At 39.6% G+C, this 57,671-nt stretch carries 35 protein-coding genes; 20 read left to right on the top strand and 15 right to left on the bottom strand.

Going from position 1 to position 57,671, the window contains the following annotated elements; translation table 11 throughout:
• Positions 1–254: 254 nt before the first annotated feature.
• The 4 genes from EWV60_RS05400 to EWV60_RS05385 all read left to right on the top strand — a co-directional run bounded on the left by EWV60_RS05400 (position 255) and on the right by EWV60_RS05385 (position 5,591).
• Positions 255–1,445 carry a DUF3747 domain-containing protein gene (locus tag EWV60_RS05400; RefSeq protein ID WP_287231452.1) on the top strand — a complete coding sequence of 397 codons (1,191 nt, stop codon included), beginning with the start codon at positions 255–257 and terminating at the stop codon, positions 1,443–1,445.
• A 316-nt stretch (positions 1,446–1,761) separates the two neighbouring features.
• Positions 1,762–3,291, top strand: a complete 1,530-nt coding sequence (gene zwf / locus EWV60_RS05395; RefSeq protein ID WP_002736082.1) for a glucose-6-phosphate dehydrogenase — start codon at positions 1,762–1,764, stop codon at positions 3,289–3,291.
• 98 nt (positions 3,292–3,389) lie between these two features.
• The gene (gene opcA, locus EWV60_RS05390) at positions 3,390–4,745 is read left to right on the top strand and encodes a glucose-6-phosphate dehydrogenase assembly protein OpcA (protein ID WP_287231451.1); all 1,356 of its coding nucleotides are present in this window, start codon (positions 3,390–3,392) and stop codon (positions 4,743–4,745) included.
• A gap of 261 nt (positions 4,746–5,006) precedes the next feature.
• Complete coding sequence (locus tag EWV60_RS05385) at positions 5,007–5,591, top strand: Uma2 family endonuclease (RefSeq protein WP_287231450.1); 585 nt, start codon at positions 5,007–5,009, stop codon at positions 5,589–5,591.
• Between the two features lie 614 nt (positions 5,592–6,205).
• Here the strand turns inward: EWV60_RS05385 and EWV60_RS05380 are convergent.
• Positions 6,206–7,414 carry a phosphoglycerate kinase gene (locus EWV60_RS05380; RefSeq protein ID WP_287231448.1) on the bottom strand — a complete coding sequence of 403 codons (1,209 nt, stop codon included), beginning with the start codon at positions 7,412–7,414 and terminating at the stop codon, positions 6,206–6,208.
• A gap of 163 nt (positions 7,415–7,577) precedes the next feature.
• Between EWV60_RS05380 and EWV60_RS05375 the strand changes: the two genes are divergently transcribed.
• From EWV60_RS05375 to EWV60_RS05365, 3 genes are all read left to right on the top strand, one after another.
• Positions 7,578–7,988, top strand: coding sequence for a universal stress protein (locus EWV60_RS05375; RefSeq protein WP_016516027.1), 411 nt, complete (start codon positions 7,578–7,580; stop codon positions 7,986–7,988).
• A gap of 511 nt (positions 7,989–8,499) precedes the next feature.
• Positions 8,500–8,982 (top strand): photosystem I reaction center protein subunit XI, encoded by a 483-nt coding sequence (locus tag EWV60_RS05370; protein ID WP_002737469.1) that lies wholly within the window; start codon positions 8,500–8,502, stop codon positions 8,980–8,982.
• Between the two features lie 57 nt (positions 8,983–9,039).
• Entirely contained in the window at positions 9,040–9,156 is a 117-nt protein-coding gene (locus tag EWV60_RS05365) for a photosystem I reaction center subunit VIII (RefSeq protein ID WP_002737043.1), read from the top strand.
• A 155-nt stretch (positions 9,157–9,311) separates the two neighbouring features.
• Here EWV60_RS05365 and EWV60_RS05360 read toward each other — a convergent pair whose 3' ends face one another.
• Positions 9,312–11,510, bottom strand: a complete 2,199-nt coding sequence (locus EWV60_RS05360; protein ID WP_287231445.1) for a hybrid sensor histidine kinase/response regulator — start codon at positions 11,508–11,510, stop codon at positions 9,312–9,314.
• 376 nt (positions 11,511–11,886) lie between these two features.
• Here EWV60_RS05360 and cobN point away from each other — a divergent pair, with 376 nt between their 5' ends.
• The 5 genes from cobN (at position 11,887) to EWV60_RS05335 (ending at position 19,690) form a co-directional block, all read left to right on the top strand.
• Positions 11,887–15,528 (top strand): cobaltochelatase subunit CobN, encoded by a 3,642-nt coding sequence (gene cobN, locus EWV60_RS05355; RefSeq protein WP_287231443.1) that lies wholly within the window; start codon positions 11,887–11,889, stop codon positions 15,526–15,528.
• Positions 15,529–15,801: 273 nt separating this feature from the next.
• Complete coding sequence (locus tag EWV60_RS05350) at positions 15,802–17,091, top strand: AAA family ATPase (protein ID WP_002735128.1); 1,290 nt, start codon at positions 15,802–15,804, stop codon at positions 17,089–17,091.
• Positions 17,092–17,095: 4 nt separating this feature from the next.
• Positions 17,096–17,767 carry a DUF4276 family protein gene (locus EWV60_RS05345; RefSeq protein ID WP_002736813.1) on the top strand — a complete coding sequence of 224 codons (672 nt, stop codon included), beginning with the start codon at positions 17,096–17,098 and terminating at the stop codon, positions 17,765–17,767.
• 283 nt (positions 17,768–18,050) lie between these two features.
• Positions 18,051–19,103: a phosphotransferase enzyme family protein gene (locus EWV60_RS05340; protein ID WP_287231439.1), complete on the top strand. Its 1,053-nt coding sequence runs from the start codon at positions 18,051–18,053 to the stop codon at positions 19,101–19,103.
• A 206-nt stretch (positions 19,104–19,309) separates the two neighbouring features.
• Positions 19,310–19,690: a DUF7682 family zinc-binding protein gene (locus tag EWV60_RS05335; RefSeq protein WP_002747647.1), complete on the top strand. Its 381-nt coding sequence runs from the start codon at positions 19,310–19,312 to the stop codon at positions 19,688–19,690.
• A 9-nt stretch (positions 19,691–19,699) separates the two neighbouring features.
• Here the strand turns inward: EWV60_RS05335 and EWV60_RS05330 are convergent, their stop codons facing one another.
• The 3 genes from EWV60_RS05330 to EWV60_RS05320 are packed head-to-tail and all read right to left on the bottom strand — an operon-like array spanning position 19,700 to position 21,198.
• Entirely contained in the window at positions 19,700–20,191 is a 492-nt protein-coding gene (locus EWV60_RS05330; protein ID WP_287231436.1) for a DUF29 domain-containing protein, read from the bottom strand.
• 25 nt (positions 20,192–20,216) lie between these two features.
• Positions 20,217–20,696 carry a DUF29 domain-containing protein gene (locus EWV60_RS05325; protein ID WP_016515640.1) on the bottom strand — a complete coding sequence of 160 codons (480 nt, stop codon included), beginning with the start codon at positions 20,694–20,696 and terminating at the stop codon, positions 20,217–20,219.
• 10 nt (positions 20,697–20,706) lie between these two features.
• Positions 20,707–21,198 carry a DUF29 domain-containing protein gene (locus EWV60_RS05320; protein WP_287231434.1) on the bottom strand — a complete coding sequence of 164 codons (492 nt, stop codon included), beginning with the start codon at positions 21,196–21,198 and terminating at the stop codon, positions 20,707–20,709.
• Between the two features lie 189 nt (positions 21,199–21,387).
• On the opposite strand from EWV60_RS05320, the gene EWV60_RS05315 reads away from it, so the two are divergent.
• Positions 21,388–22,287, top strand: coding sequence for an ROK family protein (locus tag EWV60_RS05315; RefSeq protein ID WP_287231432.1), 900 nt, complete (start codon positions 21,388–21,390; stop codon positions 22,285–22,287).
• Here the strand turns inward: EWV60_RS05315 and EWV60_RS05310 are convergent.
• The 5 genes from EWV60_RS05310 to EWV60_RS05290 all read right to left on the bottom strand — a co-directional run bounded on the left by EWV60_RS05310 (position 22,247) and on the right by EWV60_RS05290 (position 27,149).
• A complete protein-coding gene (locus tag EWV60_RS05310) occupies positions 22,247–22,504 on the bottom strand; it encodes a helix-turn-helix domain-containing protein (protein ID WP_004157852.1) in 258 nt (85 codons plus the stop codon). The genes EWV60_RS05315 and EWV60_RS05310 overlap by 41 nt on opposite strands.
• The gene (locus EWV60_RS05305) at positions 22,497–22,754 is read right to left on the bottom strand and encodes a type II toxin-antitoxin system RelE/ParE family toxin (protein WP_016515638.1); all 258 of its coding nucleotides are present in this window, start codon (positions 22,752–22,754) and stop codon (positions 22,497–22,499) included. Before EWV60_RS05305 ends, EWV60_RS05310 begins: the two co-directional genes overlap by 8 nt.
• 798 nt (positions 22,755–23,552) lie before the next feature.
• Positions 23,553–24,551, bottom strand: coding sequence for a type II restriction endonuclease (locus tag EWV60_RS05300; RefSeq protein WP_353734379.1), 999 nt, complete (start codon positions 24,549–24,551; stop codon positions 23,553–23,555).
• Complete coding sequence (locus EWV60_RS05295; RefSeq protein ID WP_287231428.1) at positions 24,524–25,936, bottom strand: DNA methyltransferase; 1,413 nt, start codon at positions 25,934–25,936, stop codon at positions 24,524–24,526. The genes EWV60_RS05300 and EWV60_RS05295 overlap by 28 nt, the downstream gene beginning before the upstream one ends.
• 130 nt (positions 25,937–26,066) lie before the next feature.
• Positions 26,067–27,149, bottom strand: coding sequence for an ATP-dependent 6-phosphofructokinase (locus EWV60_RS05290; RefSeq protein WP_287231426.1), 1,083 nt, complete (start codon positions 27,147–27,149; stop codon positions 26,067–26,069).
• 470 nt (positions 27,150–27,619) lie between these two features.
• Here EWV60_RS05290 and EWV60_RS05285 point away from each other — a divergent pair, with 470 nt between their 5' ends.
• The 7 genes from EWV60_RS05285 to EWV60_RS05255 all read left to right on the top strand — a co-directional run bounded on the left by EWV60_RS05285 (position 27,620) and on the right by EWV60_RS05255 (position 44,833).
• A complete protein-coding gene (locus EWV60_RS05285; RefSeq protein WP_287231424.1) occupies positions 27,620–29,500 on the top strand; it encodes a non-ribosomal peptide synthetase in 1,881 nt (626 codons plus the stop codon).
• Complete coding sequence (locus tag EWV60_RS05280; protein ID WP_287231422.1) at positions 29,497–33,744, top strand: non-ribosomal peptide synthetase; 4,248 nt, start codon at positions 29,497–29,499, stop codon at positions 33,742–33,744. Before EWV60_RS05285 ends, EWV60_RS05280 begins: the two co-directional genes overlap by 4 nt.
• Positions 33,745–33,785: 41 nt before the next feature.
• Positions 33,786–35,654, top strand: coding sequence for an asparagine synthase (glutamine-hydrolyzing) (gene asnB, locus EWV60_RS05275; RefSeq protein WP_004162180.1), 1,869 nt, complete (start codon positions 33,786–33,788; stop codon positions 35,652–35,654).
• A gap of 138 nt (positions 35,655–35,792) precedes the next feature.
• Positions 35,793–36,830: a TauD/TfdA family dioxygenase gene (locus EWV60_RS05270; protein ID WP_004162179.1), complete on the top strand. Its 1,038-nt coding sequence runs from the start codon at positions 35,793–35,795 to the stop codon at positions 36,828–36,830.
• A 158-nt stretch (positions 36,831–36,988) separates the two neighbouring features.
• On the top strand, positions 36,989–37,825 hold the full coding sequence (locus tag EWV60_RS05265; RefSeq protein WP_004162178.1) for a 2OG-Fe(II) oxygenase: 837 nt from the start codon (positions 36,989–36,991) through the stop codon (positions 37,823–37,825).
• A complete protein-coding gene (locus tag EWV60_RS05260) occupies positions 37,785–38,693 on the top strand; it encodes a 2OG-Fe(II)-dependent halogenase WelO5 family protein (RefSeq protein ID WP_287231419.1) in 909 nt (302 codons plus the stop codon). Before EWV60_RS05265 ends, EWV60_RS05260 begins: the two co-directional genes overlap by 41 nt.
• 80 nt (positions 38,694–38,773) lie before the next feature.
• The gene (locus tag EWV60_RS05255; RefSeq protein ID WP_287231417.1) at positions 38,774–44,833 is read left to right on the top strand and encodes a non-ribosomal peptide synthetase; all 6,060 of its coding nucleotides are present in this window, start codon (positions 38,774–38,776) and stop codon (positions 44,831–44,833) included.
• A gap of 66 nt (positions 44,834–44,899) precedes the next feature.
• On the opposite strand, the gene EWV60_RS05250 is transcribed toward EWV60_RS05255, so the two are convergent.
• The 5 genes from EWV60_RS05250 to EWV60_RS05230 form a co-directional block, all read right to left on the bottom strand.
• Positions 44,900–52,054: a type I polyketide synthase gene (locus tag EWV60_RS05250; protein WP_287231416.1), complete on the bottom strand. Its 7,155-nt coding sequence runs from the start codon at positions 52,052–52,054 to the stop codon at positions 44,900–44,902.
• On the bottom strand, positions 52,051–53,517 hold the full coding sequence (locus tag EWV60_RS05245; RefSeq protein WP_287231414.1) for an acyl-CoA-binding protein: 1,467 nt from the start codon (positions 53,515–53,517) through the stop codon (positions 52,051–52,053). The genes EWV60_RS05250 and EWV60_RS05245 overlap by 4 nt, the downstream gene beginning before the upstream one ends.
• Positions 53,511–55,382 carry a fatty acyl-AMP ligase gene (locus tag EWV60_RS05240; RefSeq protein ID WP_004162173.1) on the bottom strand — a complete coding sequence of 624 codons (1,872 nt, stop codon included), beginning with the start codon at positions 55,380–55,382 and terminating at the stop codon, positions 53,511–53,513. The genes EWV60_RS05245 and EWV60_RS05240 overlap by 7 nt, the downstream gene beginning before the upstream one ends.
• A gap of 15 nt (positions 55,383–55,397) precedes the next feature.
• Positions 55,398–56,255, bottom strand: coding sequence for a 2OG-Fe(II) oxygenase (locus EWV60_RS05235; protein WP_004162172.1), 858 nt, complete (start codon positions 56,253–56,255; stop codon positions 55,398–55,400).
• Positions 56,256–56,456: 201 nt separating this feature from the next.
• Positions 56,457–56,777 carry a hypothetical protein gene (locus EWV60_RS05230; protein ID WP_287231411.1) on the bottom strand — a complete coding sequence of 107 codons (321 nt, stop codon included), beginning with the start codon at positions 56,775–56,777 and terminating at the stop codon, positions 56,457–56,459.
• Between the last annotated feature and the right edge of the window lie 894 nt (positions 56,778–57,671).

Raw genomic sequence — 57,671 nt, 5'->3', positions numbered from 1 at the left:
CTAAAATTTTCAACAATTCGCCAACATCTCGCCAGTTTCAACAGCTAACCGAATTAATATTGATCAACCCACCAGTTCAAGCAGAATATTGCTAGGATCAATAGGTTTGGAAATTGAAGATTGAGAGAAAAGTTGTGCAGACAGACAACAATCCGGCGCAGTCTGGAACAACAACCGGAAGTATTCAGTCTTAGAATAGTGGGATTAGCACGTCTATTATTTTTACTGCAAAAATCGTCTTATAGATAAAGATCATGAAAGCTAGATTATCGATCGCCCTAACCGCCCTAATGACCTTGGGCATAACTGCCACACCAGCGGCCAACTTTGACGAACAGGACATCGAGCAGACCCAGGTAGTAGCGATCGCTCGTCCCTACGGAGGTAATAAATTTGACCTGCTAGTCTTGGAACAAATCCAGGGAAAACAGAAGTGTTGGAGCGAAAGCGGCTCAAATCCCGTCATGATCGACCCTCTACTCCTCAACTTTGACTTTACCGGCATTTGTCGCCGCGCCACCGATAGTAATGGTTATTCTATCCGTCTCGATGGCCGGGATTTTGGGCTAGATTACATCCTGCGTATTGTGGAACGCAATGGCGAATTATACTTAGTGGGAACTCCCCGGGATGCTCGCAGACCGGAATTAGTGGTGGGAAGAACCCGAGGAATGCAAACGGGATTTATGAAAATTATCCTCGAACCGGGTTGGAGATTCAGCCGTCGTACTTTCCAAGGCAAAAGTTTAGGCCACTTCTACTTTAGCGGCAAAGAAACAGAAGTTCTCGCAGCCGCCGGCAGACCTCCTATCAACGAAACCACTCCTCCCCCCACTGCTGAGGCCAGTTTCCGGGATATTAGCGGCGATATCTATAAAACTGAGATTGAAAAAGCGATCGCGCTTGGGGTAGTGGCCGGTTTTAAAGAAGATAACACCTTCCGCCCCGAAAATCCCGTCACTAGGGAACAATTCGTCTCGATGATTATTGAAGGGATGGGAACTGTCACTAAAATTAACCTAGAAGATATTCCTCCCGGCAGCGGCAGTTTTAACGACGTAGAAGCGACGCGCTGGAGTGCCAAAAAAATCCAATGGGCCCGGGCCAATGGTATTGTTGCCGGCAAAGCTAACGGCGAATTCCGTCCGGGCGACCCCATCACCAGGGCCGAATTGATGGCGATTCTCAAACAGGCCGCCACCTACCTGAAAACTCAGCAACAACAAGCCCCCGATTTAGCCCAAACTAAAACCCCCACCAATTTTTCCGATACTTCCGGTCATTGGGCCGCCAGTTTAATTACCCAGATGTCGGGATTTTGCGCTGTGGCCTCTCCCTTGAACGAACAGGGTAGTGCTTTTGTACCAAATGATCCCGCCCGTCGTAACTACGCGGCAGCTGCCATCGTCCGTACCCTTGATTGTGTTAAAACCGCCAAAAAATAAGTAGGGTTTGCGGCAAAAAGTTTTTCCTAGGGGTAGGGTGTGGGGTTTCACCCATTTTTGGGTGGTCAATTACCTAAAATTCAGGGAAAAAGTCCCTGAATTTTCCCCCCGCTCACTCCCATGCCCAGAACTTTTTGATCTCAAAAAGGCCTAAAGATATTATCCAATTACTGATGACTGATGACCGATGACCGATGACTGATTACTGATTACTGATTACTGATTACTGATTGTGGTTATTAATTTTTACTTTAGGTATGCCGTCGAGTATTCCCGCTAGACTGGAAAATAATGCACCTCGGCTAGACAAAATCCTATGGTAAAGCTGCTCGAAAATCCTCTCCGAGTGGGATTGCGACAAGAAAGAACCCCAGAACCCTTAATCTTAGTCATTTTTGGGGCATCGGGAGACTTAACCCAAAGAAAACTGGTTCCTGCTCTCTATCAACTGAAACGGGAAAGACGACTACCGGCCGAATTAACCATCGTCGGTACAGCGCGCCGAGAGTGGAGTCATGATTATTTTCGCCAACAGATGCGCCAAGGCATCGAAGAATTTTCCGACGGGATTGGTAGTGAGGAATATTGGCAAGACTTCGCCCAAGGGTTGTACTATTTCCCCGGCAACATGGACGACCCAGAAAGTTACGCCAAAATGAAAGTCTTTCTGGAAGAATTAGACGGAATCCGGGGAACCCGCGGCAATCGAGTCTTTTATCTAGCGGTTTCTCCTAATTTCTTTCCCCCCGGTCTTAAAAACCTCGGCGCGGCGGGAATGCTGAAAGATCCAATTAAACACCGCTTAGTGATCGAAAAACCCTTTGGCAAAGACCTTAGTTCTGCCCAAGTTCTCAATCGAGTCGTACAAGAGGTTTGTCAGGAGAACCAAGTTTATCGCATTGACCACTATTTAGGCAAGGAAACCGTCCAAAACTTACTGGTGTTCCGATTTGCTAACGCCATCTTTGAACCCCTCTGGAATCGTCAATTTATCGATCACGTCCAGATTACCGTGGCCGAAACCGTGGGAGTGGAGGAGCGGGCCGGATATTACGAAAAATCGGGAGCTTTGCGCGATATGGTGCAAAATCACCTGATGCAGTTATTCTGCTTGACGGCGATGGAAGCACCCAACGCTATTAACGCCGATAGTGTCCGTGGCGAAAAAGTCAAAGTCCTGCAAGCGACTCACCTGGCCGATATTAATAACCTGGAAAAATCCGCCATCCGCGGCCAGTATAAAGCCGGTTGGATGAAAGGAAAACCCATTCTGGGCTATCGGCAAGAACCGGGGGTTAATCCCGAATCGACCACCCCCACCTACGTGGCCATGAAATTAATGGTAGATAACTGGCGTTGGCAGGGTGTCCCTTTCTATCTGCGTACCGGTAAACGTCTGCCGAAAAAAGTTTCCGAGATTGCCATCCAATTCCGCCATGTGCCGTTATTAATCTTCCAATCGGCGGCTCAACAAACTAATGCAAATGTACTGAGTATGCGGATTCAGCCTAACGAAGGTATTGCCCTCCGTTTTGAGGCAAAAATGCCGGGGTCAGAATTACGCACACGCACGGTAGAAATGGACTTTAGTTATGGTTCCTCCTTCGGTGTCACCAGCGCCGATGCCTATAATCGCCTACTTTTAGACGCTATGCTGGGAGATCAAACCCTATTTACCCGTTCTGATGAGGTAGAAGAAGCATGGCGCATCGTTACTCCCGCTCTCGCCGCTTGGGATGCCCCCGCCGATCCCGCCTCCGTACCCCAATACGAAGCGGGTACCTGGGAACCCACAGAGGCGGAATTTCTCCTTAACCGCGATGGCCGTCGTTGGCGACGACTCTAAAACAGTGAACAGTAATCAGTAAACAGTAAACTAAAAACTCACATCTGATAACTGATAACTGATAACTGATAACTGATAACTGATAACTGATAACTGACATGACTACCCAAAGCCCCCCCATTGTCTCCCTGCAAGCACCGAAAGATGTTTCCATCGATGTGATCGAGCAGGAACTGCGCGATATCTGGCAATCCTATAATAATAATGAGGATGGGATGGCCGCCACCCGGGCCACCACCTTTAGCTTTATTGTCTATGAACCCGATGCGGTACAGGAATTGTTAACCCTTCTCGGCTATTACACTGGCCCGATTGATGGTATTGCCGGTCCGCGGACCCACGCCGCCATCAAAGTGGCCCAGAAAGACCTAGGACTAGAAGTAACTGGGCTTTCTAGCGATGAATTTGTCGTCCGGTTAAGGGCAGCTTGGGAAGCGGAAAAAAACGCCGAGGATGGGGCTAATCATCGTCAATACGCCGCCGATTTGGATGCGATTGGGGTGGCAGATGCGATCGCTGCTTCCAATCCCTGTCGCATTATTACCCTCTGTCCCACTGCCGAGGCCGATGAAGGGGTAAAAGCCTCCGTTTCTGCCTATTGTCCCGTTAACAAACGTAGTCAGAACACTTTAGTTTGCTGTGAATACGTCACTTTAAGCGGCACAGCGGAAGCCTTGGAACGAATTGGTGGCATTATTTCCGAGTTAACTATTCCCAGTTTGCCCAAATTTCTCTGGTGGAAAGCCAGTCCCGATGGGGAATATGGACTATTTAAGCGTCTGGCCAGTCAATGTGATACGATTATCGTCGATTCCAGCACTTTTCGGGAACCGGAAACGGAACTGCTGCAAGTGGGGGATTTATTAGCCACAGATGTGCCATTAGCTGACCTAAACTGGAGTCGTCTCGCTCCCTGGCAAGAACTAACCGCCGAGGCTTTTGATCCACCGGAGCGCCGGGATGCTATTCTGGAAGTCGATCGCATTACTATTGATTACGAAAAGGGCAATCCTTGCCAAGCTTTTATGTTCCTCGGTTGGATGGCCAGCCGGTTACAATGGCGACCGGTGGGATATAGTCACCGGTCGGGAGATTACGCTATTCATCGGATTAGCTTCCTCGGTCAGGACCAGCGTTTAATTGAGGCGGAATTAGCCGGTATTCCCGTGGCCGATTGGGGTGAGATACAAGGGGATCTGATTAGTATTAAACTCAGTTCTACTAATCTTCAGGCCGATTGTTGCACGGTAATTTGTTCGGGAACTACCGGCTGTATGCGGATGGAAGCTTCGGGAGGGGCCCAATCTTGCCGGGTTGAACAAGTGTCCCATCTGGAAGACCAAAAAACAGAAACTCTCCTAGGTAAACAGTTACAGCGTTGGGGCCAGGACGTGCTTTATCAAGAAAGCATGAAAGTCACTAGCGCTATCCTCAAATTATCCCAACCGGATTAACAAATTAGCAACAATAATCCCACCCACTTTGGAGAGACCTTGTTAACAAGGTCTCTCGATATTTATACAGCAGTCAGCACCTGATTAAAACCGATAATTATAAGTAGGTAGGCGTTAAAAATTATCAGACACCCCCCTTATCAAGGGGGGGGCAGGGGGGATCTAACCTAAAATCCATTTTTAATTTAATTATAACCAGCTACTTACCTTTTCAGAAAACAGGTTATTATAAAGACAGAGCTTTGCTTTCAAGGGGTCAATATGGTCGCAACCACTGAGAAACGCTACACAGTCGCAGAATACTTTCAACTAGAGGAAGCTGCCACCGACAGACACGAGTATCGAGATGGAGAAATTATTATTATGACTGGGGGAACTCCTAACCATAATCGCATTGCGGGAAATTTTTACAGAAGATTTCCCTTAACTATCCAGAATCAAGCCTATGATATATTTATCACCGATCTACGCTTGGCCATACCCGCCTATAATATGTACACCTATCCCGATATTATGATCGTTAAGGGAGAACCAATTCTTGAAAGAGGACGCACCGATACGATTACCAATCCACAGGTGATTATCGAGGTTTTATCAAAATCTACTCAAGACTATAATCGGGGTGATAAGTTTAAATTTTACCGCTCTCTTGATAGTTTTGAAGAATATATTTTAATCGATCAATATGGTTATTATATAGAACAATTTCATAAAAGGGGCGATCATTGGGCATTCCGGGATTATCACGATCAAGAAGCGATTTTAACTTTGTTTTCTCTAGATTTTCAAATATCCCTGACAGATTTATATCAGCGAGTCGATTTTACTGCGATTGAAGTATCCTAGTGATACTAAATCCGTTGAGTATAGGCTACATATCAGGAGAGGCACTCATGCAAAACGGAGAATAAATAATCAGTTTTTAATAACCAGATTTAGTATAAAAACCCACTTCCTAATTCCTAATTCCCACTCCCTAATTCCTAATTCCTATAGTCATTTCAGATAAGTCTGATACACTCTAGACCAGTTAAACCCTTATTAACTCTAGCATTGATATTCTCAATCTTAATTGAAATGACTATAATTCATAATTCATAATTCATAATTTATAGTCATTTCAGATAAGTCTGATACACTCTAGACGAGTTAAACCCTTATTAACTCTAGCATTGATATTCTCAATCTTAATTGAAATGACTATAATTCATAATTCATAATTCATAATTTATAGTCATTTCAGATAAGTCTGATACACTCTAGACCAGTTAAACCCTTATTAACTCTAGCATTGATATTCTCAATCTTAATTGAAATGACTATAATTCATAATTTATAATTTATAATTTATAATTTATAATTTATAATTTATAATTTATAATTCATAATTTATAATTCATAATTCATAAAAAAAGGTGGGGCAACACCCACCTTGTTTAAACCTGAGATATTAGCGATAATTAGGCTTCATCGAGAGCGGCAATACCGGGTAAAACCTTCCCTTCGAGTAATTCCAAACTAGCACCGCCACCGGTGGAAATATGGCTCATTTTTTCCGCCACTCCCACTTTTTCCACCGCCGCTACCGAGTCACCACCACCGATAATGGTAGTTGTACCCGTAGCGGTTAAATCGGCTAAAGTGTGAGCGATCGCATCTGTACCCGCCGCAAATTTATCGAACTCGAACACCCCCATGGGGCCATTCCAGAGGACAGATTTACAGTTAGATAAAGCTTTTTGGAAAACTTTAACTGATTCAGGTCCGATATCCAATCCCATCCAACCATCGGGAATATTTTCGACCTTGACGATTTGGGACTCGGCATCTTTATCGAATTGATCCGCTAACACCACATCGGTAGGAAGGAGGAATTCCACTCCTTTTTCTTTAGCTTTCGCTTCCAGGGATTTGGCTAATTCCAGTTTGTCCTCTTCCACCAAAGACTTACCAACACTTAAACCGCGGGCCTTGTAGAAAGTAAAGATCATACCGCCACCGATGAGCAGTTTATCGCACTTTTCTAATAGAGTTTCGATCACGCCAATTTTACTAGAAACCTTAGAACCGCCGATAATCGCCGCTAGGGGACGTTGGGGAGTTTCAATAGCTGCTTGTAGGTAGTTTAACTCTTTTTCAATCAAATAACCCGCCACCGAGGGGCTGAGATAGTGGGTAACGCCTTCCGTAGAAGCGTGGGCGCGGTGGGCGGTACCAAAAGCATCATTAACGTATAAATCGGCATTAGCGGCTAATTTTTTGGCAAAATCGGGGTCATTTGCCTCCTCTTCACCGTGGAAACGCAGATTTTCTAAAAGGGCCACTTGACCGTTAGACATTTGACTAATCGCTGCCGTCACTCCCTCACCAATACAATCGGGACACATGATTACTTCTTGGCCCAATAATTCCGAGAGACGTTTAGCTACAGGGGTCAGACGCAAATTTTCTTTAACTTGACCGTCGGGGCGACCCATGTGGCTGCATAAAATAACCTTAGCCCCTTTTTTGATTAAATCCTCAATCGTTGGTAGTGCCGCCCGAATACGGGTATCATCGCTGATTGCCCCGGTGGCTTTGTCCATGGGAACGTTAAAATCGACCCGGACTAAAACCCGTTTGCCCGCTAAATCAGCCTCTGTTAAATTCGCTACTGTTTTTTTTGGCACAGCCCATAACCTCCTAGATTGCTTACCGTACAATAAAGATTAAATCAGGGTATCGCTACTTGCGGCAATTACTTTGACAAAGATTATTTCAGATTTGGGGATCAGTTTTGCAGTTCCAAGACCGATTTGCCCAGAAAAATTTGATTGGAGAGACTTGCTAATTATGTTTGAGACGATTTTATTTCCCATCGACCACAGCCGCGAAAGTCGTGACGCTACCAGTAGTGTGATCGAATTAGTCAAAATCTTTGACAGTCGTTTGGTGCTGTTGTCGGTGGTGGAAACGACACCCACCGGAGAAATTGCCGCCGACGATAAGATGAGTTCGATCGAAGCGGTGGATAGATTGTTACAATCGGCACAGGCCATTTTCGCCCAAGCTGGCATCAAGGCGGAAATGATTGAAAGGGAGGGAATGCCTTCTTTTGTCATCTGTGATGTGGCCGATGAAATTAATGCTCACCTGATTGTTATGGGTTGTCGCGGTTTAGGATTAACTAGCGAAGGTGTGTCCGAAAGCGTCACCACCAAAGTTATTAACCTTGCCCCCTGTCCAGTGTTGATTATCCCTTAATCAGTGAGCAGTTATCAGTGAGCAGTTATCAGTGAGCAGTTATAGCGTTTCCTAAGCTAGTGAGGTACACCTATTTTTCTTCCCTTTTGCCTCTTGCATGAGTGCATGAGTGCCTAAAACCCATAACTTTTGTAGCTCAGCAGACTGAAAAAGGCTATATCATACTAAATCCAGTTATTAAAGACTGATTATCTATTCCTCCTTTTGCCCCTTGCCCCTTGCCTATCCTGATATGTAGCCTATACTCAACGGATTTAGTATCAGATGTGAGTTTTCAGTTCACTGATTACTGTTTAGTGGACGGCTACGCCGTGCCTTTGGCAACACTGAAACCAGGCTCCCCACTCCCCCGTCTCCTGAGAGAAATGTAACGAATTGTGAGAGTTTCAGCCGTCAACCCTTGAAAACTCGATCGATGGGGTTGCTTGAAGTAATTCTTAGGCCTAAAGTGTAATCTTAAAGTTTTATGATCAATTTTCCTGTTGATCGGAAAAAGGAGAACTCAAACACAATGGCTGAAACTGGATACAAACAGGTGGTGACACCCTACAATGATGATCCGTTCATTGGTCATCTAGCTACCCCCATTTCCGCTTCTGGTTTTACCAAAGCTTTTATTGGTAACTTACCTGCCTATCGTCCCGGTCTAGCTCCGATTCTGCGCGGTCTAGAAGTGGGTATGGCCCACGGTTATTTCCTCGGTGGTCCCTGGGTTGTCCTGGGTCCCTTGAGAGACTCGGAATATGCTAATCTCGGCGGCTTAATCCCCGCTTTGGCCATGGTTCTCTTGGCTACGGGTTGTTTAGCTAGTTATGGTCTTGTCTCCTTCCAAGGTAAGGCCGCTAGTGGTGATCCTCTGCAATCCTCCGAGGGTTGGAGTCAATTCGCCGCCGGTTTCTTTATTGGTGGTATGGGTGGCGCTTTTGTGGCCTATTTCCTCCTAGAAAATCTTGGTGTCGTTGATGGCATCATGCGCGGGGTTTTTAATCAATAATTAACCCTTGTTCTACCTGATTATCATTTCCTTATTTTTTTACTAGGAGCATTTGACATGACTGGTGCCTACGCAGCTTCTTATCTGCCTTGGATTTTAATCCCAATCGTCTGTTGGTTAATGCCAGCCGTGGTTATGGGGTTGTTATTTATCTATATCGAAAGTGAATCCTAATTTAGCCTAGGATTCCTACAATTAAGGACTTGAAAATTAGCTATTTTATAGTTAGTTTCCAAGTCCTATTTTCTGAAGAAAAAAGAAAAAATTGACCAGATGAAAATGAGATGCACCCCTACACCCACCGAAAAACTTTTTGCCGCAAACCCCACTTATAAAGCGGTTAGATAGCGGATTTTTTCCAACAATAGGGAGGGTTGAATCGGTTTGAGGAGATAGTCATCAATGCCATGACGACCGAGGAAATTAACGCTGATTTCAGGGGTATCATTCAAGATTAGCACTTTACTGGCTTGAGTTTGCCTGGATTTTTTTAAGAGATGACAGAGATGATATATATCTGGCATTTTTTGATCGACAATTATAATACTTGGCTGCACGATCTCAATTTTTTTGATAGCGGAGACACTATCGATTAACCAAATAACTTGATAATGTGCCACCATCAATAACTCACAAATAAGATTGGCGATTTCTTCGTCACTTTCAATCAAAACTATAGTGGGATGGTGGTGATTAAAATGGGGATTATGATCCGAGGGTTGGGGTTTGGGTGGCTTTTGTTGAGGTAAACGGACGGTAAAGATGGAACCTTTATCTAAGCAAGATTCTACCTCGATCGTGCCGCGATGCAGTTCCACTAATTGTTTAGTTAAAGCCAGTCCTAATCCCATACCACCATAACGACGTTTACGAGAGCCATCCAACTGGGTAAATTTTTCAAACAGAAGCGGTATTTTTTGAGCAGGAATGCCGATGCCCGTGTCCTCTACCTGAAAAATGACCTGACTGCCTTCTTTCCACAGTCTCAGCGTGACAGCACCCTGTTCGGGGGTAAATTTCAGGGCATTTTTTAACAAGTACAAAAGTATCTGCTGAACTCGATCATAATCGGCATAAAAATAATGCTCTTTTTCGGTGATTTTCATCTCTAAAATCAGATTAATTTCTTTAATTTCTGCCTCTGTTTTGATAATTTCTAAAACATGATTACAGAGATATTTTAGCGAAAATTGTTTAATATCTAAAACGGCTTTGCCTGCCGAAATTTGCGAGAAATTAAGCAAGTCATTGATTAATTCTAATAATTTATTGCCGTTATCCTGAATAACTTTTAGATAGTGTTTTTGTTTATCGGGAGGTAAAAAATTACTGGCTGCCGAGCATTTTTGCAGGGTACTGGACAAACCGATAATACAAGTTAGGGGAGTTAATAACTCATGACTCATATTATTTAAAAATTCACTTTTGCAGAGGTTAGCGGCTTCCGCAGCCATTAAAGTATCTTGTAATTCTTGGGTTCTTTCGATTACCCGGCGCTCAAAAATATCTTTTTGTTCCTGTACTTGGGAATATAATTGCGCTTGATAGATAGCGATGGCGAGATGTTCACCAATCTGACCTAAAAATTTCTTTTCCTGCGGCAACCATTGGCGTTTTTCTCCACATTGATGGGCAATTAATAAACCCCACAATTCTTCTTGTACCACAATGGGAGCGATTAATTTTGATCGCACTTGGTGTTGTCGCAAAAATTCGGACAAACAGAAGGAAGAAGAATAGTTAACATCCACATCATCCACGGACAGAATTAATCCTTGACGATACTTTTCCTTGTATTGGGGAATATAGGAAAAACAATCGTCTTCGGGGGTTAAATTTAACACGGAATTTATCTGGTCAGAAACGCGCGACTCGGAAGTTATTTTTCCCTTTCCCTCACCGATACCGGGGAAAAATTGATAAATTAACAATCGGTCCACTTGCAGAAATTCCCGCGCTTCCCTGACCACGGTTTCCAGAATCACCGGTAACTCCAAACTCTGACGCATTTGGGTGATGACTTGGTTTAATAATCTTTCCTGTTCGATTTGTTGGGATAGGGCCGCTTCTACCGGTTGACAAACGGAGAAGATGCGGGGACAACCCCCCTGAGCAGACGGAGAAGAAGTTATCGAGAGAATTTTGACTAAAATTTTATTTTGAAAACTGCTGACATTAATGGATGGAGGCAAATTTAAAATTTGATAACCCTGCTGAATTTTTTTTGGGTGGTGGAGAGACTTGACGGCCAATCCTTGCAGAAAATTTTTAATCGTGTTCGCTTCAAAACTAATGCGGACTTCGTAATCAAAGTTATGTGCTTGGGGACTGGCTAACAATAAAGCTTGTAGGTCAGTGGAAAGCAAGAGTTGATAGATTTCCCCCGTCTGTGGGGGAATATCTCTTTCACTGAGACTAATCCTGGGCCCTGTTACCTGTATTGCCAACTGTCCCCACCAAGAACGAATTTGTTCGAGGTGAGTAGATGACAACACTTGACAGCAAACATAAGCGGGAGAAGCGTTCATTTATCAGTTATCATTTATCAGTTATCATTTATCAGTTATCAGAAGGCAGCAGATAGAGTGGTCGGGTTTTGGGGTGTTGAGGTCTTGGGGTGTTCGGTTTTTGGGGTGTTAGGGTGTTAGGGTTTTAGTTGAAATTCCCCCACTTCCCCACTTCCCCACTTCCCCACTTCCCACTTCCCAAACCCTAGTTATCAGTAAGGGGACTGGGGTTTGGGTTTTGGTCAAGTTTTCTTAATCCCTATTCCCTATTCCCTATTCCCTGTTCTTTAAATTGCCGCAGACAGATATAATCATCTCTATCTACCTAAGAATGATCCCTCGATCGAGACCCTGATTCTCAAAACCTAATCATTATTTAACCTGACTCTCAAAACTTATGCACCGTATTGCTCCCCAAGCGGGTGGTTGGACAGCAGATACCGAAGGGGTGATTATTATTGACCAAAATCCGGCCCCGATTGTTCTCCTCACCATGGCTGATACCGATATTCAAACTCTAGCGGCAGCTATCGACCATCTACCGGATAATTTTCCCGCAATTCGCGCCCTCAATTTATCCCAGTTACAGCAGCAATACAGTATCGATAACTATGGGGACAAGGTACTATCCCAAGCAAGGGTGATTATTCTTCGCTTATTGGGGGGACGGGGGAGTTGGTCCTACGGGTTGGAAGTAGTTAAGGAAATTGTCGAGGAAACCGATGCAACTTTATTTGTCCTCCCGGGAGAGGATAAACCGGATTTAGAGTTGATGAGTCATTCCACTGCTTCCCTGACTACTGTTAACCAGTTATGGTGCTATTTCACGGAAGCAGGGATAGATAACTGGATTAATGCTGCTAAATTTATCGCGCATACCTGTCTCCATCTCGACTATCTTCCCTCTCCTCCTGGGGTTGTCCCTAGGTTGGGAATCTATTCCCAGACAACCCTATCCCAACCCCAAGCACGGACTTGGATACTTTTCTATCGTTCCCATTATCTCGCGGGTAATACCAAAGCTATCGATGCTTTAATCAGTGCTTTCACCCAAAGAAACATTGAAACTGTCCCTATCTTTCTCTCCTCTCTCCGGGAAATCGAAGTGCAAGAGGAACTATTAACCCTCTTTTCCCACCATCCCCCAGACCTAATTCTCGACACCACTAGCTTCTCTATCCAGCGACCGGAAGACAAACAAAATCATCACTTCTGGCAGTCCCTCAATAAACCCATCTTCCAAGTTATCCTCAGCAGCAGCAGTTTAGAAGCTTATCAACAGGGTTATCAAGGTCTTTCCCCCCGGGATGTGGCCATGAATATCGCTTTACCGGAAATGGATGGCAAAATTATCACCCGTGCTATTTCCTTTAAATCTGTCCTCACCCGACATCCCAAACTAGAAACGGAGATAGTTATCTATCAACCCCTCCCCCACCGGGTTGATTTTGTCGCTGATTTAACCGCAAACTATTGTCAACTCTCCTCCCTTCCCAACTCCCAGAAAAAAATTGCCCTCATTTTCCCCAACTATCCCAATAAGGATGGTCGTATCGCTAACGGAGTCGGTTTAGATACTCCCGCTAGTGGTTTGGAAATTCTTCGCGCACTACAAACCCAAGGTTATACCCTCACCGACCTACCCGACCATAGCGATGAATTAATGCGATTGCTTATTTCTGGTATCACTAATGACCTGGAGACAAGGGAATTAAAACCTATCTATCAATCTCTCTCCCTAGAAGCATATCTAGATTATTTCTCCTCCCTTCCCCCCGATAATCAAAGCGCTCTGCTTGACCGTTGGGGATATCCAGACAAGGATTTCCCTATCCCGGGCCTCCAGTTAGGTAATGTCTTTATCGGTATTCAACCTTCTCGCGGTTACGACCTTGACCCGACTCTTAATTATCATTCCCCCGACCTGGAACCTACCCACAGCTATCTCGCTTTTTACCATTGGTTACGACGGGAATTCCAAGTCACTGCCGTGATTAATCTCGGTAAACACGGCAATTTAGAATGGCTACCGGGGAAAAGTCTCGCTCTTTCTCCCCATTGTTATCCCGAAATTGCTTTCTCGTCGCTGCCGAATTTTTATCCGTTTATTGTCAATGACCCCGGAGAAGGTTCCAACGCTAAAAGACGTTCCCAAGCTGTTATCATCGACCATCTCACTCCCCCAATGACGCGAGCGGAATTGTATGGGGATTGGGAAAAGTTAGAGTCCCTCATCGATGAATATTATCAAGCAGAATCTCTTGATCCTTCTCGTTTAGCTCTGATTCGCGAGCGGATTAACGATCTGGTGGCGAAAACTAATCTCGATCGAGAGCTAGGCACGATCTCGCGTAGCGAGCGCGTTGCGACCAACGCTTCCTTTGGTCAATTTCTCACCCTCGTGGATGGTTATCTCTGTGAACTCAAGGAAGCACAAATCCGCGACGGTTTACATATCTTCGGTCAATGTCCCCAGGGTCAGCAGTTAATTGATTTAATCCAATCGATTGCCCGTTCTCCCAGTCCTGACCGCCCCGGTTTAACCCGTTCCCTTGCCCTTGACCTCCATCTCGACTGCGACCCCCTGACGGAATATAACGATACCACTACTTATCTGGAAAGTCTCGCTCAGGATTTAATTAGCCAGAAAATTGAACCTGTAGGCGAAAATACGGCAAAAGAATTGGTTTGGCTAGAAAATCAGTTAATTCCTGCTTTAAAACAAACCCCAGATGAACTTACCTATCTCTTAAAAGGTCTCGCTGGCCAATACGTCCCCAGTGGTGCTTCCGGCGCTCCCACCCGCGGCCGTCCCGATGTTCTCCCCACCGGCAGAAATTTCTATTCCGTCGATACCCGCGCAATCCCCACAGAAACCGCGTGGGAAGTGGGAAGAAAGGCTGCAGAGGCACTAATTGAACGTTATACCCAAGAAAATGGCGAATATCCCCGCACTTTGGCGATTTCTATCTGGGGAACTTCGACGATGAGAAATAGTGGCGAAGATGTGGCCGAAGCCATGGCTTTACTGGGAATTCGTCCCCTTTGGGATGGTTTTTTCCGTCGGGTGGTCGGGTTTGAAATCCTTACCCCGTCTAGCTTAGGCCGTCCTCGTATTGATGTGACCGTTCGGGTATCGGGCTTTTTTAGGGACAGTTTCCCCAGCATACTACATCTTCTTAATTCTGGCATAAATGCGGTAGCTTGTCAAGAGGAAGAGGAAAAAATTAATCCTTTAGCGGCGAAAGTGAAGACAGAGAGGGAGTTTTGGCTAAGTCAGGGCTTAGGAGAAAAAGAGGCGAAACTGAGAGCTACTGCCAGAATCTTTGGCTGCAAACCGGGTGCTTATGGGGCCGGTTTACAGGGGTTAATCGAGTCACAAAACTGGCAAAATGATCAAGACTTAGCTAATGCTTATATTAACTGGAGTTGTTATGCCTATGATAGTCAAGGAACTGCCCATTCTTTACCGGAAGTATTGAGAAATAGACTGCAAGAATTAGAGATAGTGCTGCACAATCAGGACAATCGGGAACACGATATTTTCGACTCCGATGACTACTATCAATTTCAAGGCGGCTTAACTGCCAGTGTCCGGGCATTAACCGGCAAAAATCCCGTCACCTATTTTGGTGATCATTCCCGTCCGGAAAATCCCCGCATCAGAACCCTAGAGGAAGAAATTCGCCGCGTTTACCGCTCGCGAGTGGTTAATCCCAAATGGATAGCGGGAGTGATGCGACACGGCTATAAAGGCGCTTTCGAGATGGCTGCGACCGTAGATTATATTTTTGCCTACTCTGCCACTACTCATCTGGTGGAGGATTTTATCTATCAGGGAGTAGCCGAAGCTTATTTATTTGACGACAAGGTACAACAATTTATTCAGGAGAAAAACCCCTGGGCATTGCGAGATATGGCCGAAAGATTATTAGAAGCTCAACAACGGGGATTATGGACCCAGGTGGACCAGAAAACTTTAGATCAATTGAGGGCAATTGTCCATGAGGCCGAAGGAGCGATCGAATCGGGTCAGTAATTAGACCTCTGGCAAAAATCAAAAATCTGACCTTAGGTGAGGAGTCAGTAGCCAGTAGTCAGTAGTCAGGAGAATTAAGAATGAGCATTAATCAATTAAATGCTCTATCTAAGGATTTTATGCAATTTTATGCCTATTTTTCTCATTTTTGAACTCTCAAAAATTAATTAGGCAAGAACTCTATTAATAACTGGTCTAGAATCAATCTATACTATATATTCTCCGGGGAGAAATTGCTCAAATTACTTTAGTAATGAGAAACGGGACTAAATAATGGCTGGAATTGAGGGATTGAGGATTAAAAATTATCGAGCGCTCAAGGATATAACCCTGGGCAAGTTATGGAACACTCAAAATCGAGATTCTCTGACACCGATGACGGCCGTTATCGGCAAAAATGGTGTGGGAAAAAGCACACTTTTTGATGCCTTCGGTTTTTTATCTGATTGTCTTAAAGGAGGAGTAGAAGAAGCTTGTGATGTGCGAGGTCGGGGCGGGTTTGAGCGTCTTCGTTCCCAGGGTCAGGAAGGAAGCATTGAATTTCAGATTTACTATAAAGAAGATTACAATTCCCGACCAATTACCTATGAGTTAGCTATTGATCTAGATACGGATAATAGACCTTATGTAAAAAAAGAAAGACTCAGACAGAGAAGAAAAGGTCAAAAGACCGGATGGCCTTTTTCATTTTTACTCCTCGATGAAGGGAAAGGAATCGTTTGGAAAGGAGAAGAAGAAGGGAAACAAGTAGAAGAAGGTCAAGACCATTTTGATTTATTTAAGTTAATAGAAAAAATTCAACGAGAAGCTGATGAGGAAAGCAAGGAAACCGAGTTAGTGGAACTGAATGATAAGCGCAAACTAGGAATTGCTACGTTAGGTTCTCTCAAACAGCATCCGAGAATTTCCCTATTTCGAAGATTTATTGAGGGATGGTATCTCAGCTATTTTACTCCCGATGCGGCCAGAAGTTTGCCCCTAGCCGGACCCCAGAAACATTTGAATATCCATGGAGATAATCTCGGTAATGTGGTGCAGTTTATGGAAAGAGAGCATTCCAAGAAATTTCAGAATATACTTAATAGTATTTCTCGTAAGATACCGGGTATAGAAAAAATTAGCACCGAAAAAAGTCCCGATAATCGACTACTATTAAAATTTAATGATCGGGGATTCCAAGACCCATTTTATGTACAGCAAATGTCCGATGGTACTTTAAAAGTATTCGCCTATCTCTTACTGTTAGAAGACCCTTCGCCACCGCCATTTATCTGTATTGAGGAGCCAGAAAACGGCTTATACCATAAACTATTAGAAACCTTGGCTCAAGAATTTAGAAAACACGCCACAGGACAGAGAGGAAGTTCTCAAATTTTTATCACCACTCATCAACCTTATTTTGTTGATGCTCTCCAGCCAGAAGAAGTTTGGATTCTGGAAAAGGGTGATGATGGTTTTTCTCGGATTAAACGGGCCAGTGACAATCCTTTAATTAAGAATCTCGTCTCAGAAGGATTGCCCCTTGGTAGTCTTTGGTATAGTGATTACTTAGATGAGAGATAAGGTCATGCACTTTGAAATTTTGGTCGAGGATTTGTCGGGAAAAAAAGCACTTGATATTCTAATTCCTAAGATTATTGACATGAATGCAGGTCATACATTTAGGGTTCATTCCTATAAAGGCAGTGGTCATATTCCCAGAGACTTACAGTCTGTTTCCGATCCTAGTAAACGGATTCTTCTTGAGCGACTACCTAAACTGATTCAAGGATATGATAAAACTTTTTCTAGTTACTCTGATAATTATGCTGCTGTACTGATTGTGGTTTGCGATCTGGATAATCGATGTTTTCGGAAATTTCGACAGGAATTAAGCAATTGTCTGGAAAAATCTGCTATCCAATCCCAAATTTACTTCTGTATTGCTATTGAAGAAGGAGAAGCTTGGTATTTAGGTGATATTAATGCCATAAAAATTGCTTATCCCCAGGCCAAAAGTGCTATCTTGGATTCCTATATTAATGATAGTATCTGTGGTACTTGGGAAAAACTGGCAGATGCTATATACAGAGGTGGAGCGAAACAATTATCTAAGTTAGGTGGAGCTTCTGTGGGTCAAGAGAAAACAGTCTGGGCAGAAAATATTTCTCCTCAGATGAATGTGGACATTAATCGATCGCCCAGCTTTGGCTATTTTCGAGATAAACTACGTCATCTCAGTCAGGAAGAATCAAGATAAGCAATATTTTTTCAGGCTAAACTTTTAGGCATTTAAAATAATCGTCGAGAGCGGGCAGTAGGGGATATTAAGTATCTGGGTAAAATTATTTACCCATAGCGATCCTTGTCTAGCAAGGCTTTCAGCCCTCTGTGGCTGGTAATTAATTTTGCCTGACTACTTAAAGACTGATTAACAGAGGAATGTAGCGAAATATACGGAGCGATCGAACCGATTTGTAATATATGTGGCCTATAAAATAGGATGATGCGAGCGTTGTCCACACTTGCATCGGGAGGGAATCGTGACGACTTTTCTGGCTTCGCTCAATTTACTGCCTTCTAGTTCTCCCGCTGCCAATTTTCGCACTGGAGAATGGACTTTTCCCACACTCTACTCCACTCTGGCTCCCGCTGCCCTAGCAGATTTGGTTTTTTCTCGTTACGAGATTGATATGCCGAAAAATTGTCAATTTTGGCATCGGGGTTTAAGTGATGTGTATCTCCTCGAAACCCTGACAACTCCCTACATTTTGCGCGTATCTCACTGCCATTGGCGCAGCAAAATGGAAATAGACTTCGAGCTAGAATTATTAGATTATCTTGATCGCTCTCAGGTTCCCGTCGCCGCGCCAATTCGCAGCAAAAACGGTGATTTATGCTTAGAAATTAATGCTCCGGAAGGGAAACGTTACGCCGTCCTCTTTCCCTATGCTCCTGGGGGAATTGCTATTGGGGATATAGATATAGAACAAGCCTATCATTTAGGGGCGGTCGTAGCTAATTTACATCGGGTGACGGCAGATTTTCAACCCCTAGCCTATCGTCATCCCCTCAACCTCAAATATCTTCTCGAGGATTCCCTGCAAATTATCGCACCTTTTCTGCACCAACGACCGAGGGACCTAGACTGTGTTTTAGAAACCATTGGGGAAATAGAGGAAGAAACCGCCAAATTACCGACAGAATCTCCCTATTGGAGTATTTGTTGGGGCGATCCTCATAGTGGTAATGTGCATATCACCCCTGATAATCAGATGACCCTATTTGATTTCGATCAGTGCGGTTATGGTTGGCGAGTTTTTGATATCGCTAAATTTTTGCAAGTTTCCCTACAATCCGGCTTAAATCGCCAGATTCGCCACAGTTTTATCCAAGGTTACGAGCAAACAGTGCCTTTAACCGATGGTGAATTATCTTGTCTTCAGTATCTCACCCAAGCGGCCTATATTTGGTCTTGGTCAATTAGCTTAAATAACCTGCGTTTAACCGATTATAGTCGTCTCTGTGCTAATTATTTTAGTAGCCGTTTAGCTATTCTCAAACGTTTAAGAACCCAAGAATGGGAATTATTCTAAGCAGCCTTAATCCTGTTGGTGACAGCAGTCCCTAACTAACCAAGATCAACTTTCTGGCTGGTCAATGGCCAAACGAGGTATCGATCCCTGTATGCTGGTAAGTATAGATAATCACTGGGTAAAGACTTTCTTCTCCATCTGCCAAAAGTGAAGCAAGCTTTACCGCTCTTGAATAGTCTCTCACAGCCTTACAGACAGATGGTATTATGTCCAGAAGAAAGAAGAAGTTTCCCTGTGGTCACAAGGGTTATGGCCAAGTCTGCCATCATTGCGCTCAACTAGATGCCGCTTGGGAAGAAAGAAAACGTCAAAAAAATGCTTGGGAAGCCACTTTTTCCCAGGATCCGATCGATCTGCGGGAATTACCGAAAAATGTGGTACTTAAAGCTAGGGAAATCCTGCAAGGATTGCAAAATCACCGCAATTATCGAGATTTCCACGGTAAACGATTGCGACACGATCGCTTTATTATCAGTATCCCCGTTACCCGCAATTATCGCCTCATCTGTCGCGACCACGGCAATCTTCTCGTCCCAGAAGCGGTGATCTCTCACGAGGACTATAATGTCTGTAAACCGGGTAGGTGAAGCTAATCTTTAGTTCACCTCGGAAGATTTATCCCTGTTTATATCTCCCCAATCCGGCAACCAATTTTCATCGAGAATCTCCTCTAGATTAGCTAACACTTCCCCGGGGAAAATACTGGCATCTAATTTGGTTTCGTCAATAAGCAGATTGCGAGCATCGAGATAACATTTTGCTAAAATTTCCCTTAAATAGGACTTTAAACTGGGACTATCTGCTAAAAGATCAGCAATTTGTAGGCGAAAATTCCTGATTTCTTTTTTCCATCCCGCTTGGTTGTAATCTCGTTGGGATTGCCAGTAGGTTAACTTCAGTAAATGTTCTAGAAGTCGAGTTAAGAGACTCTTAAGCGCTCGTCGATTATTTTTTCCCAAATCTGCTAACTCCTCTAATAAATTCTGCCAATCTACCGCTTGAAAATCCCCCCGACGCAATTGGTTGATAGTGGACTCTAACCAAAGTTGATAATCGCTATCGTAAAGATTTGGGATGGTAATATTCATGATTTTTTACTCCTTAATTGCACTTTTAAGAATCCTTGCTGATAGCTTCCCAATCCGGCAGCCAATTTTCATCGAGAATCTCCTCTAGATTAGCTAACAATTCCCCAGGGAAAATACTGGCATCTAATTGGGTTATATCAATAATTATCTCCCGAGCATCGCTGTAACATTCCTCAAGTATCTCGCATAAATAGGGTTTGAGACTGGGACTATCTCTCAGTAATTTCTTGATTTGTTTCCGAAAGGTTCTAATTTCCCCTTTCCATCCTGCTTGATGATAATCTCGTTGGGATTGCCAGTAAGTTAACTTCAGTAAATGTTCTAAAAGTCGAGTTAATAAACTTTCTAATGCTCGTCGTTCACTTTTCCCCAAATCTGCCAACTCCTCTAATAAATTCTGCCAATCTACCCCTTGAAAATCGCCTTGACGCAATTGGTTGATAGTGTTTTCTAACCAAAGTTGATAATCCCTATCGTAGAGATTTGAAATGGTCATATTCATCATTTTTTACTCCTTAATTGGACTGTTCAGAATCCTTGCTGATAGCTTCCCAATCCGGCAGCCAATTTTCATCGAGAATCTCCTCTAGATTAGCTAACACTTCCAGAGGGAAAATACTAGCATCTAATTCGGTTTCGTCAATAAGCAGATTGCGAGCATCGAGATAACATTCCTGCAAAATTTCTCTTAAATAGAGCTTTAAACTGGGACTCTCTTTAAGAATTTTTTTGATCTGAATCCGAAAATTGCGAATTTCTTTTTTCCATCCAGCTTGATTATAATCCCGTTGGGATTGCCAGTAAGTTAACTTCAGTAAATGTTCTAAAAGTCGAGTTAATAAACTTTCTAATGCTCGTCGTTCACTCTTTCCCAAATCTTCCAACTCCTCTAATAAATTCTGCCAATCTACCCCTTGAAAATCCCCTTGACGCAATTGGTTGATAGTATTTTCTAACCAAAGCTGATAATCGCTATCGTAGAGAGTGGGGATGGTAATATTCATCATTTTTAAAATGGGTAAAAATCAGGAAATAAGGTGCAGGTATCTAAACTATAGAAGAAATTTGGGGCTAATCAATCAGCTAGTTTTGCCAGTTTAGCCGAATTATCCTCTCGATCACATCTAACTGCGAAAAAAACCGCCAAAAAGAGTGATAATAAACCTACCTATTCCCAGAGTAACAAGGAAAGCCCGATGGTGAAAACAGTCATAGGTGTCGATTTAGGTGGAACCGCTATTAAAATTGGTAAATTTGACCAGGAGGGCAATTGTCTCGAATCTCTCAGCTTGCCCACTCCCCAACCCGCTACACCCAAAGAAGTCGCCCATACCATACATCAAGGCATTTGTCAAGTAAATTTAGATAAAAGTTGTCAAGCCATCGGTGTGGGAACGCCGGGTCCGACGGATGCTCAGGGAAGAATTGCCAAAATAGCGATTAATTTGGCAGGATGGCGGGATATTCCCCTGGCCGATTGGTTAGAAGAAAGCACGGGAATGCCGACAATTTTAGCCAATGATGCCAATTGTGCCGGTTTGGGAGAAGCTTGGTTAGGAGCGGGCAAACGCTTTCAAAACTTGATCCTGTTGACCTTGGGAACGGGAGTAGGAGGGGCAATTATCCTCGATGGTAACTTATTTGTGGGCAGTAAGGGAACGGCCGCAGAATTAGGCTTAATAACCCTCAATTTTGACGGTCCATTGTGCAATAGCGGTAATCAGGGTTCCTTGGAACAGTACGCCTCCCTGCAAGCTATTCGCCGGATGACTGGCAAAGAACCGAAGCAATTGGCAGAATTGGCCGAAAAAGGCGATCAAGGGGCTTTACAATTTTGGCAGGGTTACGGTTGTTTACTGGGGGCTGGTATCGCCAGTTTACTCTATGTTCTCACCCCAGAGGCGGTAATTATCGGCGGCGGTATTAGTGCCAGTGCTAAGTTTTTCTTTCCCTCTCTCCTCACAGAAATCGAAAGACGGGTTTTACCTAGTTCCAGAGAAGGATTAGAGGTATTAACGGCTGAGTTAGGTAATCGCGCCGGGATGGTGGGGGCTGCTAAATTAGCTTGGCAATTAATCGACCTTCCCAGAAAGTAGAAATACCGACAGATTCCACATTCTCTTCTAGGTTGAAAACTGTTGCTTTATCCCAATTTAACTTACGCGCTAATTCTTCCTGGGTCAGTCCAGCTTCTTCTCTTGCCTGCGCTAATATAACTCCCAGCTTGAAACTGAGATAACCAGACTCGAAGCCTTGGCAAAATTGACTGTCAGTTTGTTTTCTTCTGTTAATATATTGTTCCACATCACTCATCGTCGAATCTCCTGTTTAAGTAGTCTCGTTTTCGTTGCTGTGCCAAATTAATCTCTTGGGATGGTGTTTTTTGAGTCTTTTTGGCAAATCCGTTCGTTAAAATAATTAAATCATTTTCTCCAAAAAAGCCCAGCAGACGGAATATATTATTGCCAACCTGAACTCTCACTTCCCAAATATCATCAGTATTTACTAATTTTTTAAGGTATTGACTCGGTACAGAATCTAACTCCTGAATTAAGCGTAACACCCAACTTTTTGAGCTTGTTTTCCAGACAGAGAATTTAAAAAATCTTCAACGGGGCTGGCTCCTGACTGGGTACGATAGAAAACAATCTCTTTCATATAATAATCAGTTTAAGGAAACATTTCAATATTTTAGCGATCGCATTTCCTTCGGAGTGTAGTGATTCCATATCGCCAGGCATTGGTGGTGTATTATTTTACATCGTCATCCAATAATTCTGAAAATCCCAAAATCGCTGAAAACCCTGATGCTGACAAGGAAGTAGCGCAGATACTAGCGTCAGCCATGAGGGAGAGAAATGTAAAGATTTATTAAATTGTAGCTTTTAATACAGTTATTTAAGTGTAAATGTGTGTAGTTTTGCTATCTGCCTTCTGTACTGGGTTGGGTTGTTGCTTTACTTGGGTGCTATAGGGTGATCGCACTTAAAATATTTAGCAAAAAAGAGAAGTTAGAATGCTCAAAAACTTAGCCGCCATTTCTACTCCAGTCATTCCTTTTTTATTTTTTCCGACTCAAGCTCAAGCGAGTGTTGCTTTACAAAGCTTTACGGTTAATTCAACGAATTCATTCAGTCAGTTGAGGGGGTTTTATTTTTTGCCTGTGCTTCTACTTATTAAATTTTATTAATTAATTGCTCAAAAGTAGTTTTTTGTGGTAGAAAAAGATTTTTTGGATCGATAGGGTAAAATTTAATAAATATTGTAATTCTATACCATAACGTAAGTTAATTACAGCAGTTATCTTAATGGTGAAATAACTTCTTTATTTGAGGGGTGATTTTCTAGATATTAATTAAGCTTAAAGATGGCATAGCCAACGCATAATTGAAACCAGTTGATTATCATTGGTTAAGTTAGCGGCATTGGTGAGTTTTTTCGTCTCTAATTGCTGATAAATTTCCCTGGCCATTTTTGTTTCAATAGCAGCGCCGATAAAAAAAGTATAAGGATGCTTAGATATTTTTCTAAAAGCATCATCAATTCTCTGCAAAGCAGTACGAGCAGTTTTCCAATGTTCATCTGATCCTGCGGGATCAATCCCACCTTTCAATTCTCCCAAAGCAATGTATAAATCAGCAGATTGTAAGGTTTGTTTTTTGATTTTTTGATTAGCTAATTGCGTCGAATCACATTTTAAAAGGCACAAATCAATATTGTTGTTATTAACAATGGGAACATTGACATTATAAATTATTGTTCTTGGTTGGCTGTTATTTAACCAGCTAACACCTCTAACCAAGATTTCTAGATTAGGTGTCATTTCTTCAGCTTCTCTCCATTGATTATTACTAGAATTGAGCCAATCATAAGCAATTCCTGCTACTCTTAAAGTTGCTAATAGAGAACGAGTAAATTTACTTTGAGCTAAGGAGCCACCCGCGTTTCTCATGATTCCTCCTAAAGTGTCACCCCGAATCAATAGAAATCTATAGACTAACTCCTCGACAAAATTAGTCCCCGCAGGTTCCAGAAAATTGACAATTAATTCTTGAATTGCTTCTACCTTGTCTTGGGGATGTAAATAATTTTTAGCTTTATCAGAAATTCCCGATGCAGTTAATAAAGCCGCTTGAATATCTGGGATGTTTAGTAAATCTCTAGGATTGTTTGCGGTTTGGGCAATAATTTTTAAGGTTCTTGCTTCTGCAATTAAAGGAGTAGCTCTCTGATTTTTTTCTAAGGCTAGAGCAATAAATCCTGAACGGATAGCTTCATAGGTAGTCTCCAAATCACAACTTTGGTTTAAATGCAAGAGATAGGGTTTTTCCATTAAGGCTTTCTCCACACATAAATACATTTTCTTAAAGATTCTCTACCATGAGATCCCATTTGCTGACTACTATTACCTTTTCCCTGAGGAACTACTAAAATATTTTCTACTTTAAATCCAATTTCTTCGGCGATTTTTGACAAAATTAAATCTACAGAAATACTAGCTCCCGCATAACGAACGTTATCATTAATCATACAAAAAATACCAGAGGATTTCATAACCCGAAAGCATTCATAAATTAGACAAGACATTTCCAGAAAATACCCCCTAATCATCCGAGGAATACCATGGTTATTTAAGGCCTTGCTTGATTTTAATTCCTCTAAATAACCTAGGATACTTTCTAATAATTTTTGACGATCAGTTATGGCAATGGCTGGCGACCAATGTTCATTTATTTTTAGTAACTCTTTGGGTTTATTTTCAACAGTGCAACTAAGCATTTGTTGACGTAATTGTTTTAATTGTAGTTGATCTATTCCCAACAGAGCCAATTCCAAAGCGTAGATACGAGTATAATCATAGCGATTACAATAAGGAGGAGAAGTAATAATAGAATCGTATTTTTCTGAGGAAATCTCTGGCAAAATCTCAAGACAAGAACCTTGATATAGTTGAATTTTTCCCCGAGGATAATCTCTAGAAAAAAGTTCCAATTGTTGCTGACTAGGCTCTAAATCTGCGAGAATTTCTCGTAACTTGCTATGTAGGGCAATTTTAAAGTCTAAAATTTTTCCTTTGTCAAATATATTTTTGCCCTGTTGTTTACCAGAACGATAATCCCAACGGAGGTATTGACCATCTTTTCTAGTATAGCTAATTGATTCGAGAATAGAAAGTAAGGCAAATTTTAAGATCGCTTGCACTCGCTCATTCTCTTGGGCAATCAACCCTAAGTAACTTTCTATACAAGCCTGATTTTCTTGGGGATATGCTCCTTGAGTAATTGGTAATTCTAATAACTTAATTTTGTAATCTACCTGTTGCCAAAGGCTATGGTTAGACCAATACTCTAGACGATGTATATCATCACTATTTAAGCCATTTTCTAAAATTTGTCTAGTAATAATTAATTCCTGTCCAATCGGCAATAGTTCTATTCCATCTGCTGATAAACCCCTGGCTGCCGCCGCAAATAAAGTTGTTCCGCTCCCGGCGAAAGGGTCTAGTATTTTTCCTTGTTTGATACCATATTTTTCTAGAAGATAAACTATCAGATCAACGGAAAAACCCTCTTTATATTTATACCAGCGATAAACCGGTTGGTTCTTATTACCTTGAAAACTCACTAGGGTACGAGATAATTGCTCAGAATCAAGTAATTTGTCTTGAAAATAATTAAATAATTCTTGATCGAGATTGTTGATTTCTAACAATCTTTCTGCTACATTAACTGAACCATTAATCATTTAGGTTTACTGGCGAAATTGCCGAAAAATAATTATCAGAGTTTATCTTTATTTGAGGGGTAATTTTAATCGGTGGGGAAAGGGCGATACTTAAGGGTTAATTCTCGCACCGATTCCCCTAGATTTAATCTCAATCCCCTAGACAAATACCCAAACCCCTGGCGGTTTTGACTAAAGTTTCTTCGAGATCGACGATGCGATAGGTTTTAATCGCCTCCTCGATGGGAACACTGACCACTTGCCGATTTTGCCAGGCCACCATGCGATCGAATTCCCTCCTGGCGATCAGATCCACGGCCGCCACCCCAAAAGCCGCCCCCAGTAAGCGATCCATCGGAGAAGGAATACCCCCCCGTTGAATGTGGCCCAGGAAAGTCACTCTCGTTTCGGCCCCGGTTTCCCTGGCAACTTCTTCGGCTAAATAGCGACCGATACCCCCGAGACGATCTTCCCCTAGGGCTTCCTTTTGCACTAGGCGATTGCCGGTTTCGGTACGCACAGCCTCGGAGACAATAATCAGAGAAAACTGTTTATCCATACGCTGCCGCTGCCGGATCTTCTCGCAGACCTTCTCTAGTCGATAGGGAATTTCGGGAATGAGAATGATATCGGCCCCCCCCGCAATACCGGCAGCCAGGGCGATATGGCCGGCATCTCTACCCATAACTTCTAGAATCATCACCCGGTTATGACTAGCGGCGGTAAAATGGAGGCGATCAAGGGCTTCTGTGGCGATATTAGTAGCTGTATCGAAGCCGATGGAGACTTCTGTAGCTCCCACATCATTATCGATGGTTTTGGGGATACCAATCAGATTAATACCTCCCTGTTGGGCAATACGGCGCAAAATCGCCAGACTACCATCGCCACCGATGCCGATCAGGGCATCCAGTCCCAGACTATGATAGCCGTCGATGATGTCCTGAGAGCGATCGATCAGGGTTCCATCCGGCATCGGGAAAGCGAAGGGATCCCCCTTATTGGTAGTACCGAGAATTGTTCCCCCCATCACTAACAGGCGATCGACTCCTTCAAGATCAAAGATCGTGGTTTTGGGGGGACGGCTAACTAATCCGTTAGTTGCTTCTCGAATACCCACCACTTCCCAGCCATAATTGCCACTGGCATGGTGGACAACGGCACGAATGGCGGCATTTAAACCCGCACAGTCGCCACCACTGGTGAGAATTCCAATTCGTTTTTTTTCACCCATAGGTTTTTGTCAGGAGATTAACAAATCTATATTTAGGGAAAAGTTGCGGATAATGCCTAAAAATTAAGAAAGTTTCTAGATCGTCTCTGACAGCTAGGGGCAATTCTCATTTTAAGGTTTCATGACATAAAAAGCCTTATAACAAGAGGGTTGTACAATTCTTAACAATTTTAGTGATCGCTGAAACGGCGCAAAATCGTTCTGAATTTATTTTTGCTGCCTTACCTAGCAAGACTCCTACGAATGATAAGCACTGGTTATCACACAAAGTTGAGAAGATACGTTCCTTGTTGACGGCGGTTATCTGAAGATAATAGATTCAAAGTTGTTCTTTTGTGCTAAGCTGTTAGTAGCTGATTGGGGTTCACCGAATTGTTGGGTACAAGTCAGGTTGCTCTGACAAGCCTCTTGATGGGAAGTTACCTAGTGGTGTACTTCATTTTTGGATTGGTGAGTTAATTAGATTAAAAATGAAAAATCCTCCTTATATTCAAGATTGGTTCAGCCAACAGGTGACAAAATTCAGCCAGCAGATTGCAATTAGTTATGGCGTGCGACAGTTCACCTATAATGATCTTGAAAGAAAAGCAAATCAACTAGCTAATTTTCTCATTTCTCAAGGTGTAATTAAGGGTTCATTAGTGGGAATTTGCTCAGAGGACTGTTTACAAAATATTGTCGCTATAATTGGAATTCTAAAAGCGGGTTGTGTGTTTGTACCTCTTTCGCCTAAATTACCTATTTCTCGTCTTGAAATGGTTATTTCAGACATTAATTTACAATGGATAGCTGTTGATAATAATGGACTTGAAATATTCAGTCGTTTACGGGAAAACATCTTAGCTAATCTCAATCTGATCACTCAAGAGGAAAAAGTTGTTCAACCAAAAGATTTGGCTTTTCTATCTTTAAAAAGTTACTCCCTTAATCAAGATTTTAATACACCGACAATCAGGTCAGAACCAGATGATATGTGCTATCTCTATTTTACCTCTGGTTCAACGGGAAAGCCTAAAGCTATTGCTGGTCGTCTTAAGTCTATTAAGAATTTTATTGATTGGGAAATTGAAACGTTAAACCTTAAAAATTCAACTCGTTTTAGTCAATTAATAAACCCTTCTTTTGATGCGTTTTTGAGAGACATATTTGTTCCTTTGTGTTCAGGGGGAGTGGTGTGCGTCCCTGAGTCTGTTGATACTATTTTAGATGGGAGAAAACTGGTTCAATGGCTTGACCGTGAAAAGATCAATGTGATTCATTGTGTTCCCTCTTTATTTCGCTCAATTCTCAATGAAGACTTAAATCCACAATTATTCTCTAATTTACAATATATTTTATTATCAGGAGAACCAATTTATGGAGGAGATGTGGCGAGATGGAGTCAGACATTCGGAGACAGAGTCCAATTAATCAATCTCTATGGTGCATCGGAAACAACCATGACGAAATTTTGCTATTTTATTAAATCTTCAGATCAACAGCGTCAAATTATTCCGATTGGACAACCAATAAAAGGAGCAGCTGCTTTAGTTGTTGATGAAAGAGGAAGAATTTGTCCCACAGGAATGATCGGAGAAATTTATGTTCGTACTCCCTATAGAAGCTTAGGGTACTATCAGCAAGATGCTTTAACAAATGAGGTTTTTGTTGTCAATCCTTTCAGCAATAATCCCAATGATTTGATCTATAAGACTGGAGATATGGGAAGAGTTTCAAGTGATGGCAATTTTGAATATTTAGGACGTAAAGATCGACAAGTTAAAATTAGGGGTATTAGAATTGAATTAGGAGAAATTGAGAATTATTTACGACTTTCTTCTGCTATTAAAGAGAGTGCAGTAATCGATATTAATGATACCGAGGGGAATAAATATCTCTGTGCTTATTTGGTCTTGAAACACTCTGTTGAAGTAAGAGAGATTCGAGAATATTTAAGGGATTTTCTGCCGGAGATGATGATTCCTTCTTCCTTTGTTATCATGGAAAGTTTACCAAAAACAATTTCAGGAAAAATTGATCGCAAATCTCTTCCATCTCCGACTCAAAACAATCGAAAATATGTTGCACCTCGAACACCGATAGAAATAAGATTGGCAGAAATTTGGACGCAGGTTTTGAATATTCAACAGATAGGAATTGATGATAACTTTTTTGAATTAGGAGGTCATTCCTTGTTAGCAACTCAATTAGTTTCTTGTATTAGTAGAGCTTGGCAAGTTGAAATTCCTTTAAAACTGCTGTTTGATTCTCCAATATTAGCGACTCAAGCTGAAAGTATTGAGACATTACTTTGGATGAAAAATCATTCTTCAGCACTTTTAGAGGAGCTATCAGAGGAGGGAGAATTATGAATCAATCGACAAACCATACTACAATTATTGAATTTCTTGCTAATTTACGTAGTAATAACATTAAAGTTTGGGTAGAAGGAAATCGCCTCCGTTATCATGCACCCAAAGGAACAATGACATCAGACTTACTCTCAGAGTTATCGGCAAAAAAAGGAGAAATTATAGAAATTTTAGGACAAAATCAAGAAAATAAACCTTCAAATTCAGGCATTTATCCTCTTCCACGAGTAGGAGATATTCCCCTATCTTTTACACAACAACGTTTATGGTTTTTAGAAAAGTTGATACCTAACAGTTCTATCTATCATATTTGTGGAGGAATTCGACTGCAAGGATTGCTGAATATAATCGCTTTAGAACAAAGTTTAAATGAGATTATCTCTCGCCACGAAATTTTGCGAACAGGTATTCAAGTAGTTTTAGGAAAGCCAAAACAAGTCATTTTCCCTTCTTTGAACTTAAATCTTAATCAGGTGGATCTTCGCTCAATACCGAAGTTGCAGAAACAAGCTGAAGTAGAACTCTTAAGTCAAAAAGAAGCTCAAACTTCTTTTAATTTAGCTCAAGCTCCCTTGATGAAAGCCAGTCTTTTTCAATTAGAAGAGTTTGATTATGTTTTAATTTTAATTTTTCATCATCTAGTGTTTGATGCTTGGTCAATGAATGTGTTAATTAAAGAATTAGGGATTTTATATGAAGCCAAATGTCAAGAAAGCCCGTCTGCTTTGCCTAAACTTCCCCTACAATATGCAGATTTTGCCATCTGGCAACGACAAGAACTACAAGAAGATTTAATACGTCAACAGCTGAGTTACTGGAAACAAAAATTAGGCGGTAAGCTCCCCCTGCTACAATTGCCCACTGATTATTCTTGTCCATCTTCCCCTTCATTTGAGGGAGAGAGTCAGTCTTTTATTCTGTCTCAATCCTTGAGTCAAGCTTTAAAACAACTAAGTCAGAAACAAGGAGTTACTCTCTTTATGCTTCTGTTAGCAGCGTTTAAAACCTTACTTTATCGTTATACTAATTTAGATGATATATTAGTTGGAACTGCAACCGCAGGCCGCGCTTATCCTGAATTAAATGATTTAATCGGTTGTTTTGTAAATACTTTAGTTTTACGCACTGCTCTAGCGGGAAATCCTTCTTTTATTACCTTATTACAAAGAGTTCGGGACACAGCAATCGCCGCTTATGCTTCTCAAGATGTACCGTTTGAGAAACTGGTAGAAGAATTACAACCAGAGCGAGATTTAAGCCATTCTCCCTTGTTTCAAGTAGGATTTGCCTTTTATAATGTGCCAAGCTCCCATTTGAACCTACAAGGTTTAACCTTAAGTTCTTTTTCTGTAGAAACTAAACAAGCGAAATTAGATTTAATCTTATCTTTAAAAGAAATCGAAACAGGATTAGCTGGTCGTTTAGAATATCGAACTGATTTATTTAAAGCGACTACTATTAAGCGAATCATTGGACATTTTAAAACCTTATTAAACAGTATTGTTAAAAATCCTGAACAACCCCTAAATCAATTGTATTTATTAACGAAAAAAGAGCGTCAAAAGCTACTGTACGACTGGAATCAAACTCAAAAAGAAGGCGGAGGCCAGCTTTGTGTTCATCGGCTATTTGAAAATCAAGTGAAACGCACACCCGAAGCAATTGCTGTGATGTTTGAGGATCAATTAATTAGCTATCAGGAATTAAACCGACAAGCGAATCAATTAGCTCACTATTTAAGCAATTTAGGCATAAAATCAGGGGAGCGAGTGGGAGTTTATCTAGAGAGATCTCCCTTAGTTATTGTAAGTATTTTAAGCATTTTTAAGGCTGGTGGTGTTTATGTTCCTTTAGATGCCACTTATCCTCAAGAACGTTTAAGTTTTATGGCATCTGATGCTAATATAGCAGTTCTACTGACGCAAACAAATCTTAAACATTATTTCTTAAAGAAGACCGTCTCTATCGTCTATTTAGACCAAGAAAAAGGCAAAATTAGCCAATTCAGTCCGCTTAATCCTTCTCTAACCGTCAACCCCCATGACTTGGCTTATATTATTTATACTTCTGGTTCAACCGGTCAACCGAAAGGGGTGCTTTTAGCGCATCAAGGACTTAGTAATTTAGCTGAGGCTCAAAGTGAACTATTTGCAGTGGAAACAGATAGTCGAGTGCTTCAATTTGCCTCCATTAGCTTTGATGCTTCAATCAGTGAAATTTTTATGTCTCTAGTCAAAGGAGCAAGACTTTGCCTCATTAGTCAGGATACTTTTCTTAACTATCATAAATTAATCGAAGTTTTACAAGATTATGAGATTACAGTTTTAACATTACCCCCATCGATTTTAGCCATGCTTCCTGAAGGACAATTTCCCGATTTACAGACCTTAATTGTAGCAGGAGAAGCTTGTTCTGGGTACTTAGTAAAGCGTTGGTCAAATCAATGTCGTTTCTTCAATGCTTATGGTCCGACAGAAGCCACCGTTTGTGCAACTATTGCTGAATGTACTCAATCTCTAGATGCTCCATCCATTGGTGTTCCCATTGCTAATACTCAAGTTTATCTTCTAGATTCCTATTTGCAACCTGTTCCTATTGGTATTATCGGAGAATTATATATTGGTGGAATTGGTGTTGCTCAAGGTTATCTCAATCGTCCTGAATTGACAGATGAAAAATTTATTCCTAATCCTTTTATTCAAGATTATGATCGAGAAAAATTTCCACGAAATGCTTTTTATCAAACAAAAATTTATAAAACAGGCGATTTAGCACGCTATCTCCCCGATGGAAAGATTGAATTTCTCGGACGCATTGATGATCAAGTAAAAATCAGGGGAATCCGAATTGAACTAGGGGAAATTGAAGCAAGAATCTGCCAATATCCCCTAGTAAAAGACTGTGTAGTAGCGGCTTATCAAGCTGACACTGGACAACATTTAGTCGCCTATTTGGTTGCTCAAGATGCTTTGAGTATTAATCAAAAACAACTTAAAGCATATCTGCAAAATTACTTACCTATATCTATGATTCCTTCCCAAATCATAATTTTAGACGCTTTTCCTTTGACATCCAATGGTAAAGTCAATCGTAAAGCTCTACCGATTCCCGCTCAATGCCAAACCCTATCCTCAGAAAAATCGGTAATTCCTCGGGATAACTTAGAACTAAAACTGACTCAAATTTGGGAACATTTGCTCAAGCGTCAACCGATTAGCATCACCGATGACTTTTTTGATATGGGTGGACATTCTTTACTCGCATTACAATTAATGGCGATCATTGAACAAGAATTTAACATTGAGTTACCTTTATCCATTTTGTTCTCAAGGGGTACAATTGAACAGTTAGCTATCCTATTGCGTCAATCCTCTTCTATATCATCATCACCTTCACCATTAGTACCTATTCAAACCGTCGGCTCCCAGCCTCCTTTATTTTGTCCTCATCCTATTGGTGGCAATGTTTTGGGATATATTGCTTTAGGACGTTATCTTAGCCCAGATCAACCTTTTTATGCCTTAGAAGCTCCTGGTCTTGATGGGAAACAAGCTCCCTATACCCGAATCCCTGATTTAGCCGCTTATTATATCAAGGCTATACAAACTATTAAACCAATCGGTCCCTACTTTTTAGGGGGTCATTCTTTTGGCGGATTAGTGGCTTTAGAAATGGCGCAACAACTGCAAAAACAAGGTCACGAAATAGCCTTCCTTGTTCTTATGGATACACCTGCACCTATTCGAGGAAACAAAACTGAAGTCATTGATGATGCTACCTGGCTGGTTAAACGAGCGAAAGTTTTAGAACGCTTTTTTGGGATTAAAATAGGAGTTAATGAGATAGAGATCAACTCTTTAACTCCTCAAGCACAATTTAGCTACTTTTTAGCAAAATTGAGACAGGCTAATCTTATTCCCCCCGATGCGGGCGAAAATATGATTCACTCCCTTTTAGCGGTACAAAAAGCTAGTCATCAAGCACTAATTGATTATGTTCCCTCAATTTATCAAGGAAAAATTACTCTTTTACGAGCGACTGATCGGTTAATTGAAGATGCTCAGGGGGTATATGCTGACTGTTTTTGTAAATCTGATTTAGGTTGGTGTGAGTTGACGACCGAACCCGTAGAACAATACAATGTACCAGGAGACCATATCACGATGTTAACAGAACCTTATGTTAAAGCATTAGCAAGTCAATTAAAGACAATGATCAAGCTGGGTTATCATGTAAGTGGTTGATTTTTTAAAATTCTCATTACTTAATAATTAAGGATGATTTTATGTGTGGTATTTGTGGCTATTTTGATCTTAAAAAAGAAAAAAGTCCAGACCAGAAAATCTTAGAAGCAATGGCTAATAAGATCATTCATCGTGGGCCAGATTCTTCGGGTTATTTTTTGGACAACTACGGTGGTATGGGTTTTCGGAGATTGAGTTTAATTGATCTTCAAGGAGGTGAGCAACCCCTTTATAATGAAGACAAATCAATCGTATTAGTTTGCAATGGCGAAATATTTAATTATCTTGAATTAAGGGATGACTTACAAAAAAAAGGACATAAATTTAGAACTCATACTGATGTTGAAGTGTTAATTCATTTATATGAAGAATATGGTTGTGATTTTTTAAACAAACTTAATGGTCAATTTGCTTTTGCTTTATACGACATTAAAGAACAAACATTAGTATTAGCGAGAGATCAAATGGGGATTTGTCCTCTTTTTTATACGATTGTCGAGCAAAATTTAATTTTTGGCTCAGAAATTAAAGCCATTTTAGAACACCCTCTTGTTGTTCCTGAAGTGGACTTAACCGGTTTAGATCAAATTCTAACTTTTCCCGGATTGATTAGTCCCAGAACGATGTTCAAAAATATACAAAGCTTAAAAAGCGGTCATTACCTAATCCTTAAAGATTGCCAAATTAAGATAAGGGAATATTGGGATTTAGATTATCCAAAAATAGGTGAAAGTCCAGTTTATCGTTCAGAAATATATTATACTGAAAGACTACAAGAACTTCTCAAGCAATCAATCAGCTATCGCTTACAAGCTGATGTTCCAGTTGGGTTATATCTGAGTGGAGGATTAGATTCTTCCCTGATTGCAGCAATGGTTCAGGAGATGCGTCCTGATTATCAAATAGACTCTTTTTCTATTGGTTTTGAAGATAAAAATATATGTGAAAGTTATTATCGTGATATTTTACTAAGACAATTAAATTTTAGACATCACGAGATTAGGTTTAATGAACAAAGTATTGGTGAAAGTTTAGGTAAAGCAATTTATCATGCTGAGTGTCCTCTAAAAGAAACCTATAATACCGCATCATTAGCTCTTTCAAGTTGTGCAAATCGTCATAACATTAAAGCAATTTTAGCCGGAGAAGGTGCTGATGAATTATTTGCGGGTTATGTTGGTTATCGTTTTGAACAAGCTCAACAAAATCAGGCTTTTTCTACTAATAGTAATTATAATTTAGAAACAATTTTAGAAGAAGAATTGAGTCTAAAAGTATGGGGAGATAACCAGCTATTTTACGAAAGAAATTTATATGCTTATCAAGAAACTAAACTGGCTTTGTATTCAGCAAAACTGAGAGAACAATTTTATCAATTTGACTGTCTTAATTTTGAAGTAGTTGACCATGAAAAAATTAAAAATCGACATCATTTACATAAAAGATCGTACCTTGATTTTAAGTTAAGATTATCAGATCATTTAGTGGCAGATCACGGAGATCGGATGGCTTTAGCCAACTCTGTTGAAGCACGTTATCCTTTTTTAGATATACATTTAGTAGAATTTTCAACAAAAATTCCTCCCGACTTAAAACTGAATAAATTAGAGGAAAAATATATCCTTAAACAGATCGCAAAAAACCTGATTCCTTTAGAAATTATTCATCGAGAAAAATTTGCTTTTCATACTCAAGGTAGTCCTAATATCTTAAAGCAAAATATTGAATATATTGATTATTTACTATCAAGTGAGGTAATTAAAAAACAAGGTTATTTTGATCCTGTTATAATCCAAAAGCTAAAGCAAAAATATCAGCAAAATAATTTTAGGTTAAATCTTCCTTTTGACCTAGATTTACTAATTATTCCCCTTTCGCTTGGTATATTCTTAGAGCAATTTAATCTTTGAGACCCGAAGGTTTGACATTGCCGATAGCCGTGTTATACTAGAGCTACGCCACACGAGGCATTACTTTTCAGTGACAGCATTTTCTTCTGGTTTAGTTTGTGGTATCACTGAACAAGCACATTGATAAGGAAAAAACCCATGAGTAAATTAAATGCCGTCAGACGAAAATCAATTCAAGTTGAAACCCAAAAAATAATTAAAATAAGCTATTCTGAGCCAGATCAATCCTTGCCAATGGTCGTCAAACCTAGCTTGGAAGGCTTAAATCTACTGAGTTGGGTCAAAAATAATCGAGAGTTTATTGATGAAAACTTGTCTCAACATGGTGCTATTTTATGGCGAAACTTTTGCATTAAAAGCATTTTAGAATTTGAACAGTTATTGCAAGAGATTTGGGGTGACTTATTAGACTATACTTATCGCTCCACACCCCGATCAAAGGTACAAGGGAAAATTCATACTTCCACCGAATATCCCGCTCATCAAACCATCCCGTTACATAATGAAATGTCCTATAGTTGTAGTTGGCCGCTTAAAATTGCCTTTTTTTGTCAAAAAGCCGCTACAGAAAGAGGGGAAACCCCGATCGCTGATAGTCGTAACTTATTAAAATTACTTTCTCCTCAAATTGTTAACCAGTTTGAAGAAAAAAAGCTTCTGTATGTGCGAAACTATGGAGCAGGTTTAGATTTAACTTGGCAAAATGTTTTCCAAACTGAGGAAAAAAGCCTTGTGGAAGCTTACTGTCGTCAGCAGGGTATTGACTGGGAGTGGAAAGAAGGTGATCGCCTAAAAACTTGGCAAGTTTGTCAAGCAACTGCTGTTCATCCACAAACGGGAGATAAAATTTGGTTTAATCAGGCGCATTTGTTTCATGTATCTAGCTTAGAGCCAAATATTCGAGATTTGGTTTTGAGTGAGTATAAAAGTGAAGATTTACCTCGTAATGTTTATTATGGAGACGGTACGGCAATTGACGATCAGATCATTGCTGAAATTAATCACTGTTATCAACAAGAAACGGTTATGTTTTCTTGGCAATCAGGAGACATACTCCTCTTAGATAATATGCGATTTTCTCATGGAAGAATGCCTTATGTAGGACAGCGAAAAGTTGTGGTGGGAATGGCACAACTTTACTCAAACAATATCATCAAACAAGCCGAGGTAAACTAAGTGACAGAATTAATCAACCATCGACCCTCCGAAAAGCTCTCGACTATTGCACACCCTATTAATTGCTCTTAAATTAGTCTAGCTGGCAAGGAGACCTAGGGACTAAAGCGCAGTTAAAATACACCAATTCAATTCCCCAAAAAATGTAGGAGGTAAAAATGACTAACACAACGGCTCTAAAATGGCTTAATCTTTCTCAAGAAGAATTAAATAATTATCCTGATTTACTGGTTCAAATTTATCAAGAAAAAGTACATGGAACGCTAATTAAGCAAGTTTTTTCTCCAGCAGAAATGAATCAAGTAGCTCAGAAGATTAAAGCTAATGAAGTGGATTTACATCCGACTGTTTTTGGAGCAACGATTGGATTGAGCTTGTCTCAAAAGATCACCAGTGATAGAGATTATTTTCAAGAAGCAGATAAGTTTAGAAAAATCGTAAAGCAGCTATTTGTGACTAATTTTGAAAAAAAAATTGAGTCAATTATTAGTCAAATTTCAGGAGGTGCAGAAATAGAAATTCCTCAAGAAAACAGCAGGTACTATACTCCAGCAACTATTCGGTTAGTTAATCCTCAAACAGGGGGGATTCCTCCTCATACGGGTAGCGAATTTTTATACAATGCGGGATACGATTTTTTGAAAAATCAAGCTGATTTAGCAGATTCAATGAGTTATTTTTTAGTAATTGACAAACCAGAGTCTGGAGGCGAATTAGTCATTTATGACCTATTTTTGAGTGCGACGGATAAAACACAAGAAGATTTATTAGCATTTTTCTTGGATGTTAAGACAAAGATTGATGTCTGTTCTCAAATATCTCTTAATCCTGATGTAGGAGATATGATTATTTTTAAAGGAAGCACGATTATGCACAAAGTAGCTAATGTTGAAGGAACCCAAAAACGGCTCACGATAGGAGGATTTTTAGCTTTCTCTCACGAGGAGCGAAGTAGTGGTGAAGGTGAACACAAAAAAATCTATTATTGGAGTTAAAGCATCAGCTAATTTATATTTTGTTTTTATGAAGGAGAGCAACACAATGAAAACTCAATCATCTCAAGCTCAGGTGATTACCCGTCAGGTTACAGATTTGGCTGATATCCCAGATATATTATCTGAAATCCGTCAAGAAACCGTACAGGGAATTATTATTAAGCAAGTTTTCTCACAACGCGAAATGCAACAACTTGCTCAATATGTTCAATCCCTAGAAGCAGGATTTTTCCCAACTCGTTATGGTAAAACTTATGGATTAAGTTTATCGGATATAGAAGGAAATAAAGCCAATTATTTAGACAAAGCAGAACAGTTTAGAAAAATGCTGATTGACGCTTTACCGATTGATTTTGAAGCGAGGATTACTCAGATATTTAAGCAACTTTCAAATGGGAGAGCTATCTGTTGTCCTCAAGAAGATGCAAAAAAATATACTCCTGCAACCATTCGTTTTGTTCCTCCCAATCAACCCGGAATTGTTGCTCATGTAGATAGTGAATTTACTTATAGTCCTAACTATTCCTATTTACATCAAATAGCAGATGTTCCTAACTGTTTTAGTTATTTTATTGTGGTTAATAAACCCACTCATGGCGGTGAATTAATTCTTCATCAACTTTATTTTAATTCAGATGAACTGAAGAATCTGAAAACAGGACTCAATCAATTTATTATGGATAAAAAGCAAAACTTAAATCATTATTCTCAACAATCTTTTGAGCTTTTTGAAGGAGATTTAGTGATTTTTAAGTCAAGCACAATTACCCATGAAATTGCTTATGTTTCTGGAGCAATAACTCGAATAACTATAGGGGGATTTTTGTCAATCTCCCATGACAATCAAAAGATTTATTATTGGAGTTAGTCAGTTTTGACTAAATGGACTCGCTGCAAGTATAGGCGATTTAATCAATTTAAACCCTTTGAATAATTAAGTTAAAAAAGATGATAAATTCTGAAAAAATCGAAGGCTTTCGTCTTTCTCCACAACAAAAACATCTCTGGTTATTAGCTCAAGAAAATCCGAGCTCTTATTACCGAACTCAAGGCTCATTTTTGTTAAAAGGCGTTTTAGACAAAGAGTGCTTATTAAAGTCTTTAGCCCTGACTATTGAGCGCTTAGAAATTCTGCGAACGGCTTTTTATAATTTGCCAGAAATGACAATTCCTTTGCAAGTTATTAAAGCTCCTTATTTTCCGGTAGTTGAGCAGTACAATTGCCAAAAAGACTCGAAAGAGAAACAATTAAACAAACTAGAAGCTATTTTTAACGAAAGACTTCAAAGACCTTTGGATATAGAAAAATTACCTTTTTTGGAGGTTACTTTAATTGAATTATCTGTCAATGAAATTATTTTAGTTATTAGTTTACCTAGTTTATGTGCAGATCGTTCATCTTTAAGTTATTTGATGGCAGAAATTGTCAGTTGCTATGATCAACAAGAAAGCGAAGTTACAAGAGATGAACCCTTTCAATATATAGATTTTTCAGAGTGGCAAAATGAGTTATTAGAATCAACAGAAACCTTAGCAGGAAGAGAGTATTGGCAGGAGGAAAACACGCGAGAAAATATAAGTCTTGAACTTCCTTTATCCCGTCAAAACTATCGGGAGCTTGTCAGTGATTTCGAGCCAAAATTCGTTTCTGTTACCTTAGAGCAACAACAACTTGAATCTTTAAAAGATTTAGCTCAAAAGTATCAAGTTTCAGAGCAGGATTGGTTGTTAAGTTGCTTTCTGATTTTATTGTCAAGAATGACATCTCAAGAAGAAATTAGTTTAGGACTTGCTTGTGATAATCGTCACTATGAAGATTTATCCCAAAGTATAGGATTAATGACTAAATATTTACCCTTATCTGTTACCTTAGATTATTCTTTAAGTTTTGTTAATTTTTGTCAACAAATTGCTCAAAAAAATAAAGATTTTAGTCAATGGCAAGATTATTTCATACCTCAAGTAGGAGAATTGGTCAAACAGGGAATCACTTTTGAGGTAGAGTTAAACGCTAATAAAAATATTCATTTAACCGATCTAGATTGGTCATTGATCCAACAATTTTCTTGTCTGCAACCTTATCAATTAAATGTCTGTTGTCTGCGCTATGCACAGAATATTGAAATTGAATTTCACTATAATTCAAATAGTTTTTCTTCAGAAGTTATCGAAAATTGGTTGCAAAATTATTGTACTTTACTTATGAATGTTAGTGCTAATCCTCGGCAAAAAATAGAAGCTTTAGATATTTTAACTGATCAGCAGAAAGAACGAATTTTATTACAGTTTAATCCTAGTCTAGTTACACAAAAAAGTGAAAATTATTTAAATACTTCTTGCATCCATCATCTTTTTGAAAAGCAAGCAAAAATAAACCCTCAAGAGATTGCCTTGGTGTTTGAAGACGAAAGCTTAACCTATGATCAACTCAATCTACTTTCTAATCGATTAGCACACCATTTACACAATTTAGGACTACAACCCGATGAGCGAGTCGGACTTTGTTTAGAGCGATCGCATTGGATGGTGATTAGCTTATTAGGAGTTCTTAAAGCGGGAGGAGCTTATGTCCCTTTAGATCCGACTTTACCGCCGGAACGGATCAAATTTATGATCGAAAATAGTCAAGCGCGATGGGTTGTTACGCAGCCAAACCTAACATCTTTGCTATCTCTTAATTTAGCTCAATTGGTAATTTTAGACAACGAGAGAAATATCCTAGATGGTTACAGCGAAGAAAATTTACAAACGGAAGTTAAACCAGAAAATTTAGCATATATTATTTATACCTCTGGTTCCACAGGAAAACCTAAAGGAGTCGGGATTGAACATCGACAACTTTTCAACTATTTAGAGGGAATTAAAGAGCGTTTAAATTTACCTTTAGGAGCCAGTTATGGGTTAATTTCAACCTTTGGTGCTGATTTAGGCAATACTGTTATTTTTCCCTCTTTATGCGGTGGAGGCTGCTTACATATTATTTCTCAAGAAAAGATGACCGATCCGATAGCTTTAGCAAATTATTACCAAAAAAAAGGAGAAATTGACTGCTTAAAGATTGTTCCTAGTCATTTATCGGCTTTACTTAATGAATCTCCTAATCCATCACAACTTTTACCCAAAAAATGTCTTGTCTTAGGAGGAGAAACGACGACTTGGCGGTTAATCGAAACCATCCAATCTTTAGCTCCCCATTGTCGAACTATTAATCATTATGGACCAACAGAAACAACAGTTGGTGTTCTTACCTATGAGATAACTCAATCTACAATTGAGCGGGTAACAAAATCCGTTCCTTTGGGGATACCTTTACCGAACACCCAGATATTTTTGTTAGATTCACAGCTAAGACCGGTTCCCATCGGTTTTCCAGGGGAAATCTATATTGGAGGAGAGAATCTAGCAAGAGGTTATCTTAACCAATCCTCTTCATCTGATGATTCTTTTAATCAGCATTTTAGCTTAAAAGTTCAAAATAGCTACTTAAAGCTAAAAATTACCAAAGGACAGTGGTTTAATCAAGAAGCAAAATTTAAGATCACAACTACTCATAATAGAAGATATAGCTCCAAAAATCAGAAAATTAAACTGTCAGAGCGACTTTATCGTACAGGAGATTTAGCTCGTTATCTGCCTGACGGAAATATTGAATTTTTAGGACGAGTTGATCATCAAGTCAAACTACATGGTTTTCGCATCGAGTTAGGAGAAGTGGAAAGCCAATTAATGAATTATCCAGCTATCACAAGCGTAAAGGTACTGGTTTTAGAATTCACTAAGGGAGAAAAACAACTGGTGGCTTATCTAGTTCCTGATGGTAAGAATAGACCTAAAGTTGCAGAGTTACGCCAGTTTCTGGAAAAAAGCTTACCAAAGTTTATGATTCCCAGTCGCTTTGTCTTTTTAGAGCGTCTTCCCTTAACCCAAAATGGCAAGTTAGATAGTAAAAAATTACCCTTACTTGAAACGGGAAGAGAGCAGATAGAATCAGATTATGTTGCACCAAATACTGAGAACGAGAAGATTTTAGCGAAGATTTGGTCAGAGGTTCTTCATATTGATCGAGTTGGCTTAAATGACAATTTTTTTGAGTTGGGAGGTGATTCAATTTTAAGTATTCAAATCGCCGCTAGAGCGAAAGTATTAGGCTTAAATTTAAAACCGATTGACCTTTTTCAGTATCAAACCTTTGCTGAATTAGTAAAAATCCTGAAAAATCAGGAAATAAAACTAGAATTAGGTGACAATAAAGGCGAAGTTCCTTTAACTCCTATCCAAGAGTGGTTTTTTCAACAATCTTTGAGTAATCCCCATCACTGGAATATGTCAATTTTGCTAGATATTCCCTGGGATTTATCAAGAACAGAGACAGAAACCCTTGTCAATGCCTTAATTGCTCATCATGATAGTTTAAGATTGAGGTTTTCGCCAACTGAAAACGGTTGGATTCAGCGTTACACAGAAGTTAAAGACATAACTCCTTGTTTAGAAATAGATTTGGCAAAAGTTACTGACGCAGCTTTATCAAGTATTTTAGGTATTGAAGCAACTAAGATACAAAAAAGTTTAAGTTTAGATAATCCTCTTTTGTTACGGGTTGTTAGGTTTAATTTAGGCAAAAAATGGGGAGTGCGTTTGTTATTTGTCGTTCATCATCTTCTGATGGATGGCATTTCTTGGCGCATTTGGTTAGAGGATTTGGATACTGCTTACAATCAATTGCAAAAAGGGGAAAAGATAGATTTAGGAAATAAAACTACATCTTTTCAGTATTGGGCGCAAAAATTAAGAAATTATGCTCAATCTGAGTCTATTTTGTCGGAATTAGATTATTGGTTAGCTCAATTTCCTTCATCTCCCGTATATCTTCCTCGAATTGAGCAACAAGTGACTAAATACGAAAGAAGAATGGAGAAAGTAAAGGTATTTCTGGAGAAGGAAACTACTGAAGCCATTTTATCTCAAGTTTCACGACTTAATCATACACAAATAAACGAATTAGTTTTGTGCGGTTTATTACGAACCTATCAAAGTTGGACAGGAAAAAATGAGTTATGGATAGAATTAGAAGGACATGGGAGAGAAACGCTGTTTGAGGAAGTGGATATTTCTCGGACAATTGGCTGGTTTACTACCCGGTTTCCTCTATTATTCTCTTGTGATCCTTCTTTATCACCGCTTGAGATGCTACAAGTAGTTAAAGGAACCTTACGTCAAATTCCCCATGGTGGAATTGGTTATGGAATTTTACGCTATCTGAATCAGCAACGGAAAATCAAAGAAAAGTTCAATCATTTACCACAACCTGAGTTATGTTTTAATTATCTAGGAAAATTTACCCAAAAAAATACCATATTCTCTTTATCATGGGAAAATCGAGGAATCGAAAAAAGCGGATTAGGGGAAAATACCCCTAGTATTTCTCTTGATACGATGGTTATTGATGGTCAAATCTATTTAGAATGGACTTACAACCCTGAGCTTTATCAACGAGAAACCATTGAGAAATTAGCCATAGATACGGTTAATGAGATAAAAAACTTAATTACTGATTTTCTCGATGGTCGCCATCATTATCATCCTTCTGATTTTCCCCTGGCCAGTTTAACTAAATCTCAACTAGATTATATTAGCAAACAGTTTAGTGAAATCGCAGATATTTATCCCTTATCTTCGCTACAACAGGGATTGCTATTTCACTGTCTTTATGAAAAAGCATCTAATCTTTATTTTCAGCAAAAAGTTTTTACCCTAGAAGGAGAGATAAATCAAAATTATTTTCGTAGAGCTTGGGAAAAAGTGGTTAATCGCCATGATAGTCTTAAGACTGCTTTTATTTGGCAAGATCTACCAACTCCTTTACAAGTGGTTCTCCCAGAAATTACCTTACCTTGGACTTCAGAAAATTGGGAGAATTTGTCTCCTCGTCAACAAGATGCAGCTTTGGACAATTATCTTAGAATTGACTTAGAACGAGGATTTTCTTTTTCTGACGCACCCTTAATGCGAATTGCTTTAATCAAACTATCTACATCTAAATATTATTTAATTTGGAGTCATCATCATCTCTTGTTAGATGGATGGTGCAACGGAATTATTTTTCAGGAAATCTTTACCATTTATCAAGCATTATCTCAAGGAATTGAAGAGGAATTACCCCCTGCTCCCCATTATAAGGACTATATAAACTGGTTAGGACACAAAAATGATTCAGCCGCCGAACAATTTTGGAAAAAAGCACTGAAAGGAATTAAAGGTTCTACACGCTGGGGGATAGAATCTACTGGAATTAACTCAGCAACAACACGAGGAAAAGAACAAAGTATTTTTTCTGAAGAAATTACGAATCAGTTGAATAATTGGGCAAAATTAAATCATTTAACCCTTAATACAATTATTCAAGGTTGTTTTGCTCTGCTATTAAGTCGTTATAGTGGAGAAGATGAGGTAATTTTTGGCGCAACTGTTTCAGGAAGATCCCCTGAGATTTCGGGTGTAGAATCCTTAGTAGGGTTATTAATTAATACCATTCCCGTGAAAGTTTTGATCATTTCGGATCAGAATTTTTTAGGGTGGTTAAAACAGCTTCAACAGCAACAAATAGAGTATTTAGAACATCAATATAGCCCTTTAGTTCAGATACAACAATGGAGCAATTTAAACAACGGAAATCAATTATTTGAGAGTTTTATAACCGTAGAAAACTATCCGATTAACTCTGAATTACGAGGAGAAAAGATTAAAATTGTAGATGTACAATCTTTTTCTCGTACTAATTATTCTTTTAATCTGACGGTAGAATTTGATCCTGATTTATCAATGGTAATTGATTATGATTGCCAAAAATTTACAGCGACCGATATTTATCGTGTACTAACTCAGTTACAAAATTTAATAGAAAATGTTACTAATTATGCTGAACAAACCCTTTCAGAAATCATTATAACAACTACCAATCCAGAAGAAACTGAACAGTTATTAAATAGCTTTAATGCTGATTTTGATTAAAGAGACAATATTCCTCATTTTTAGATTAAACAAAGATTGCAGGGATTTTTTTAATACAAAAACCTGTCATCGTCGCCGTTGTTTTAATTTTTGTTGAGCAATGGATTCTATCTGTTCTGCTTTTTTTTGGTACTTTTTCTGTTCTAAGACTATCATTTTTTGCTTAAGTAAATCTAAAGAAATATTCGGATTCTCTACAAAGGTTTGTAATAAATAGATGAATTGATTAAGCCAATCTTGAATGGTCTCTGGTTTAAATAAATCTGCGTTATAGGTAGCCGTTAAAGTCAAAGTATCTCCTTTCTCAGTTAGATTCCAGGTTAAATCTCGTCGAGTTGCACCTGAAAAGTTTGAGATGACTTTAACATCAAGTTCGACGAATTGCAATCCTTGACCAAATTTGTCTAAATTAAATTGAACATTAATTAGCGGAGAACGACTAGGATCTCGTTTGAGGTTTAATTGTTTTAGGAGTTCAGGATAAGAATAATTTTGATGTTGATAAGCCTGCAATAATTCTCGTTTGAGATAAGTTAAATGTTCCGAAAAAGTGGTCATTGATTCTCGAAAACGCACAGGTAAGACATTGACACAATAACCAACTAAATTTGGACATCCCATCGCTGATTGTCCCGCTGCAGAAATGCCAATAATCCGCTCCTTATCCTGAGTTAAGTGCTTTAAAAGTAAATCAAAAGATGTGAGTAATATCATAAATAGGGTAACCCCTTTTTGATGTCCTAGCTGCTCTATTTGTGTTTTTAAATTTGCTTCAATTATCATCTCTTCTTGTTTTCCTAGATAAGTTTGAACAGAAGGACGAGTAAAATCAGTAGGTAACTCTAACGAAGGAATAAAATCCTTAAATTGTTGTAGCCAATAAGTTTGATTTGCTGAATTTTCTTTAGTGACTGAGTTAGTAATAGCGACGTATTGACTAAAGGCTTGTGCGGGAGGTAAAAGAGGCTGATTACCTTGTTTTTTGGCGTTGTAAAGTGTAGCTAATTCCTGCACAATGATGTCAATTGACCAACCATCAGAAATAATATGATGAATGGTGAAAACAAACCAATGATATTCTGGAGCAATTTTAAGAATATTTACCCTTAATGGGGGCTGATTACTCAGATTAAAAGGTTTTTGTATCGTTTCCTGTAACCATTGATTAATTTCTTCTTCTTTTTTCGCGCTAAAATCTAAATAGGGTACTTCTTTTTCATCAGGAGGAAGAATTTCTTGATAATTACCCTCAATATCTATAATAATGCGTAAGGCCTCATGACGAGCAATGATTGTTTGAATAGCTTGTTTTAAAGCAGTAATGTCTAAATTTCCTCTTAGTTCTAACCGTAATGAGTCATTATAAGCAATTGATCCTTGTTGATCTAATTGCGCTAAAGCCCAAAATTGTTTTTGGGCTAATGTCAAGGGAATCTTCTGAGGAGAACGAGCGATGATAACCGTTTGTTGGTCAGACAGGGGAATATTAGGGGTGTTAAAGGTGATGATATCATTAAATCCCGTTTTCTTCAGAACCTCATACCATTTTTCCCCTGAAATTAGGGGATAACACGGACGGAGTTCTTTATCGGTAAATTTCCACCATCCTTCCGTTAATCCAAAAATTAAGTCTAACCAACGTTGAGGAGATGTCCCTTCGATTAAAATTAGCATTCCCCCTTGCACTAAGCTTTCTTGAATGTGTCTTAAACTTTGAGTAATATTAGCCGTACTATGAAGCACATTAGCCGCAACAATAATATGATAAGTTTTTGTTCCTAATTTTTGACTTGATGGAGGCTGTTCAATATCAAATGTTCCGTATTTAACCCAAGGATAGTCTTTAAAGGTTTGTTGGGCGCGACCAATAAAGAGAGAAGAAAGATCTGTAAAATAATATTCAACAGCATTTTGAGGCAATTTAGGAAGAATATAAGCAGTGGTTCCGCCAGTCCCTGCACCTATCTCTAAAATGCGTATTTTTTCGCTTTCATGGTGGTATTTTAAGGCTAAATTAAGGATTTTTTGAGCTAATGTGTTGACAAAAACTGCTAAAGGAGAGTTTTGATACAGTTGAGTGGCGATGCTTAAATCTCCCTGGGGAAAAATTAACGATAAAGGATTCACTTTTCCTTGTAATATCTCTGCTAAAGCCGAAGCACAACGATTGAGTAAAGTCAATTCTGCTTTTAAACAAGGATATTCACGGGAAATTTGGCTCAAGAGGGTTTTCGATTCCATAATTTCTGGATTTTTTACTATATCACCTTCTAAATTCTTAAGATTTAAAATATTTTCTTCGGCGAGAATTTCAAGGAATCGTTGCCACAAAGGATAATAAAAAGGGATAATTCCCAATTGTTCAGCAGTCTCTTGAGTAATTTGACTATTTTGACAAAAATTAAATCCTAATTCTTCTAAAGTCTCGATAATATAGCAATAACTGAGCTTTTCTAAGTGTAAAAATCCCTGAGCATATTGCTGTAAATTTGTTTCTTGAGTTAGCTCAGTAACAAGAGGCAATAAACGCTGATGAATTGTACTCGGACTAAGGAGACCAACACCTAACCGAGCATCAGAAGCTTTTAAATCTGAATTTACTGAAGGTTGCTCAAAATTTTGCGAATTTGCGCCTCCAAAAAATCCACCTCGTTGTAAATCTTTGACACTTGATTTGATCACCCAGATTAAAAAATTAATATCTTCATCCGTATGAGCGGTAGAAAGAAAAGCATTTCGTCCTTCCCAAAGATACACTCCTTTATCTAATAAATGATAATAAAATAAATCTAAATTTTCTGACGATAAAAAGCGAAATAACGAACCAAAATGAACAACTTTTAAGGGAATTTGCTCGGTTTCAAAATAATGATTTAAGTCAGCTGCTAAGTGAGTCGTGTGCATATTTAATTGTTCTTGCAGACTTTCACCTGCTTCTTTAAGATATTGTAAGATAGCATGAGCAGCCGCCATCCCTAGATGATTTTTATTAAAAGTTCCAGCAAAAAACGTCTTTTCAGCAACAGGATAAGAATTATCACCATAGTTCCATGCTCCCCCATCAATAGCATCTAAATAACGAGATTTTCCCCCTACTACCCCAATCGGTAAACCGCCACCAACAATTTTGCCATAAGTCACTATATCTGCCTCAATTCCGAACCACTTTTGCGCTCCACCAAGATGAATCCGAAATCCGAGCAATACTTCATCAAAAATTAAAGGAATGTCGGCATTTTGAGTAAAAGTTCGTAATTTTTGCAAAAAAGCTTGAGGTTGTACATTTGGACGACGACTGGGAACAGGTTCAACTAAAACCGCCGCTAAGTCTTCCTGATAAGCGGCTAAAATCTCTAAACTTTCAGGATGATCAAAATCGAGTACTAGCAAGTCTTTTACGGCATTTTCAGCAATTCCCGCTATCATCGGTACACCGTGGAGGTTTTCTGGTGTAGCTACCCCTAAAACCCCATCAAAATGACCGTGATAAGAACCCGTAAATAAAGCGACTTTACACCGTCCTGTGACAGTTCGCGCCAGTCTTAACGCTGTCATTATCGCCTCAGTACCAGAATTACAAAATAAGACCCTTTCGACAGCGGTTAAATCTTGGATTAACTGGGCGACTTCAGCCGCTAAATTAGATTGGGGTCCGATTTGCAAGCCTTTCGCTAATTGTTTCTTAATAGCTTGTTCGATAATCGGCGGATTATGTCCTAATAATAACACACCAAAACCCATTGTAATATCTAAATACTTGTTACCATCAATATCCCAAAAATAAGCCCCTTCTGCTTTCTCACCGATAATCGGATACACTAATTCTTTGATTGAAGGACGAAATCCGGCACTAGCTCGACTATCGGCCAAAACACGACGGGATAAAGCTGCTTTCTCTTTAGATTTTGCTGTTTTACCATTATAACGCTTAATAAATGCCTTGATATACTGTTGTTGTTGAGGGGTAAAATTAGGAAGTTTGGTTAAAGTTTTTTTTTCCTCCTGTTTTTGAGATGATAGGTTATTATGAGGTGAGATTTTTGGCAAGTCTTGGGATTTAGTTGGTGTTTTACCTTGTAATAATACTAATTGTTGCGACATGATGGCTAATTGCTGATTGATAATTCTTGCTAAGGAACTATCTTCCTCCTGAGAATTAACGGCAATATCTTCCTCGGCTTTTTTATTGATTGGACTTTTCTCTGATTTGGGTGATTTTGAACTTTGCTCCTCTATGTCATTGCTCAATGACATAGAGGAGGGCGAAAAGGAGATTTGCTGAGCAATATGTTCGGCGAGTTCTTCAATGGTTGGCCAAACTTCAAACAATTGGTTAATCGTAATTTTTAAGCGATAACGAGTTTCGATTGTTCGCACAACATCCAAGAGAACCAAAGAATCTGCACCCATTTCTAAAAAGGGTTGATGAGTATCTAAATTATCAGGTTTAATTCTTAGTGATTGAGCAATTAGGCTCAATAAATCTTGAATTATTTGATCTTTTTGCTGGCTATTTTCTCTGGTATCCATCGATGATGACTCTCCCATATCTGTTGAATCAATTTTTTTCTCTGTTAGCCAATAGGGTTGACGTTGAAAAGGATAAGTGGGTAAAGATAAGCGACGACGAGCATAATCTTGATCCCATCCTCGCCAATTAATGTTTATCCCCTGAACATATAAATTAGCCACAGTGGCGGTTAAAACTGACCAATCTTCTTGTCCCTCTGCTAGAGAAGGTAGGCATTTTCCTTGTCCCAAACGGTGTATTAGCGATGATAAAATCGGTTTTGCACCAATTTCTAAGAACAGTTCATACTTTTGATTCAATAACGTCTCAATTCCTTTTTTAAAGCAGACAGTCTGACGAGTTTGCTGTTGCCAATACTGAGTATCAGGAATTTGAGAATTAGAGAAAAAATTGCCAGTTAAGTTGGAAATAAGGGGGAGTTGCGGCTTTTGAAAGGAGATTTCTGCCATACTACTTTCCCATTCCTTGAACATTGGTTCAATCAAAGGAGAATGAAACCCATGGGAAACAGTCAATAAATGACTTTGGATTCCTTCTGCATCTAAAATCTTGATAATATCTTGAATCACCCCCTCTCTTCCCGATACAACTGTGTTATCTTCTCCATTCACACTAGAAATACTTACCCAGGGAGAAGCGATTTTAATTAATATAGCTTTCACTAAATCTTCGTTAGCAAAAACAGCTAACATTTTGCCTTTTTCGGGTAATTTTTCGATTAATTTTGCCCTAGTTGCGATTAACTTCAATCCTTCTTCTAAACTAAAAACGCCAGCAATGCAAGCTGCTACATACTCCCCTAAACTATGTCCCATAAGAGCCGAAGGTTCAAATCCCCAAGACAACCAAAGTTGAGCTAAAGAGTATTCAAGAGAAAACAAAGCTGTCTGGGTATAAATAGGCTGATTGATTAAATCTTGATTTGAATTAGGAGAATATAACACCGAAAGTAAAGATGCTTCCAAATATGGTTCTAAAATCTCAGCACAACGTTGCATTGATCTCTTAAAAGTCGGCTGAGTGTCGTATAGTTGTTTACCCATTCTCTCATACTGACAACCCTGTCCTGTAAACAAAAAAACGACAGGTTTTGCTTTCCTTCCTGTGACTTTTCCTTGAACTAATGACTGATTTTCTTGTCGATTATCAAGATAATTCTGCAAGCTAGAGCTTAACTCGCTTGTATTTCGACAAAATATAGCTAAACGCTGCTGAAAATGAGTACGACCTGTATTAACAGTAAAACTTATGTCCTCTAACCTAAGATGAGGATGGGTTGATAAAAAATTAACGTAATTTTGGGCTAAAACTTGTAAAGCAGATTCCGTTTTCGCTGACAGACAGAACACTTGTTGAGAACGTTCTATATCATTGGGCAAATTCTCAATTTCTGGGGCTTCCTCAAGGATAATATGACAGTTTGTTCCTCCGAAACTAAACCCACTCACCCCAGCAATTCTTTTCTGTTGATTAAATTCCCATGTTTGGTTTTCTGTCGGTATAAAAAAGGGAGTATTGTCGATATCTAAATAAGGATTTATTTTTTTTAAGTGTAAATGGGGAAAAATTTGTCGCTTTTGCAAGGATAAAATTACCTTGATGAGGCCAGCAATACCTGCGGCATTCTCTAAATGACCAATATTGGTTTTAACCGAAGCAATGGCACATTTTTGCTCTAGTTTACGCCCTTTTCCCAATACTTCTTTTATCGCTCGAATCTCAGTAGGATCCCCCAAGGATGTCCCAGTTCCATGAGCTTCAACATAACTCACGCTATGGGACGAAATATTAGCATTTTCTAAAGCTCTTTTAATCACAGCTTGCTGTGCTAATCCATTGGGTGCAGTTAACCCATTACTCGCTCCATCATGATTGATTGCTGAGCCCCGAATAATCGCTAAAATGCGATCCCCAGCTGACATCGCATCCTCTAGACGTTTAATAACAATTAGTCCACATCCTTCACCACGCACATAACCATCAGCCTCAGCATCAAATGTTTGACAACGTCCAACAGAAGACATCATTCTCGCTTGAGAAAATGTGATAGTCATATCGGGTAAAATCATCAAACTAACGCCCCCCGCAAGGACGAGATCACATTCTCTCTGTTTTAAACTTTGACAAGCTAAATGGACAGCGACAAGAGAAGATGAACAAGCCGTTTCTACCGCTAAAGAAGGTCCATGAAAATCGAGAAAATAAGAAATACGATTAGCGGCTAAACTTAAGGTTAAACCTGTGCCGTGATAAGCATTAATGCGCTCTAAATCTTGACACAATAAACGCCCATAGTCAAAATTACCAATCCCGATCCAGACTCCCGTTTGACTTCCTTTAAGAGTAAAAGGATCAATTCCTGCATCCTCTAAAGACTCCCAAGCAACTTCCATCACTAAACGCTGTTGTGGATCGATTCGATTGGCTTCTAAGAGAGAAATATTGAAAAACTGAGGCTCAAACTCGTCTATTTTTTCTAAAAATCCCCCCCAACAACTATTCATCTTGCCGCGTGTTTTGGGGTCGGGATGATAATATTGTCTAGCCGGCCAACGATCTGAGGGAATTTCTCTAACTGCATCAACCCCATTGATTAATAACTGTTCAAAAGCTTCTGGATTGGGTGCTTGCGGAAAACGACATCCCATACCAATTATGGCGAAAGCGTCTTGAGGAAATGAGTGATTCATTGACCTTCCTCCGAGTTAATTCGGTTTTTTTGAGCTAATTTAGCCGCCAAAGCCGAAATATTAGAATATTCGTAGATTAAAGCTGGATTAAGTTTTGTTCCTAACCAATCACTCAGATCACCAATCATCCCTACTCCTTCGGCGGAAGATAACCCATAACTTTGAAAGGAACTCTCTACATCAATTTCTTCGGTATCTAAATCTAAACCTTCCGATAAATAAGAAATTAACCACGCTTCAATCTCTCCAACTGTATTGTTTGAAGACTTGGCAATATTTTCTTCATCGCTAGTGATTTTGGTCTGATTTTTAACAGGAAAAGTAGCTACCAGTTGAGTATATTTTTTCATCGCTTCATGACGACTCATGCCCCGATATTGATCCCATACTTTCCATTGGATATATTTACGAGGATGAAGAATTGGGTTAGGTTCTTCTTCTTGACAATCTCCTTCAATGGCTTGTTTTTCTAAAGCGTATATCTCTAATTGTTGTTTGTCTTCAGGAATTTGTACTTGAGCAAAGCGGACTTGATTTAGACAATTTTCAAATTGATACTCTTCTTTGCTTAAATCGTGTCCTGGACGAATTATATTTTGTCCATATTTATCTTCACCCGACACCAGAAAACAGTAATGTCGTTCGATATTGTGACCATTTTCGTCAATAAAATTTCCCTGCCAACGATAGGGATAAACTTGGGTACTAGGGCGTACATAACGTCCAATAATCGCTAAACGACGGCGGTTAGACTGATTAGGAAATGAACGGTGCATGACTTTTTCTGTAAAAATCAATGCCTGTCCTGCTTTAACAGGAACGGTTTCTAACGGCCAATCCCTTTCATTAAAGTCATAAGAAAGGGAATATTTTTGCTCCCTCTGCCATACTGTTTTATGGGCACTAATTCCAGCAAAAACTCCTTCTTCAGCCGGAATGCTAGAGGGTAACATGGGAAATATTTTTTGATGTGAACCATTGGCAAACTGCATACAGCCATTGTCTAATTCAGCATCATCTAAGGCAACCCAAACCGTTAGATTAATCGCAGGTTCATCGGGGTCATAAAGTAAGGTCTTCTTCTCGTAATCAATATCACTTGAAGTATAATATTCTTTAGCTTGATGCCATTTAATTTCTCCCTGCCCTGGCAATTTACAAAACACATTGGTGTACCATAACAATATATCATTTCCTGCGATTTGCCTCAAGAATTCAATCAAGGCTAAATCTGTAAATAAATTGGCAATGGGTTCGTGAAATAAATGCAAATCTCTAGGGGTTTCTAAATGATAAATATTATTATAAAAACTGATGATCTCCTGCCCGTCAGCTTCAACAATTAAACGGCTATAGGTTTCTAGGCAATTCTTGACAGCCGCAATTTTTGCGGGGCTAAATATATTTAAGGGGCCGACCCATCCTTTTTGCTGAAAATGGTTAATTTGCTCTGAAGTTAACATATTTCTTGTAGGGTTTTGTTCTGAGATAAGGTTAATGAGTTAAGGTTTTCTGGCTCACTGGTTAATAATTCTAGTTCCCCATTGAGAAACAAAGAGCGACACAGTTGACGCTGAATTTTGCCACTTGAGGTTTTGGGTAAACAGTTGTGTCTGATTAAAGCGATTTTATCCCCTCGGATGTCATGTTCAAGAGCGACTGCTTCTCGGATTTTCTTTTTAAGGGCGACTTCATCTATCTTACGGTCGTAACTTCGCTCAATTTCGGCAACAATGACAAGGCGTTCTTCTCCTTTGATTTCAACTGAAAAGGCAGCACAAGCTTCTTTCCGCAAGGCTAGATCGGTATTTTCTACAGTACTCTCTATGTCTTGTGGATAATGATTGCGTCCTTCAATAATAATTAAGTCTTTGAGTCTTCCTGTGACGAATAATTGTCCTTGATAGAGAAATCCTAAATCCCCAGTTCGGAGAAAAGGTCCTTCTTTAGTATCGCTACGATAAGCTTGAAAAGTTAATTCGCTGGCACTGGGATTATTCCAATACCCTTGGCTAACGGTTAGACCACGAACCCAAATTTCGCCAATTTCGTTGGCTTGAGAAGGCATTAACGTCTCAGGATTGATTATCTGGATTTCCGTATCAATTTCGCTCTGGCCACAACTGACCAGAATTTGGGTCTTTAACTCCTCATTCAAGAGCATATTTATTGGTTTTTCCTGAGAAATAGGGATTGCTTTTTTTAAAAATACCTCCTGATTTTGATAATTGTTCAAAAGGGGATTTTCGGCATTAAACAAAGATAAAGTGGACTGTTTAACAACTTTTACTTGATTTTTTTGGAAATCTTTTTTTTCTATGATCAGCAATAAAGGATCATCTTTATCCCTAACAGCGGCTACTTTTAAAGTCGCCTCGGCTAACCCATAACCAGGGGAGAAGGTTTGCGGTTTAAAACCGTAAGGGGCAAAGGTTTGACTAAATGAGGCAAGAGTTTCTGCTTTGACGGGTTGCGCTCCATTTAGGGTCATTCTCCAAGAAGTTAAGTCTAAATTCTCTCCGTCTTTGGGCTTAAATTTGCGGACACATAAATCATAAGCGAAATTCGGTGCAGCACTATGGGTGGCTTGATAACGAGAGATAATTTTTAACCAAGTAATCGGTTTAAGCAAAAAGGACAAAGGGGATAATAAATAACTGGGAAATCCTCGCCATAAAGGGGTCAAAATTCCATAAACTAACCCTAAATCGTGAAAAGTCGGCAACCATGACACTAGCTTACTATTTGGCTCCTGATGCCAACCTCGTGAAAGATCCTCACAGTTGCTGATTAAATTACCATGACTGACCATGACTCCTTTGGGATTTCCTGTTGAACCAGAAGTATATTGTAAAATCCCTAAGGTATCTGGGGTCAATTTTAAAGGTTTCCAGTCCTGGGAATTGAACTGAGTCAGTTGTCGGCAGTCTATTTCTGTTAAATCTCCTAAATAATTCTTGTTGTCTTGATTTGATTGAATTTTTGTCGAGCTTAACGACAATTTGGCTTGAGAACTTTTAACAATAGACTGTAATCGCTTTAAAGACTGGTTGGGACGGGGAGGATAAGCTGGAACAGCAATCATCCCGGCCGCAAAACAGCCAAATAAGGCCTCAATAAACTCTAAACCAGGAGGATACAGTAACAAAACTCGATCCCCAGTTGCGCCTAACTGCTGTAGCCCAGCGGCGATTGTTAAAGCCTTATCCGCTAAATCTTGATAAGTTAGACGTTCGATAATCGTCTCCTCATCTTTTAAAAAAAGATAAGCCGTTTGATTCGGGGTTTCCTTTGCTCTTTGAGCTAAAAGATCTAATAAAGTTGACACCGAACTTTCCTCAACTTAACTCCAATAATAGACTTTTTCTCTGTTTTCCGAAAAAGCAACAAATCCACCAACAGTAATCCGACGACGGTTCCCTTCCACCGTTGATACTCGATGTAAAATCCGACTGTCATCAAAAATTACCAAGCTACCCGGTTTGGGTTTTATGGGCATTTGCTGGTAATTTTCCATCACATCAGCAATTAATTTACCGTTGACCGTTCCATTGCGTTTTCTACCGCCCATTTCTGTGTCATTCCACTCGGTTTCATCCCATTCTAAATCATAGAGGATTAATTCTCCCCCAGAGATCGCACTGCTAAGAACCAAGAAATAGCCAAGATGAGCGGTTGTGTCAATTTGCGTTTTTAAATGCTTGTAACCAGGCGTACAAAAGAGAAATTGATTGCCAAAATGCCAACCCATAAATTGTCCTTTTTCCAGGACGCGAATGGTGGTAGGGGTGTACTCAGAACCATCTTGGGATTTTAAAACCATCACCTCTCGTCCCCCAGACATCACTGACAGGACTTCTTGGAGACGGGTCTCAAAATCACGTCCGTTGCGGAATAAATAGCGACAATATTCCCGAAATTGAGTCGCTTGTTGACAATATTCTTGGGTATCCGCCTCTGAAACGTATAAGGCTGGACCATAAATCAAAATATCACCGAAGGGTGAGCCTTCAAAAGGACCTTTTTGGGTCAATTGTTCCACCACATTATCTACCTCATCTTGAGATAGAAAATCTTCGATAATTAAACCGTCTATTTTGCGTTCATAAATGTCTTTAATGCCATCGGGATAGTGGCGAGGGAGATTTTCAAAATCTATCTCGACTAAGTTGTAAAGGGTTTTTCTAGCTGCAATCGTCATTATTGTCCTTCAAAAGTTGAAAGTAAAGTGTTGAAAAATTATCCGATGCGTCAACTAAGTAGGTCGGTGCAATTAATTTGTAGATACCTGTAGTGCGAGCGTCTCGCTCGCTACGGCAGCAGGCAAAATGCCCTCGCTATGGTAAGCAAGATGCTTGGACTACATCTTATATTTAATTAGACCAACCTACTTAGATATTTATTAATCTTTGCCAACTACAGAACCTAGATGACAAGTCGTGCTGCAATAGGAGTCCATCATCGACGCGAACATTGCGTTCGTTTCATACTGGGTTTTTAGACTTCTCATATAATCGACAACATCACCAATGCTCACGTCATACCCCTTTGCTTCAGCGGCTTTGACGAGTTGGGCCATAACCGCCATCCCTTTGGCTTCTCCTGTTAGGGATTTGTCAAAGTCCCCAATTATCGCAGCGACCGAAGAGGCAGAATCTTTAGCCGGACTGTCATCCTCATGGGTAATGCGTGAAATGAAATCATTGAAAGCTTTAATAGACATAGGTTTTCTCCTTTGCTAATTGTGATTGAGTGAACTACATTTTAACAGATTTGAGAGTTGGCTGCTTGAATGGGATGCGCCTTCTACCTCCAAAGATAGCAAGTCTTACCCTCCCTCAGCAGGCAGGAATCCTAGTTCCTAAGACCATTGGTGTTAGTAAGCTGCGGTTCGGCTGAGCGTTCGTGTTAGTGAGATTGTCGAACTACTGAGCGTTTTTGTTGCCGACACTAACTACACTAAGTAGTAGCCGATAGCTTGTTGGTTTGTCAAGCCAAATTCATAATTCTTGACTATTAGCAATTCTCATTCTAAAAAGTAACAAGTGATACAGACAGAAATAAAGTTTTAAGTATGAAGACAAAATGGGATCAATACTTGGAAAAGCATTAAGTATAAATACTTTGTTAAACCTGTTCGGCTCTTCTAGGTTCTGTGTGATAAGTTTAACCTATATAGGATCGATCAATCTTTGTGTCCTTTGTGTCTTTGTGGTTCGTTACACCCCCTCGCCAGGAGGACTGTATCTTAGAATACATTTTACCCACCAAACCCAAGAGAGCCCCTGTTCGATTATGCTACTTTTACGCGATGTGCCACTAAAAAGGACAGAATCAGGGTTCCAGAGGATACTTTCATCTCTGCTGATTTCTGAAAGCCTTGTAAATCAAGACTAAAAATATAGTTGCGGGGTTACTTTTCCTGTTATAATCAACTGAACAAAGATAATTTGTCAGGGTGAGAACATCTCAAATGCTATTGACAATTGGCCAATTTGGCTCTTCTGGTTTTCGTGTGTTAATTTTTGTTATGAATTAAAGCAAGCAAACAGCTTAAGTCGAAGATGTTCAAAATTGGTAAATCCATAACTCATTCTTTTAATAAGCTTTATTTTGG

This window comes from Microcystis sp. Msp_OC_L_20101000_S702 (genome assembly GCF_007095705.1).
Taxonomy (GTDB): domain Bacteria; phylum Cyanobacteriota; class Cyanobacteriia; order Cyanobacteriales; family Microcystaceae; genus Microcystis; species Microcystis ichthyoblabe_A.
This window is presented reverse-complemented; position numbering and strand designations above follow the sequence as displayed.

Coding starts and splice junctions, on each gene's coding strand:
- EWV60_RS05400 (WP_287231452.1), top strand. CDS start 255: ATGAAAGCTAGATTATCGATCGCCCTAACCGCCCTAATGACCTTGGGC.
- zwf (WP_002736082.1), top strand. CDS start 1,762: ATGGTAAAGCTGCTCGAAAATCCTCTCCGAGTGGGATTGCGACAAGAA.
- opcA (WP_287231451.1), top strand. CDS start 3,390: ATGACTACCCAAAGCCCCCCCATTGTCTCCCTGCAAGCACCGAAAGAT.
- EWV60_RS05385 (WP_287231450.1), top strand. CDS start 5,007: ATGGTCGCAACCACTGAGAAACGCTACACAGTCGCAGAATACTTTCAA.
- EWV60_RS05375 (WP_016516027.1), top strand. CDS start 7,578: ATGTTTGAGACGATTTTATTTCCCATCGACCACAGCCGCGAAAGTCGT.
- EWV60_RS05370 (WP_002737469.1), top strand. CDS start 8,500: ATGGCTGAAACTGGATACAAACAGGTGGTGACACCCTACAATGATGAT.
- EWV60_RS05365 (WP_002737043.1), top strand. CDS start 9,040: ATGACTGGTGCCTACGCAGCTTCTTATCTGCCTTGGATTTTAATCCCA.
- EWV60_RS05360 (WP_287231445.1), bottom strand. CDS start 11,510: ATGAACGCTTCTCCCGCTTATGTTTGCTGTCAAGTGTTGTCATCTACT.
- cobN (WP_287231443.1), top strand. CDS start 11,887: ATGCACCGTATTGCTCCCCAAGCGGGTGGTTGGACAGCAGATACCGAA.
- EWV60_RS05350 (WP_002735128.1), top strand. CDS start 15,802: ATGGCTGGAATTGAGGGATTGAGGATTAAAAATTATCGAGCGCTCAAG.
- EWV60_RS05345 (WP_002736813.1), top strand. CDS start 17,096: ATGCACTTTGAAATTTTGGTCGAGGATTTGTCGGGAAAAAAAGCACTT.
- EWV60_RS05335 (WP_002747647.1), top strand. CDS start 19,310: ATGTCCAGAAGAAAGAAGAAGTTTCCCTGTGGTCACAAGGGTTATGGC.
- EWV60_RS05330 (WP_287231436.1), bottom strand. CDS start 20,191: ATGAATATTACCATCCCAAATCTTTACGATAGCGATTATCAACTTTGG.
- EWV60_RS05325 (WP_016515640.1), bottom strand. CDS start 20,696: ATGATGAATATGACCATTTCAAATCTCTACGATAGGGATTATCAACTT.
- EWV60_RS05320 (WP_287231434.1), bottom strand. CDS start 21,198: ATGATGAATATTACCATCCCCACTCTCTACGATAGCGATTATCAGCTT.
- EWV60_RS05315 (WP_287231432.1), top strand. CDS start 21,388: ATGGTGAAAACAGTCATAGGTGTCGATTTAGGTGGAACCGCTATTAAA.
- EWV60_RS05310 (WP_004157852.1), bottom strand. CDS start 22,504: ATGAGTGATGTGGAACAATATATTAACAGAAGAAAACAAACTGACAGT.
- EWV60_RS05300 (WP_353734379.1), bottom strand. CDS start 24,551: ATGTATTTATGTGTGGAGAAAGCCTTAATGGAAAAACCCTATCTCTTG.
- EWV60_RS05295 (WP_287231428.1), bottom strand. CDS start 25,936: ATGATTAATGGTTCAGTTAATGTAGCAGAAAGATTGTTAGAAATCAAC.
- EWV60_RS05290 (WP_287231426.1), bottom strand. CDS start 27,149: ATGGGTGAAAAAAAACGAATTGGAATTCTCACCAGTGGTGGCGACTGT.
- EWV60_RS05285 (WP_287231424.1), top strand. CDS start 27,620: ATGAAAAATCCTCCTTATATTCAAGATTGGTTCAGCCAACAGGTGACA.
- EWV60_RS05280 (WP_287231422.1), top strand. CDS start 29,497: ATGAATCAATCGACAAACCATACTACAATTATTGAATTTCTTGCTAAT.
- asnB (WP_004162180.1), top strand. CDS start 33,786: ATGTGTGGTATTTGTGGCTATTTTGATCTTAAAAAAGAAAAAAGTCCA.
- EWV60_RS05270 (WP_004162179.1), top strand. CDS start 35,793: ATGAGTAAATTAAATGCCGTCAGACGAAAATCAATTCAAGTTGAAACC.
- EWV60_RS05265 (WP_004162178.1), top strand. CDS start 36,989: ATGACTAACACAACGGCTCTAAAATGGCTTAATCTTTCTCAAGAAGAA.
- EWV60_RS05255 (WP_287231417.1), top strand. CDS start 38,774: ATGATAAATTCTGAAAAAATCGAAGGCTTTCGTCTTTCTCCACAACAA.
- EWV60_RS05250 (WP_287231416.1), bottom strand. CDS start 52,054: ATGAATCACTCATTTCCTCAAGACGCTTTCGCCATAATTGGTATGGGA.
- EWV60_RS05245 (WP_287231414.1), bottom strand. CDS start 53,517: ATGTTAACTTCAGAGCAAATTAACCATTTTCAGCAAAAAGGATGGGTC.
- EWV60_RS05235 (WP_004162172.1), bottom strand. CDS start 56,255: ATGACGATTGCAGCTAGAAAAACCCTTTACAACTTAGTCGAGATAGAT.
- EWV60_RS05230 (WP_287231411.1), bottom strand. CDS start 56,777: ATGTCTATTAAAGCTTTCAATGATTTCATTTCACGCATTACCCATGAG.